Raw genomic sequence first — 53,978 nt, 5'->3', positions numbered from 1 at the left:
AGCTGGCGGCCTTCGGCATGAGCGCCACCTTCGGTGGCATCGCCGGCGTGCTGTTCGCCTCGTTCATGCGCGGCGTCTACCCCGAGTCCTTCATCCTCATGGAGTCGGTGATGATCGTCGCCATGGTGGTGCTGGGCGGCCTGGGCCACATCCCGGGCGTCATCCTCGGCGCCCTGGTGCTGGCGGGACTGCCCGAGCTGCTGCGTCACGTGGCGCACCCGCTCACGGCCATGACCGATGGCCGCCTGGGGCCCGAGATCCTGCGCCAGCTGCTCATCGCGCTCGCCATGATCGTCATCATGCTGCTGCGTCCCAAGGGTCTGTGGCCGTCACCGGAACACGGCAAGTCCCTGAGCAAGTGAGGAGCGCGGCATGACAGACACCATCCTGAAAGTCGCCAGCGTCTCCAAGCGCTTTGGCGGCCTGCAAGCCCTCAGCGACGTGGGCATTGAAATCCGTCGCGGCCAGGTCTACGGCCTGATCGGTCCCAACGGTGCGGGCAAGACCACGTTCTTCAACGTGCTCACTGGCCTGTACACCCCCGACAGCGGCACCTTCGAGCTGGCCGGCAAGCCCTACACGCCCACGGCCGTGCACGAGGTGGCCCGCGCCGGCATCGCGCGCACCTTCCAGAACATCCGCCTGTTCGCCGAAATGACGGCACTGGAAAACGTGATGGTGGGCCGCCACGTGCGCACGCACTCGGGCCTGCTCGGCGCCATCCTGCGCACCGGTGGCTTCAAGCGCGAGGAGCGCGAGATCGCCGAGCGCGCGAAGGAGCTGCTCGACTACGTGGGCATCGGCAAGTTCGCCGACTACAAGTCGCGCACCCTGAGCTATGGCGACCAGCGCCGCCTGGAGATCGCGCGCGCCCTGGCGACCGATCCGCAGCTCATCGCACTCGACGAACCCGCCGCCGGCATGAACGCCACCGAGAAGGTCCAGCTGCGCGAACTCATCGACCGCATCCGCCAGGACAACCGCACCATCCTGCTCATCGAGCACGACGTGAAGCTCGTGATGGGCCTGTGCGACCGCGTCACCGTGCTCGACTACGGCAAGCAGCTCTCCACCGGTACGCCGGCCGAGGTGCAGAAGGACCCGAAGGTGATCGAGGCCTACCTCGGCACCGGCGGGCATTGAGTCGGCAGGAGAACAGCATGGCAAACACACTACTCAAGGTCGCCGGCCTCAAGGTTTCGTACGGCGGCATCAAGGCGGTCAAGGGCATCGACCTCGAAGTGCGCGAGGGCGAACTGATCACGCTGATCGGCTCCAACGGCGCGGGCAAGACCACCACCATGAAGGCCATCACCGGCTCGCTCGCCATGGAGGCGGGCGACGTCGAGTACCTGGGCCAGAGCATCAAGGGCAAGGGCGCCTGGGACCTGGTGAAGCAGGGCCTGGCCATGGTGCCGGAAGGCCGCGGCGTGTTCACGCGCATGAGCATCACCGAGAACCTGCAGATGGGCGCCTACGTGCGCAAGGACAAGGCCGGCATCGCGCAGGACATCGAGCGCATGTTCGGCATTTTCCCGCGCCTGAAGGAGCGCAAGGACCAGCTCGCCGGGACCATGAGCGGCGGCGAGCAGCAGATGCTGGCGATGGCGCGCGCGCTCATGAGCCAGCCCAAGGTGCTGCTGCTCGATGAGCCGTCCATGGGCCTGTCGCCGATCATGGTCGACAAGATCTTCGAGGTGGTGCGCGACGTGTCGGCGCAGGGCGTGACCATTCTGCTGGTGGAGCAGAACGCCAGCCGCGCCTTGCAGATCGCCGACCGCGGCTACGTGATGGACTCGGGCGAGATCATCATGAGCGGCGACGCGAAGCAGATGCTGACCGATCCGAAGGTCCGCGCGGCGTACCTGGGCGAATAGGCCCGAGGCCCCGTGGCGCGGCGGCTTCCGTCGCAAAACTACAATTGCGGGTTGCGCGCCACTCGGGCGCCCAACCCGCTTTTCATTTCATGAGCCAAGCCAACACTCCCGACACCGCCGCCCCCGTCGCGCAAGACGAGAACCAGCTGATCGCCGAACGGCGCGAGAAGCTCAAGGCCCTGCGCGAGGGCCAGAAGCGGGGCGAGGGGGTGGCCTTCCCGAACGACCACAAGCCCACGGACAACGCCGCCGCACTGTTCGCCGCCCATGGCGAGAGCAGCAAGGAAGCGCTGGAGGCCACGCCGGTGCGCGCCAGCGTGGCGGGGCGCATGATGCTCAAGCGCGTGATGGGCAAGGCCAGCTTCGCCACGCTGCAGGACGCCTCGCTGGGCCCCAGCGGCGGTCGCATCCAGATCTACCTGAACAACGACAGCGTGGGCGAGGCCCAGCACAACGCCTTCAAGCACTGGGACCTGGGCGACATCGTGGCCGCCGAGGGCACGCTGTTTCGCACCCGCACCGGCGAGCTGACCATTCACGCCGACAAGATCCGCCTGCTCACCAAGAGCCTGCGCCCGCTGCCCGACAAGTTCCACGGCGTGGCCGACCAGGAGATCAAGTACCGCCAGCGCTACGTGGACCTGATGACCGACGAGGGCGCGCGCCGCCGTTTCGTCACGCGCAGCCAGGCCGTCACGGCACTGCGCCAGTTCATGGTGTCGCACGGCTTCCTGGAGGTCGAGACGCCCATGCTGCACCCCATCCCCGGCGGTGCCAATGCCAAGCCCTTCGTCACGCACCACAACGCGCTCGACCAGGAAATGTTCCTGCGCATCGCGCCCGAGCTGTACCTCAAGCGGCTGCTGGTGGGGGGCTTCGAGCGCGTGTTCGAGATCAACCGCAACTTCCGCAACGAAGGCATCTCGGTGCGGCACAACCCCGAGTTCACCATGATGGAGTTCTACGCGGCGTACTGGAACTACCGCGACCTCATGGACTTTTCGGAACAGCTCATCCGCCACGTGGTGCGCACGGTGCGCGGCGAGGGCGAGGTGAGCTACCAGGGCCGCGTGGTCGACATCGACTCGCCCTTCGAGCGCCTGACCATCCGCGACGCCATCGTCAAGTACACCGACGCCGGCGCGAACGTGGACAGCGCCGACTGGCTGCTCGGCCAGTTGCGCAAGCTCGGCCTGAACGAGGAAAAGGACCAGCTCTCCAAGCGCAGCCTGGCCTCGCTGCAGGTGCTGTTCTTCGAGGAGAAGGTGGAGAGCGAGCTCTGGAACCCCACCTTCATCATGGAGCACCCGACCGAGATCTCGCCGCTGGCGCGCGCCAACGACGAGCGGCCCGAGGTGACCGAGCGCTTCGAGCTCTACATCACCGGCCGCGAATTCGGCAACGCCTTCTCCGAGCTGAACGACGCCGAGGACCAGGCCGCGCGTTTCCAGGCCCAGGTGGACGCCAAGGACGGCGGCGACGACGAGGCCATGCACTTCGACGCCGACTACATCCGCGCGCTGGAGTACGGCATGCCGCCCGCCGGCGGCTGCGGCATCGGCATCGATCGCCTGATGATGCTGCTGACCGACAGCCCCAGCATCCGCGACGTGATCCTGTTCCCCGCGCTGCGCCGCGAGAGCTGAACCCCGGCGCTCAGAAGTTCAGCCGAAGAATCGCCTTGCGCGGCTCTTCGCTGAGCGTGAGCATGCCCTGGCGCATCCACTCGAGGTGGGCGGCGGCATCCTGGGCGAGCTCGCTGTCGGCGTCGGGCAGCAGCGCGGCCACCACCCGCAGGCGCAGCGTGGTGCCCGCGGGCAGGCGCGGTGAAAGGCGCAGACCATTGGCCAACAGGCTGGTGGCCGTGTGCAGCACCTGATCGGGCTTGACCGGGCCCTCTATCAGCAGCGCGAAGCTGTCGTCGTCCAGCCGCGCGGCCGTATCGACGTCGCGCGCCACCGCGCGCAGCTGCGAGGCGGCGATCACCAGCGCGCGGTCGGCGACCTCGCGTCCGTGGCGGGCGGCGATCTCGGCGTGGTTGTGCAGGTGCACCAGCAGCAGGGCGCTGTGGTGGCCATAGCGCTGGGCCCGCACCAGGCTGTCGTGCAGGCGCAGCAGGAAATGCGGCCGGTGGGTCAGGCCGGTCAAGGGCTCGGTGCGCTCCAGTGCATGGGCACGGGCCTGGGTCTCGTGCTGAATCCGCGACCGCATCAGCAGGGCGTAGAACAGCAGGGGCGCCTCGATGGACGCGGCGATCACGATGCCGTACTGCGACAGGAAGTTCGACGACAGCAGGTTGAAATTGCGCAGCACCGGCAGGGTAGAGGCCAGCAGCACCGGCACCATGCTCACCGCGAACCAGCGGATCCAGGTCTCGCCGCTGCGCCACGCCAGGCCCAGCATGGCCGCGATGGTGAGCATGGACAGGGTGCCGAGCGCGCTCAAGGCCTGCAGGCTCAAGGCGCTGGGCAGCGACTGGTCCCACACGATGCCGATCAGCCAGGCCGCCGCCAGCGCCAGGCACAGCCGGTCCAGGGTGCGCCCGATGCGCCGCGGCTGGGCCACCTGGCGCACGAACATCAGGCCCACCAGGCCCATGAGGGGCAGCAGGACGAACTCCGCCTCCTGGTTCCATCGCACCAGGTTCGGCCAGAGGAACTGTCCGCCCACGCCCAAGGACGCGGCCATGCTCAGGCCCAGCAGGCTGATATAGATCGCATAGGTCGCAAAGGCGGCGTCGCGGAACACCGCCATGTTGGCCAGCGCCACCACCGTCAGCAGCAAGGCCATCCCGAAATAGGCGCCCAGCACAAACTGCTGGTGGATGCGTTGCTCGCGCAGGGTGTTGTGGTCGTGCAGCTGGAAGACGCCCGAGAAGGGCACGCGCGCGTGCTCCACCCGCACCCAGTAGCGCACGGTTTCGTCCGGGCGCACGTCCAGGCTGAACACGGGGTAGCGGTCGGGGTTGGCCCAGTCGCTCACGGCCAGCCGGTCGCCGGCGCGTTGCACGCGCCACTGGCCCTGGGCGTCGCGGTAGTACATCGTGATGGCGTCGGTGCCCGAGCGCGCGAGTTCGAGCTCCCAGTGCGCCTGGGTGTCGCGCATCAGCACGTCGAAACGCAGCCACAGCGCGGTCTGGCCCGACAACACGGTGCGCTCGCCCGCACCGCGCAGGCGCCAGTTCAGGCCCGGGGGGCCCGCCGCGATGTCATCGATGCCCAAGGCGCCGGTCGGGTCCAGCAACTGCTGGCTGCGGCCGTCCAGCGAAATGGTGGCCCGGCGCGCGTCCAGCGCGATGGGCGCGGGGTCGGCGTCGGCGGGCGCCGCGTCAATGGCGAAGGCGGGGAGGCAGAGCAGGGCCAGGCAAAGGCCCAGGGCGGCGCTCAGGCGCCGCCCCACGGGAACAAAGAAAGGCATGGGGCGCGATTGTGCCGTCGCGCCGGACGGATCAGGCGTAGCCGGCGAGCGCCTTGCGCATCTTTTTCATGGCCGCCACCTCGATCTGGCGGATGCGCTCGGCGCTCACGCCGTACTCGGCGGCCAGTTCGTGCAGGGTCATGCCGCCGGAACCGTCGTCGTTCACCTTGAGCCAGCGCTCGCTCACGATGCGGCGCGAGCGCTCGTCCAACTCGCCCATGGCCTGCGCCACGCCTTCGGTGGCGAGCCGGTCGCGGTGGGCCGATTCGAGCACCGCCGTGGGCTCGTGCGACTGGTCAGCCAGGTAGGCGATGGGGCCGAAAGCCTCTTCGCCGTCGTCACCCGGGCCCGGGTCCAGCATGACGTCGCCGCCGGCCAGGCGCGTTTCCATCTCGCGCACCTCGTCGGGCTTGACGTTCAGTTCACGCGCCACCAGGCCCACCTCGGCGTCGCTGAGCACCTCGCGGTGGGTGTCGCCGTCGGCGGCCTCGGCGCGCAGGCCCTGCTTGCGCGAGCGCAGGTTGAAGAACAGCTTGCGCTGGGCCTTGGTCGTGGCCAGCTTGACCATGCGCCAGTTCTTCAGGATGTATTCGTGGATCTCGGCCTTGATCCAGTGGATGGCGTAGCTCACCAGGCGCACGCCCTGCTCGGGGTCGAAGCGCTTGACGGCTTTCATCAGGCCCACGTTGCCTTCCTGGATCAGGTCGCCGTGCGGCAGGCCATAGCCCAGGTACTGGCGGGAGATGGAAACAACCAGCCGCAGGTGCGACAGGACCAGGCGCCCGGCGGCGTCCAGGTCGTTGTGGTCGCGCAGGCGGCGCGCCGCGTCCTGTTCCTCCTCCAGGCTGAGCAGGGGCAGGCGGTTCACGGCGGAGATGTAGGCGTCCAGATTGCCCAGGGGCGGCAGCGTGAGCGAGCGGTTCGTCCAGGAACCGGCCACGGCCAGATCGCTGCTCGGCGCAGCGGCCACGGGAATCAGCGAATGGGACATGGATGACCTCCTCGGGGTATCGAACAAGAATATTAGCACTCGCTTGGAGGGAGTGCTAAAGCGGAAGTTCCAACCGGCGCGGGCGGATGGGCCGGGGTACCGCCGGTTGTCGCCGCCCGCCCGAGCGCGAGGGGAAACGGGGCCGGCCGGGCGGGCCGGGTCCCGACCAGGGGCCTGGGGTACCCCCCGGGGCGTAGCATAGGACGCCTTCCCGCTTCCCCGAGGTGACGAGGCCATGACACGCCAACCCGACCCAGACGACCGCTCCCGCCTTCCCACCGTCCTGATCGCCTTGGCGGCGCTGGCCGCCGTGGCCTACTTCGGCTGGCGGTACTACCAGGACCGGCAGGCCCCCGCCCCGGTGGAACCCCCGGCGGCGGCCGCCCCCGCCCCCGCCGCCCCACCCGCGCTCGCCGAACCGGCGCCGCCCGCCATCCAGCACCCGGTGGAGCCCCCGGCGGCCGAAGCCAGCGCCCCGCCCGCGCCCTTGCCCGCGCTGGCCGACGCCGACCCCTACGTGAGCGATCACCTCGCCGCGCTGCTCGGCCGCCCGAACGCGCTGCGTTTCCTGCAGCTCGACGGTTTCGTCAAGCGCGCCGTGGCCACGGTGGACAACCTGGGGCGTTCGCACGCACCCGTGCTGATGTGGCCCGTGACCCCCACCCCCGGGCGCTTTGCCTCGGTCAAGGCCGCCGACGGCGCCACCGAGACCATTGCCCCCGACAACAGCGCGCGCTACACACCCTTCGTGCAGTTCGCCGAGTCGGTGGACACGGGCCGGGCCGTGGCGCTGTACCGCCGCCTCTACCCGCTGTTCCAGCAGGCGTACGAGGAACTGGGCTTTCCGGGCCGCTACTTCAACGACCGCCTGGTACAGGTGCTGGACCAGCTCATCGCCACGCCCGTGCCCGCCGCCCCACCAACCGTGGCGCTGGTGCAGGTGAAGGGCGAGGTGCCGTCCACCCGGCCCTGGGTGCGGTACGAGTACGCCGATCCGCAACTGGAAGCCCTGTCGGCCGGGCAGAAGATCCTGCTGCGCATGGGCGCGGACAACCAGCGCCGCCTGCAGGCCAAGCTGGTGGACGTGCGTGGCCGCCTCGCGCGGCGCTGAACCGCGGGGCCTGGGCAACGGCAGCTGCGGTAGATTGCTGCGATGCCCGCCCACCCCAGCCCGCCCACCGCGCCGTCGAAGACGGTCCTGCTCACCGGCTTCGACCCTTTCGATGGCGCGAGCGTGAACCCGAGCTGGCAGGCCGTGCAGGCCCTGCACGGCGAGCGCCTGCTGGACCACACGGTGGTGGCGGCGCAGCTGCCCACCGTGTTCGGCGAATCGCTGCGGCGTCTCGCGGCCCTGCTCGACGAACACCGGCCCGCGCTGGTTATCTGCGTGGGGCAGGCTGGCGGGCGCGGCGCCATCTCGCTGGAGCGCGTGGCCATCAACCTGGACGACGCGCCCATTGCCGACAACGCGGGCGCGCAGCCCATCGACGCGCCGGTGCGGCCCGGCGCGCCCGCCGCCTACTTCACGGGCCTGCCCATCAAAACCATGCGGGCCGAGCTGCAGGCGGCTGGCATCGCCGCCGAGGTCTCGCAGACCGCCGGCACCTTCGTCTGCAACCACGTGTTCTACGGCCTCATGCACACGCTGGCGACGCGCCGCGGCCTGCGCCACGCGCGCGGCGGTTTCGTGCACGTGCCCTGGCTGCCCGAGCAGGGGCGGCCCAGCATGGCCTTGGACGCCATCGTCCACGGCCTGCGGCTGGCCGTGCGGTGCGCGCTTCGGGAGCGGCAGGACAGGGCGCTGGGCGCCGGCGCCACGCACTGACGCGGGGCTCGAGGCGCGGCTCGACGCGCGGCTCGACGCGCTGCGTCAGGCCTGCCAGACGCCGAAGCCGGCCGAGCGCAGGTCGATGGCGACCTCGATCTCCTTGTCCACCGCGTCGCGGTAGCGCATGGGGTTGAAACCCTCGTACAGATCCGGCAGCAGCCGCAGCCCGTACCTGAAGACGTAAGCGTTGGACTGGATGCCGGCCTTGTGCTTGTCGAAGCGCAGGTCGGGGTCCAGGCCGGTCATGCCCACATAGACGCAGGGCCTGCCGTCCACGTAGCCCGGGTTGCAGGCGCGGAACTTGTGTTCGAGCAGCACGTCGCGGTGCAACTCGATGACGTAGACGTGGTGGTGGGGGCGGGGCATCGGGAATCGAAGCGCCGTGCGCCTTGCCTTGTGACCGTCGACGGACCCGAATCGGGGGCGATCACCCCCGGTAGGGGGCAGAGGCGACGGACTACAGCCAGACCTGTCCCGGCCCCGGGCTCGTCTGGATGGTGAAGTCCGGCGTGCCGCCGAGCACGAAGGCGCCGAGCACGACGCTCAGCACCGACATGAAGAGGCTGGCCCACAGGGCGGTCCAGAAGCCGTCGATGCTGAAGCCTTCCACCAGCTTGGCCACCAGCATCAGCACCACGGCGTTGATCACCAGCAGGAACAGCCCGAAGGTGATCAGCGTGAGCGGCAGCGTCAGCAGCACCAGCAGCGGCCGCACGATGGCATTGGCCAGCCCCAGCAGCAGGGCGGCAACCACCAGCGCGCCCGTGCCGCTGAAGCGCATGCCTTTGAACACGTGGCTCGCCACCCAGAGCGCGAAGGCGGTGAGGGCCCAGTGGAGGAGGAAGGGGGTGAGGTTGGCGAGCATGGCAAGGACTGAGTGGTTGCGTAGGGCGTGACGGCGATCACTCAAAACGCGCCGTTGACACCCGAAGCGTGCTGTTGGGAGTATTTGCGTGCATCATGCCATCCCAGGGGAAGCAAATACTTACAAAGTCATGGCCACCTTGATTCCGGCAATGGGCAGTTGCGTGTCGCGCATGACCAATGGCGAGCGCCGGCTGGCCGAGCGGCTCGAACAAAAGCTCGAAGACGACTACCTGCTCTGGTACGACGTTCCCATTGGTCCAAAGCAGACCCACCCCGATTTTGTCGTTCTGCATCCACGGCGTGGGCTGTTGATCCTGGAAACCAAGGACTGGCGACTAGAGACCGTGCGTCGTGCCACGCGGGAGGCGTGGGAGATCGTCCCCGACGGACCGGTGAAGGTGGTGATGAACCCTTTGGCACAAGCACGACATTGCGCCATTCAGGTCGTCAACGCGCTAGAGCGTGACCCGCAGCTGGTGCATCCGAGCGGCCCCCACCAGGGCAAACTGGCCTTTCCGTGGGGCCATGGCGTGGTGTTCACGCGCATCACGCGCAAGCAGTTTGAGACGGCTGGCCTGGGCGAGGCCATTGAGCCGCACTTGGCCATCTGCGCCGACGAGATGACCGAGGCCGTGGAAGCGGACGTCTTTCAGCAACGTCTGTGGAACATGTTCCCGCACGCTTTCGGCAACAAAGCGCTGAGCCTGCCCCAGCTTGACCGCGCGCGCTGGATCATGTTTCCCGAAGTCCGTGTGCCGGTTCAAGGCAAGCTGTTCAACACCGAAGACGACGCTGGCGAGTTGCCCAGCATCATGCGCGTGATGGACCTGCAGCAGGAGCAATTGGCGCGCAGCCTGGGCGAGGGGCATCGTGTCATCCATGGTGTGGCTGGCTCGGGGAAGACCATGCTGCTTGGCTACCGGGCCGAGCACCTGGCCAAGGCCCAGACGGCCCACAGCAAGCCCATCCTCATCCTTTGCTACAACGAGCCATTGGCCAAGCAACTCGCGCGTGTGATGCAGCTCAAGGGCCTCGAACATTGCGTGCATGCCGTGCACTTCCACAAATGGTGCCGGGACCAATTGGTTGCGTATGGGCAGGATTTGCCCGCACAACATCTGCCCGTGGGCGAGAAGATGGCCGAGATGGTCCATCGTGTCATCGGTGGTGTGGATCGCCGGCAGATCCCCAGCGGCCAGTACCAAGCCGTTCTCATTGACGAGGGCCACGACTTCGCTCCTGAATGGTTCAGGCTTGTGGTGCAGATGGTTGACCCCGCCACCAACAGCCTGTTGGTGCTCTACGACGATGCGCAGAGCATTTACGAGCGAAGCAAAAGTCGGCAGTTCAGTTTCAAAAGTGTGGGTATTCAGGCCCAGGGTCGCACCACCATCCTCAAGATCAACTACCGCAATACACGTCAGATCCTTGAGACCGCGAGCCTGATTGCAGCGGACCTGCTCACGGCCGAGGACCAGGACGACGATGGCGTCCCCTTGCTAAAGCCTGTGAGCTGCGGCCGAGACGGGCAGGCGCCGCTGATCATTCGCCTGCCCACGGTGTATGAGGAGGCTCAGAAGGTGGCCGAGCTGCTGGCCAGCGCGCACCAGGAAGGGCACGCCTGGGGCGACATGGCCATTCTTTGTCGGCACTACAGCGAAATGGACACCTGTGCCAGTGCGCTGCGGCAGAGACGGTTGCCGCATCAGGTGCGCAAGGGGGCGGGCACCTTCGATCCCGCGGACGACAGTGTCAAGGTCATGACCCTTCACGCCAGCAAGGGGCTGGAATTTCCCGTTGTGGCCTTGGTCGGTGTCGGACACAGGCCCGGCTCGGGTGAGGATGAGCGCGAGGAGGCCCGTCTTGTCTACGTGGGCGCCACGCGAGCCACGCATCGCTTGATCGTCGGCGCTGGCGGTGAGGGGCGATTCGGTGCCCGCTTCACACCTTGAGCCAAGCCCTACTTGCCCCAGCTGTCCTTCAACCCCGTCACCCGGTTGAACACCGCCTGGCCGCCCACCCCGTGGTCTACCCGGTCCGCCACGAAGTAGCCGTGGCGTTCGAACTGGAACTTGTCGTCGGGCTGGGCCGTGGCCAGTGAGGGTTCCACCCAGGCCTGGACCACCTTCAGGCTGTCCGGGTTCAGGGCCGAGAGGAAGTCCTTGCCGCCGGCGTCCGGGTGCGGGTCGCTGAACAGGCGGTCGTAGAGCCGCACTTCGGCGGCGATGCCGTCGGCCACGCCCACCCAGGTGATGGCGGCCTTGGCCTTCACGCTGTCGGCGCCCGGCGTGCCGCTCTTGGTGCCGGGAATCACCTTGGCGTGCACCTCGGTCACGCGGCCCTCGGCGTCCTTCGCGCAGCCGGTGCATTCGATGACGTAGCCGCCCTTGAGGCGCACCACGTTGCCGGGGAACAGGCGCTTGTAGCCTTTGGGCGGCACTTCCTCGAAGTCCTCGCGCTCGATCCAGACTTCCTTGCCGATCTTGAAGCGGCGTTCCGGCGGCGGGGTCTGGCCGTCGGCGATGGCGCTGTGGGGCAGGGCGGGCTGGGTGCAGTCCTCGGTGTGGGCGTCGCTGCCGAAGACCTCGGCCCAGTTGACCATCACCAGCTTCACCGGGTCGAGCACGGCCATGGCGCGGTGGGCCTTGTTCTCCAGGTCCTCGCGCAGGCAGCCTTCGAGCACGCTGTAGTCGATCCAGCTGTCGCTCTTGGTCACGCCGATGCGCTCGGCGAAGAGCTGGATGGCCTCGGGCGTGTAGCCGCGCCGGCGCAGGCCCACGATGGTGGGCATGCGCGGGTCGTCCCAGCCGCTCACGCGCTTTTCGTTCACCAGCTGCGCCAGCTTGCGCTTGCTGGTGATGACGTAGGTGAGGTTCAGGCGCGCGAACTCATACTGCCGCGGCGGCGGGCTGGCCAGCAGGCCCGCTTCGGTCAGGCGCTCCAGCAGCCAGTCGTAGAACGGGCGCTGGTCCTCGAATTCCAGCGTGCAGAAGCTGTGGGTGATCTGCTCCAGCGCGTCCTCGATGGGGTGCGCGTAGGTGTACATGGGGTAGATGCACCACTTGTCGCCGGTGTTGTGGTGCGTGGCGCGGCGGATGCGGTAGATGGCCGGGTCGCGCAGGTTGATGTTGGGCGAGGCCATGTCGATCTTGGCGCGCAGCACGGCCGCGCCATCGGGCAACTGGCCGTCGCGCATCTCGCGCAGGCGCGCCAGGTTCTCGGCCGGCGTGCGGCCGCGGAAGGGGCTGTTGGTGCCGGCCGTGGTGAAGTCGCCGCGGTTGGCGCGCATGTCCTCGGCGCTCTGTTCGTCGACGTAGGCGTGGCCGCGCTCGACCAATGCCTCGGCCGCGCGGTACATGAAGTCGAAGTAGTCGCTGGCCTGGTAGAGGTGGCTGCCGCCCTGCCCCTCCCAGGAGAAGCCGAGCCATTTCACCGCGTCGATGATGCTGTCGACGTACTCGGTGTCTTCCTTCTCGGGGTTGGTGTCGTCGAAGCGCAGGTGGCAGACGCCGCCGTAGTCGCGCGCCAGCCCGAAGTTCAGGCAGATGCTCTTGGCGTGGCCGACGTGCAGGTAGCCGTTGGGCTCGGGCGGGAAGCGGGTGCGGATCTTGGCCGGGTCCGGCTGGCCGGCGGCCTGGTGGGCGGCGTCGCCGGGGCTGCCGGCCCAGTGGCGGCTGGCGTAGGTGCCTTTGGCCAGGTCGGCCTCGATGATCTGGCGCAGGAAGTTGCTGGCCTTGGCGTCGCCTTCGGTGGGCGCGGGGGATGCGGGGGAGGTCATGGGCGGATTCTAGGGACCGCCGCCCCGCCACCGCGGCGGCGGGGCCGCAAATCCACGCCGGCGGCGCTCAGATGCGCTCGAACATGACGCCCGGCGGCGCGGGCGGGGCCGGGTTGGCGCTGGCCGCGCGGGCGATGGCGTCGGCCCACCAGCGCCGCAGGGCCACGAAGTGCAGCAGGGCGGCGTTGAAGGTTTCCGGCTCGCTGTCTTCGGGGCCGAGTTCGCCGATCAGCATCAGCTCGCCTTCGTCGCCGTCGCGCGCGATGCGCAGGTCGCCGATCTCGCGCCACAGGGCGTTGTAGGACAGGGCCAGGTTCAGCGCGCTCAGCTCGCCCTCGGGCGTGGGCAGGCCCAGGTCGGCGGTGAGCACCAGGCGGGACCCGCCGGGGGACCATTCGGCCGCGAAGCCGTCGCCGCCGTCGAAGTCGATGCACCAGCTGCCGTCATCGACCTCGGTGATGCCGGTGATCTGCGCGAGCCGCTGCCCCGCCTGGGTGATCAGGCGCCGGGCATCGCTGGCATCGTTCAGGGCGTGCATCGGTATCGAAACCATCAAGGAATTCGCATGGGTGGGGGCGCGCGCCGCGCCGTTCCCGGCCTAGGCCAAGCGGGGCGGCCCCGGCTTAGGGCCGCCAGCCGAGGGAGGGCGCGGTGCGCTATCGTGCGCGCCAGGAGGAACCTGGCATGAGCGACGACAGCACCCCAGCGCCCGAGCGCGGCCAGCGCCTGCAGATTCACTGGGGCCAACTGCAGGCCGCAGCGCGGGCCGGCGACATCTCGATGGAGCAGGCCGAGCGCCTGTGGGCGCGCTGGGCCGGCCAGGCCATCGCGCCCGCGCGTTTCGGCTTCACGCACGTGCTCTATTACTTCGGCGGCCTGCTCGCCATCGGTGCCATGACGCTGTTCATGACCCTGGGCTGGGAGCTGTTCGGCGCCTGGGGCGTGCTGCTGCTGTCGGTGGGCTACGCGGTGGGCGCGGTCGCGGTGGCCCGCCACCTGCAGCGCCGCCACCTGCACATCCCGGCGGGCATCCTGGCGACGATCGCGGTCTGCCTGGTGCCGCTGGCGGCCTGGTCGCTGCAGAGCGGCCTGGGCCTGTGGCCCGAGGGCGGGCCCGACAGCTACCGCGACTACCACCGCTTCATCGACTGGCGCTGGCTCACGCTGGAACTGGCCACGCTGGCCGCCGCCGTGGTCATGCTGTGGTGGCTGCGCCTGCCGTTCATGGTGATGCCGGTGGCCGTGACCCTGTGGTACCTGAACATGGACCTGGCGCACATGCTCATGCAGAAAGACGGCTTCGACTGGACCTTCACGCGCGACGTGTCGCTGGTGTTCGGCCTGGCCACCTGCGCCATCGCAGTCTGGGTGGACCTGCGCTCGCGTTTGGCCAGCGACCCGCGCGACCGGCAGGATTTCGCCTTCTGGCTCTACCTGTTCGGCGCGCTCATGTTCTGGTGCGGCCTGAGCCTGCGCGAGAGCGACAGCGAGCTGGCCAAGGCCGGCTACGCGGCCCTCAACGTGGCGCTGGTGTTCCTGGGCGCGGCCATCGGCCGGCGCGTGTTCACCGTGCTGGGCGCCATTGGCGTGGCGGGCTACCTGGGCTACCTCAGCTACAAGGTCTTCGCCGACAGCCTCTTGTTCCCCTTCGTGCTCACGCTGCTGGGCCTGGGCATCGTGGCCCTGGGCATCTGGTGGCAGCGGCGCGAGGCGCGCATCCACGCGCGCCTGGCGGGCTGGCTGCCAGCGGCCCTGCGGCCGCTGGCGCAGCGCTGAGGCCCGGCCACCGGGGCCGAACGCTCAGGGCTGGCCGCCCGAGGCGTTGACGCGGTACACCGCCGTGGTGCCGCTGACCTCGTTGCCCACCACCAGCAGGGGCGTGCCGTCGGGCGAGCGGTCGGCGGGGATGAACACCAGGCCTTCGGGGCCGAGGTCGCCCGCCGTCGCCAGCACGGTGCCGGGGTCGGCCGTCGTCCAGTCCTCGCGGCTGTTGAGGTAGTCCAGGCGCTGGGGGGCGGCGGGGTTGGTGATGTCGTAGACCAGCACGCCGCCCATGCGCTCCAGGCCGATGAAGGCCAGGGTGCGGCCCCGGACCTGGCCGATGGCGATGCCTTCGGGCTCCGGTCCCTTGGCATCGCTGCGGCTGTCGAAGGCGCCGCCTTCGTCGTGGCCAGAGTTGAAGTGGTCCTTGCACGGGATGTTGCGCGCGCTGCCGAGCCGGCAGGCGTCGCTGGCGAAGAACTTCTCGAACTCGGCGCCCGAGTCCCACACCAGCTGGCCGTTGGCGTTCCAGATGCTGAAGGAGCGGGCGCCGTAGCTGTAGAGCTGGTCGTACATCAGGCGGTTGCCGGCCGGGTTGGCGGTGCCCGTGGCGTCGAACATCATGGGCGAGCCGTCGGGGTTGGTGCGGTAACCCATGGTCCAGGTGATGTTGAGGCGGCCGAGCACGTCGTCGGCGCGGCAGCCCATGGGATCGCCCGCGACGGCGCCGCAGTAGCCGAAGGTGGCCGGGTTGAGCAGGCCGCCCGCGGCCATGGCGCCGAGCTGCGGCGGCAGGTCATCGCCCGCGCGCCCGGCCCAGCCGCTCTTGTTGATCAGGTGCTTGACGCGGAACTCCTCGACGAAACCCTGACTGGCGTCGCCGGCCCAATAGGCGCTGTTGTCTTCGCCCCAGGCGCGCGCGTCGCCCTCGTTGGCGGTGACGAGGTAGGTCTGGCCGTCGGCCGTGTAGGCACCCATGGCGTCGGGCAGGTACAGGCCGCGCACGCCGGGCAGGCCGCGGATGTTGATTCGGCCGTCGTTGTCGGAGGCGTCCAGCTCGTTGCCGGGCGCGCCGTGGTCTTTGAAACCCAGCGGCAGCAGGGCGGTGACCGTGGCGCTGGCGACGTCGATCTTGGCCAGGGCGTTGTTCTCCTGCAGCGTCACCCAGGCGGTGGCGCCGTCGGCCGAGACGGCGATGTACTCCGGCTCGAGGTCCTGCGCCGCGTTGGCGTTCGGGCCATAGAGGCGCACGCCCTGCGCGCGCAGCGTGGCCTCCTGGCCGACGAAGGCGCCAAAGCCGGCGGTGCGCACCACGGGCGCGGCCGGTTGGCTGACGTCGACCACGCTGACGCTGCCCTCGGGGTCGATCTGGTAGTCGTCGCTGGGCTCGCCTTCGTTGGCCAGCAGCACGGTCTTGCCATCGGGCGTGAAGCTGATCATGTCGGGCTGCGCGCCCACGCTGGCCGAGCCGAGCAGGACAAGGTCGCTGGCGCGGTACAGGGCCACCCGGCCCGGGTCGGTCTTGGTGGCGGCCTGCACGGCCACGGCCACCAGGCCGTCGTGCACGGCCACGCTGTTGATGTTGGCGCCCGGCAGCGCGAGTGAGGTGGCGGCGTCGATCTCCCCAATCTTCACCGGCTGGGCGGGCACGCGCAGGTCCAGCACGTCCACCTTGCCGGCCTGGGCGTTCACCACGAACAGGCGCCGGCTGGCCGCGTCGTAGGCGGGAATCTCCGCCGCCGACACGCCGAACTGGCCGGTGGCGTAGCCGCCGATCTTCTCGAGCTGGACGCTCAGGGGCTGCGACACCGGGCCGCTGGGCTGGCCATCGCCGCCGCCTCCGCAGGCCGCGAGCGCGGCGGTGGCGACCAGGGCGGCGGCGAAACGGCCCGGGGCGGGCCGGCGATTGGCGCGTGTCATCGAATCTCCTCGTGCAAGTCAGAACAAAGCACGAGGTTGTAGGCAGCGGACATGACGTCCGCGTGTCGTGTCGGTGGCGCCGGCGTGACGCCTACTGCCCGAAGCGCGGACCGTCCGTCAGGAACGCCTGCTCTTCGGCGGTGCTGTCGCGGCCCAGGGCCTCGTTGCGGTGCGGAAACCGCCCGAAGCGCGCCACGATGTCCCGGTGCAGCCGTGCGTAGCGCAGGTTGTCGTCCAACTCGGCGTGGCAGAAGGCCGGCGCCTGTTCGCGCAGGCGCTCAAAGCGGCGCACGGCCTCGTCCTGCAACGCCAGCGACTCGGCGTGCAGCAGCGGCATGTAGAGGAACACCCGGCCCACCACGGGCAGGCCTTCGTCTTCTCCCGTGGCGATGGCCTCCAGCGTGAGGGCCTGGGCGCGCGGGTCGCCGGCGAAGGCGCGCGGCTGGCGCCGGAACAGGTTGCGCGTCAGCTGGTCCAGCAGCAGCACCAGGGCCAGGCGGCCCAGCGGCGTGGCGGACCAATCGGTCAGGCCGCCGGCCAGCGCCCGCTCCACCAGGGCGCCGTAGTGGCGCCGCAGCGCCTCGTCCTGCTCGGGGTTGAACCCGAACCACAGCTGGTCGCGCGACTCGCTGGGCCAGCCGCGGGCCAGGCCGTCGCCGCACCAGTGGTCGAGCAGGGCCTGGGCCTCGGGGGGAATGTAAAGATCGTTCGCCATTTACGCCTTGCTACAGCTTTGACCGCGCGTAGGGTGCGCCCGGTCCCGGGATTGTCTGTAATTCCAAGGCGGCAAACCGCCGTCGCTCCGGAGTCTCCCCATGAATACCGTGTCTCTCAGCCCCCGCCACCGCGCGACGCGCGGTCTGGTCCTGCTCACGCTGGCCGCTGGCGCCTGGGCCCTGTCGGGCACCGCCACGCAGGCCCAGGCCCGCGACAACGTCTATTGGTCCATTGGCGTCAACTCACCCGGCGTGAGTGTGGGGGTGTCCAACGCGCCCCCCGTGGTCTATGGCTACCCGTCCTACGGCTATCCGGTGTACGACCCCCGGCCGGTGGTGGTCTACCCGCGCCCCGTGATCGTGCACCCGCGACCGGTGGTGGTGCAGTCCTACCCGGTGTACGCCTATCCCCCGCAGTGGCGCTACGACCGCCCGCCCAAGCACTGGCGCAAGCACGGCTACCAACGCGGCTACCAGCACGGCTACCGCGACGGCCGCCGCGGCGGCTGGGACGACTGAGGCGCGTCCCGTCCCGCCACCGCTTCACATCGCGCGGAAGCGGTCGGCGTAGAGGCGGCTGACCACGAAGGCCTCGTCCAGGCCACGCAGCGTCAGCCGCCATTTGCCCGCCTCGTCGCGGGTGACGCGATCGATGGCGTCCGCCCGCACCACGGTGCCGCGGTGGATTTGCCAGAACACCTCGGGGTCGAGCTGCGGCAGCAGCTCCTTCAGCGGCTTGCGGATCAGGAACTCCCGCCCGCCCGCCAGCACCCGCACGTACTTGTCGGCCGCTTCGAAGGCCAGTACCTCGTCGATGGCGACCCGCTGCACCGCCGCGCCCACGCTGGCCATGAGGTGGCGCAGGCGCGGCGCGGACGAGGGCGCACCGCCCAGCAGCGCGCGCAGCCCGGCCCAGTCGGGCGCGGCGCTGGCGCCGCGCGCGCGCAGCGCGGCCTGCACGCGCGCCACGGTGCGCTGCAGCCGCTCGGCCTGCACGGGCTTGAGCAGGTAGTCCAGGGCCTGGGCCTCGAAGGCCTGCACCGCGAACTCGTCGTGCGCGGTCACGAACACCAGCGCGGGCAGCGGCTGCTCGGCGGGCCAGTCGTCGGCCAGGGTGGCGGCGGCGTCCAGGCCGCTCAGGGCGGGCATGCGGATGTCCAGGAACAGCACGTCGGGGCGCAGCGCCAGGGCCTGCTGCACGGCGCTGTGGCCGTCGCCCACGCTGGCGAGCACCCGAAGCCCCGGCCAGGCGCGCGCCAATTCGGCTTGCAGGGCTTGCGCGAGCAGAGGTTCGTCTTCGGCGATGAGGGCGGTGGCGTTCATGGGGTGGCGTCGGGCAGGGGAAGGAACAGCCGCGCCTGCGTGCCCTGGCCCGGCGCGCTGTGCCACTCCAGGCGCGCGGCCGCGCCGTGCAGGGCCTGCAGGCGCTCGCGCACTTGCGTCAGGCCGAAGCCCTCGAGTGCCGGGGCCTCGCTGCCCACGCCGTCGTCGCTCACGCTCAGGCACAGGGTGCCGCCCTCGCGTTGCGCGGCCACGCGCAGCTCGCCGCCGCGCGCGCTGGGCTCCAGGCCGTGGCGGATGGCGTTTTCCACCAGCGGCTGCAGCAGCAGCGCCGGCACGGGCAGCGGTGCCAGGGCCTCGGGCAGCTCCAGGCGCACGCGCAGGCGTGGGCCCATGCGCATGCTCATGAGGCTGAGGTAGTCGTCCAGCCGGGCGAATTCGTCGCTCAGGGTGTGCTGGCCGCCGCGCGCGTCGCTGCGCGAGGCCGCGAGCGTGGCGCGCAGGAAGTGGTTGAGCCGGTCCAGCATGTCGATGGCGCGCGGTGGGTCGGTGGCGATGAGGGCGCGCAGGTTGGCCAGGGTGTTGAACAGCATGTGCGGCTCCAGCTGCGACTCCAGCAGGCGCAGCCGCGCCTCGCTGGCCTGGCGCTGGGCCTCTTCTTGCGCCAGGCGGGCCATGGCCAGCATCTCGCGGCTGCTGAAGTAGTAGGCGCCGAAGGCGCCGAGGGCCAGCGACATGAGCAGGAAGCCGACGGTGGCGCCCGGCAGGTTGCTCGCGCTGGCCAGCAAGGGCCGGCCGAGCAAGAGGTTGCCCAGCGTCAGGCCCAGCCCGTAGCCCGCGAACACGGCCACCACGACCAGCACCGCCATCGGCCGCACGCCGGGCCAGCCCTGGGGCGAGAGCAGGTAGCGCCCGCCGTCGATGCCGGCCCAGATGCACAGCCCGATGAGCTGCGAGTACAGCAGGGTGGGGGCGAAGTGGTCGCCCTTGATGGCGCTGATGGCCAGTGCCAGCACGGTGTTGAACACCGCGGCGATCAATACGCGGCGCGCCACGGTGCGGGGGTTGAAAGCGGCCATGGGCGCAGTATGCCGGGCCGCCGTTCAGGGGCGCTGGCCGCGGTCGCGCTGCAGGCGTTCGCGTTCCCGGTCCATCCAGTGCTCGTACAGGCCACCGCCGCCCAGGCGCACCCACACGGCCAGGCCGTGGATCAGCAGGCCCAGGCCCCAGCCCAGGACGGGGTAGACGGCCCAATCGCGCCCGCTGCGCAGCGAGAGGTAGACCAGGCCGGCGTTGACGGCGAGAAACACCAGGGCGTGCAGGGTCCAGCCCATGCGGGCGGCGACGCGTCGGCGCGCGGTGCGTTCGAGGTCCTTGTCGATCGAGAGGGTGTTCATGGCGGTTGCTCCGGTGGGTGGGGGGAGGGGTGAAGGTCAAAGCAGTCCGAGCCACTGGCCCCAGACCAATTGGCCCAGGTAGCGGCTGGGCAGCAGCGTGAGGGCGCCGGTGACGATGCAGGCGCTGAGGTACAGCGCGATCATGGTCAGCCGGTGCGAGCGGATGCGCCCCTGCCGCAGGTGCCAGAAGGCCAGGGCCAGCGTGCCCAGGGTGATGGGCACCAGCAGGTGGATGGGCGTGTAGCCGGCGACGTTGGGCAGGCGGAAATCGCGGATGAACACGGCGGTGACGGCGACCATGAGCATCAGCGTGACCCAGGCGTAGCCGGCCGCGCGGTGCAGCACCGCGCGCGGGTGGCCGGCGCGGCGCGCCCACAGCGCCACCGGCCCGATGGCCAGGGCCGCGAGCGCGGCGCTGAGGTGGATGGCGATGACGGGGGTGAGCTGCATGGCGGTCTCCGGTGGGCGGGGAGACCGCACTGTCGGCCGCCGGCCCCGCGTGCGCCACGGGGCTGAGACGAAACGGCGCGGGCGCGCCGTGAAACGCCGCCGCGGCGGCGCGAAATGCCTGCGCCAGGCGGCCCGCGCGGGTCGGTCAGCGCGAGAGGCTGGCGCGCGAGGCCGGGTCGAGAAGGCCGGGTCGAGAGGGACGGGTCGAGAGGGACGGGTCGAGAGGGACGTGTAGGAAGGCCGGGGTATGAGGGAGAGTCGCCGGCCGCCCGGCCCTCAGTCCGCGGCGCTGCCGCGCGGCTGCAGGCGGAACACCTGCACCGCCTGGTGCATGACCTCCGCCTGCGACTGCAGCGAACTCGCGGCCGCGGCGAGCTGCTCCACCATGGCAGCGTTCTGCTGCGTCACCGAGTCGAGCTGGCCCACGGCCTGGTTGATCTGCGCGATGCCGCTGGACTGCTCGCGCGTGGCGTGCGTGATGTCGCCGATGAGCGCGTTGACCTGCTCCACCGCGCCCACCACCTGGGTCATGGTCTGGCCGGTGCCGTGCACCAGTTCGCTGCCGCGGCGCACCTGGTCGGCCGAATCCTCGATCAGGGCCTTGATTTCCTTGGCCGCGTCCAGCGTGCGCTGCGCGAGGTGGCGCACCTCGCCGGCCACCACGGCGAAGCCGCGGCCCTGTTCGCCGGCGCGCGCGGCCTCCACCGCCGCGTTGAGCGCGAGGATGTTGGTCTGGAACGAGATGCCGTCGATGACCTGGATGATCTCGCCGATGCGCGCCGAGCCGCGGCTGATCTCGGCCATGGTGGTGACCACCTGCGACATGGCGCTGTTGCCTTCGCGCGCCACCGCGGCCGCGCGCTGCGCGAGCTGGGCCGCTTCCTGCGCGGTGCTGGCGCTCTGGGCCACGGTGCTGTTCATCTGCTCCATGGACGCCGCCGTCTGCTGCAGGTTGCCGGCCTGCGCCTCGGTGCGCGAGGACAGGTCGTGGTTGCCGCTGGAGATCTGGTGGCTGGCGACCTGCACGCCCTCGATTTCATGGCGCACGTCGGCCACCACCGCTTGCAGGTTGACGTTGAGCTGGTTCAGTGCCACGGCGAGGTCGCCGAATTCGGCCGGGCCGCGAAGGGCCAGGCGCGAGGTGAGGTCGCCCGCGGCCATGGTGTTGGCGAAGCGAACGGCCTGCGCCAGCGGCTGCACGGTCTGGCGCCGCAGCGCCCAGGCGGCGAGCAGGGCGAGCGCCAGCAGGGGCAGGGCCATGACGAGGTGGGCCACCAGGCCCAGGCGGGCGCCGATCTCGCCGACCAGCACACCGGCCACGGCCAGTGCCACGCAGACGCCGCCGATGGCGCGGCCCAGGCTGGGCCGCAGCGCGCGCCGCAGCAGGCCGGACAGGCCTTTCTGCACCACCTGGCCGCGCCGCAGGCTCAACCGGTCCTGGCCCTGGTCGCGCTCGGCGCGCAGGCGGGCGTACAGGGCCTCGGCCGCCTGCACCTGCTCGCGCGTGGGCTTGGTGCGCACGGACATGTAGCCCACGGTGCGCCCGTTCTGCACCACGGGGGTGGCGTTGGCCATCACCCAGTAGTGGTCGCCGTTCTTGCGGCGGTTTTTCACCGGCGCCGACCAGGGCTGTCCCGAGCGCAGCGTCTCCCACATGTCGCGAAAGGCCTCGGGGGGCATGTCGGGGTGCCGCACGATGTTGTGCGGCTGGCCCATCAGCTCCTCGCGGCTGAAACCGCTGACCGCGACGAATGCCGGGTTGCAGTAGGTGATGTGGCTCTGCAGATCGGTGGTGGAGACCAGGGTGACGCCATCGGGGATGACGTATTCCTGTTGGGAGACGGGCAGGTTGGCGCGCATGAGATGGTGGTTGGGGGAGGGGCGGCGCTGTGGTCGGCCGCCTCACCCATGCGCTATCGGCATTACCTCGCCGATATGTAGTACGGCCTCGGGGCCCGGTGCATTTTCCGGCGCCGGGTTTGACCCAGATCAAATGCCCTCGGCGTCGGGCGCCCAGGGGGCGGGCGCCCCTTCGGGGGCTCAGCTGCGCTTGAAATAGGACTGGTAGATCCGCGCCGTGCCGTCGCGCTGCACCAGCAGCACGTCGTAGGGGTCCTGGCGGCCGCCGTAGTCGGGGCCGTCCATGCCGGGGCTGCCCACCGGCATGCCGGGCACGGCCAGGCCCAGGGCCTGGGGCTTGTCGGCCAGCAGGCGGCGGATTTCGCGCGCGTTCACATGGCCTTCGACGACATAGCCGCCGATCAAGGCGGTGTGGCAGGAGCCGTAGCGTTCGGGCAGGCCCAGGCGGCGGCGCACGGCGGTGTTGCCGCTGTCGTAGACCTGGACGGTGAAGCCGTCGGCCTGCAGGTAGCTCACCCAGTCCTTGCAGCAGCCGCAGTTGGGGTCCTTCCAGACCTGCAGCGGGGGCAGGGGGGACTTGGCCTGGGCCAGGGCCCCGAGGGGCAGGGCCAGGGCGGCGCTGGCCAACAGCAGTTGTCGACGGTTCGTGGCGGGCATGGTGTTCGTTCTTTCGGGTGTCCGGGGGGCGCCAGGCGTGTGCGAGCGCGCGGGAATGAGCCGCGGGGCGGGCGGGAAGTTCCCCGGCGCGGTTCAGGCGTTCGCCAGCTGCGCCTGGGCCTTGTCGATCCAGTACTGCAGGCTGTCGTGCAGCTCGCGCGAGCTGAACGAGCAGCTTTCGCCATCGAACAGCGCGCTGGATTCGAGGCGGTCCAGCAGATTGCCCAGCACCTCGGCGAAACGCGGGGGCAGGGCAGCGAACAGGTCGTGCTGCGCTCGCAGGCGCTCGCTGGCCTGGGCGGGCGAGAGCGAGCCCTCGCGCAGGCCGGCGAGGGCATCGGCCACGGGTTGGAGCAGGGAAGGGGGGCGCATGGCGCTCAATTCTGCCGCGCCACCATGGGCGCCACCGGCGGCGGCAGGGTCATGCCGCGCTGCTCCATCACGGCCCGCAGCCGGTCGGGGTGGTCGGTGATGAGGCCGTCGACGCCCCAGTCGATCAGGCGCTCCATGTCGGGCCACTCGTTCACGGTCCAGGGGATCACGCGCAGGCCTTCCTCGCGCGCGCGCTCGATCAGCGTGCGGTTGAGGTCGTTGAAATGGGGCGACCACAAGCGCGCCCCGGCGGCGGCGAGCAGCGCCGGCGCGTCCTTGAAGTCGGCCTCGCGCAGGCCGGCGCTCCAGGTGCCGCTGTGCAGGGTGTTGAAGCGGGGCCGCTGCGCGCTCAGGAAGGCCAGTGGCAGCTCGGGCGCCAGGCGCTGGGCGATCTTGAGCAGGCCCCAGTCGAAGCTCTGCAGGCTGGTGCGCGAGGCCATGCCTTCGGTCCGGACCACCTCGAGCACGGCGCGCACGAAGGCCTCGGGCTCGGGCGACTCGTGCGCGCGCTCGGGGTTGCGCTTGAGCTCGATGTTGAAGCGCACGTGGTCGGCGCGCAGGCGCTTGACCTGCTCGAACACAGCGGCCAGCGTGGGGATGCGCTCGCCGTCCACTGCTTGCTGCTGCGCGAAGTCACGCGCGTAGCGGCTCGCGGGGTTGATGCGGCCCACGTCGAGCTCGCCGATCTGCGCCAGCGTGAGCTGGTGGAAGGGTTGGCCGCGCGACTGCAGCCAGCGCCCGGACGGGTCGCGGGTGATGTCGGGGTTGGCCGCGGTGTCGTGCGAGACGATGGGCACGCCCTCGGCGCTCAGCACCACGTCCAGCTCCAGCGTGCTCACGCCGATGGCGAGCGCGCGCTGGAAGCCGCTGAGCGTGTTCTCGGGGGCGAGGGCGCGCGCACCGCGGTGGCCCTGCAGGTCGAAGGCCAGGGCGGCGCCCGCGCACCACATCGACAGGCCCAGGGCGGTGGTGCAGCTCCAGCGCAGCCAGGTCAGGCGCCGGGCGGCGGGTGGGGCGGGCAGCTGCATGGCGGTCTCCTTGCCGGGCCCGCTCGGTGCGGGCCTCTGATCGCGCGCATTCTCCCAGCGCGCGATGACCGCCTCAAGTCAATGCCCGAGGATCTTGGACAGGAAGTCCTTGCTGCGCTCGTTCTGCGGGTTGTTGAAGAACGCCTCGGGGGTGTTCTGTTCGACGATCTGGCCCTGGTCCATGAAGATCACGCGGTCGGCCACCGCCTTGGCAAAGCCCATCTCGTGGGTCACGCACAGCATGGTGATGCCCATGTTGGCGAGTTCGATCATCACGTCCAGCACCTCCTTGATCATCTCCGGGTCGAGCGCGGAGGTGGGCTCATCGAACAGCATGATCTTGGGCGTGAGGCACAGCGCGCGCGCGATGGCCACGCGCTGCTGCTGGCCGCCCGACAGCTGCAGCGGGTACTTGCCGGCCTGCTCGGCGATGCGCACGCGCTTCAACTGCTGCATGGCGCGTTCCTCGGCCTCTTTCTTGGGCAGCTTGCCCACCCACATGGGCGAGAGGGTGAGGTTCTCCAGCACCGTGAGGTGGGGGAACAGGTTGAACTGCTGAAAGACCATGCCCACGTTCTTGCGCACCTGGTCGATGGCCTTGATGTCGTCCCGCAGCTCGACGCCGTCGACCTCGATGACGCCCTGCTGGTGTTCCTCCAGACGATTGATGCAGCGGATCAGCGTGGACTTGCCCGAGCCCGACGGGCCGCAGATCACGATGCGCTCGCCTTTGGCGACGGACAGGTCGATGTCGCGCAGCACGTGGAAGTCGTTGCCGTACCACTTGTTGACCTTGTCGAACCGGATGATGGCGGGGGATTGTTCTGGCATGTTGTGCTTTCAGCGCGCCTTGCTGGCGGCAAGCTGCTTTTCGACCCACAGGCTGTAGCGCGACATGGCGAAGCAGCCGGAGAAATAGATGAGCGTGATGAAGAAATAGGCCTCGAGCTTGAACGGGCGCCACTGCACGTCGGAGTTCAGGGCCAGCGCGAGCGCGCCGGTGAGCTCGTAGAGCGAGACGATGGTCACCAGCGAGGTGTCCTTGAACAGCGAGATGAAGGTGTTCATGATGCTGGGGACCACCATGGACAGGGCCTGCGGCAGCACGATGAGCCGCTGCGCCTGCCAGTAGCCCAGGCCCAGCGAGTCGGCCGCCTCGAACTGGCCCTTGGGCACGGCCTGCAGGCCCCCGCGCACGGTTTCGGCCATGTAGGCCGCGATGAACAGGGTCAGGCCCGCGACCACGCGCACCAGCACGTCGACAGTGACACCCTGGGGCACGAACAGCGGGAACATGAACGAGGCCATGAACAGCACCGAGATCAGCGGCACGCCGCGCACCAGTTCGACATAGAGCACGCTGATGGTGCGGATGGCGGGCAGCCTGGCGCGCCGGCCCAGGGCCACCAGCACCGCGAGCGGGAACGCCAGGAACAGCGACAGCACGGCCAGCATGAGCGTGAGCGGCAGGCCACCCCAGAGCTCGGTGCGCACCTTGGACAGGCCCGGCACGCCGCCGCCCATGAGCACGAAGAAGCCGGCCAGGGAGGCGACCCAGACCAGCGCCAGCCAGCGCGTCCAGAAGACGCGCATGCAACTGACCACGACCGTGGCCACCATCAGCAGCGTGGCCACCAGGGGGCGCCACTGCTCGTCGTAGGGGTAGCGACCGAACAGGATGACGCGGTACTTCTCGGCGATGACGCCCCAGCAGGCGCCGACGCCGCGCGCGGCCTGGCAGGCGTTGGGATCGGGCTGGAACACGGCGCCGGCGATCACCCATTGCCAGAGCCTGGGCAGCGCCCACACCAGCACCACGCCGATGATCAGCGTGAACAGGCTGGATTTCCAGTCGGCGAAGAGGTTGCGGCGCGCCCACACCAGGGGGCCGGACTGGCGCACCGGCGAGGGCCGGGGCGCGATGGGTTGGAACTGCGTGCCCATGGCGATCAACGCTCCTTGATCGCCATGCGGCGGTTGTACCAGTTCATCAGCAGCGAGGTGGTGAGCGAGGTGCTGAGGTAGACCAGCATGATGATGGCGATGCACTCCACCGCGCGGCCGCTCTGGTTGATGGTGGTGTTGGCGATGGAGACCACATCGGGGTAGCCCACCACCACCGCGAGCGAGGAGTTCTTGGTGAGGTTGAGGTACTGGTTGGTCAGTGGCGGAATGATCACGCGCATGGCCTGGGGCAGCACCACGAGCTTCATCTTCTGCCGCGGGCTCAGGCCCAGCGCGGAGGCGGCCTCGTCCTGGCCGCGGCTCACCGACTGGATGCCGCCGCGCACCACCTCGGCCACGAAGGCCGCGGTGTAGGTGGTCAGGCCGATGAGCAGCGCGAGGAACTCGGGCGTGAGGGCCAGGCCGCCGTCGACCATGAAGGGCAGCTGCTCGGGCACGCTCCACTCGCGCGGCATGCCGGCCACCACCCAGCCCAGCACGGCGCACACCAGCAGCAGGACCAGCGGCACCCAGAGGCGGTCGCCGTCCTGGCCGGTGGCCTCGAAGCGCCGCTGCACGCGCTGGCGCCACAGCACGCCGGCCACGGCGCCCACGGCCAGGCCGGCGATCACCGCGCCCACGCCGGCCGTGGGCCAGGGGACCGACAGGCCCCCCTTGCTGAGGTAGACGAGGCCGGCCATCGACATGGCCTCGTTCGAGGCGGGCAGCAGCTCGATGAAGACCAGGTACCACATCAGCAACTGCAGCAGCAGCGGCACATTGCGGAAGAGCTCGACATAGCCGTAGCACAGGCCGCGCACCAGGGCATTGCGCGAGAAGCGCCCCACGCCCAGGGCGACGCCGAGCAGGGTGGTGAGGACGATGCCCGCCAGGGCGACCTTGACGGTGTTGAGCACGCCGACCCAGATGGCCTTGCCGTAGCTCTGGCTCGGGTCGTACTGGATGAGGGTTTCGCCGATGTCGAAACCGGCGCTGGCGCCCAGGAAGTCAAAGCCGCTCTGGATGCCGCGCGCCTGCATGTTGACCTGGGTGTTGTGCGCCAGGTACCACAGGCCCAGGCCCAGCAGGGCCAGGGCGAGCAACTGGTACAGCACGCCGCGCGTGGCCCGGCTGTTGAGCGACCAGCGCCGGGACGGGGGTGGGGGGGATGCGGGGGTGGTCAACGGCGACCTCGCGACGAAGAAATGACAGGAACGAAGAACGCCCGCAGCGACGGGTATCGCTGCGGGCCGGACAAAGGCCGGGCCACGGTGGTGGCCCGGCGTGGTTCAGCGGATCGGAGGGGCGTACAGCACCCCGCCCTTGGTCCAGAGGTTGTTGATGCCGCGCGGCAGGCCGATGGCGGTCTTGGGACCGACGTGGTGCTCGAACTGCTCGCCGTAGTTGCCCACGGCCTTGATGGCGCGGTAGGCCCATTCCTTGTCCAGGCCCAGCAGCTTGCCGGTGTCTTCGTTGCCCATGCCGAGCAGGCGCATCACGGAAGGGTTGGTGCTGGATTTCTTGAGTTCGTCGGCGTTGGCCTGGGTGATGCCGTACTCCTCGGCCTCGATGAGCGCGAAGCCCACCCACTTGACGATCGCGGCGAACTCGTCGTCGCCCCGGCGCACGGCCGGGCCCAGGGGCTCCTTGGAAATCAGCTCGGGCAGGATGACGTGGTCATCGGGCTTGGCCATGTCCTTGGCGCGCGAGGAGGCCAGGCCCGAGGAATCGGTGGTGTAGGCCTGGCAGCGACCCGAGGCGTAGGCGGCCAGCGCGGCCTCGAGCTTTTCGAACACCACGGGCTTGATGCCCAGGTTGTTGGCGCGCGAGTAGTCGGTGAGGTTGAGTTCGGTGGTGGTGCCCGACTGCACGCAGACCGTGGCGCCCTTGAGCTGCTTGGCGCTCTTGACGTTGAGCTTCTTGGGCACCATGAAGCCCTGGCCGTCGTAGAAGTTGACGCCGACGAAGGTGAGGCCGAGGGAGGCGTCGCGCGTGAGCGTCCAGGTGGTGTTGCGGGCCAGCAGGTCGATCTCGCCGGACTGCAGGGCGGTGAAGCGCTGCTGCGCCGTCAGCGGCACGTAGCGCACCTTGTCGGGGTTGCCCAGGATGGCGGCGGCGACCGAGCGGCACACGTCCACGTCCATGCCGCTCCACTTGCCCTGGCTGTCGGCCGCCGAGAAGCCGGGAAGGCCGGTGTTGACGCCGCAGTTGAGTTCGCCGCGCTTCTTGACCGCGTCCAGGTCCTTGCCCGCATGCGCCGGCAGGGCGAGCAGCGCGGCCGTGGTGCCCAGGGTCAGGGCGGTCAGCTTCAGGGCCTTGAGATTCATCGGGTACTCCGTAGTCAGTGTCAGTTGTCGAACACGAACGGACAGGCACCTCTTCGGTGCCCAGCCGCAAGCGGGCCAATGTAGACCCCGCTTTTTGCACCGGGGATCGGGGTTTACGTGGGAGCGCCATGCCGATGCTTTATTGAACAATCCGCACGATTGCGCCCCCGGGAGGGCGACGCAGAATTCGTGCCACGACAGACGACAACCGGAGACCCGCGGAGATGAGCCCACAGGAACCACCGGCGCGGGCGCACCACCGCGTCTGGCCCCGCCGTTTGCCCTACGCCATTCGGACACCCCGGACCTCCTTGTGGGACAACCTCGTGGTCAGCGCTCGGCGCTACCCGGACAAGCCTGCCCTGGTCTTCTTCGATCTCAGTACCTCCTACGCCGAGCTGCTGGCCCAGGCCGAGCGCCTGGCCGCGCACCTGCGCGCGCAAGGCGTGCGCGACGGCGACCGCGTGCTGCTGTTCATGCAGAACTGCCCGCAGTGGGTGGTGGCCTGTTATGCGGTGCTGCGCGCCAATGCCGTGGTGGTGCCGGTCAACCCCATGAACAAGGCCGATGAGCTCGGGCACTACATCACCGATCCCGACGCGCGCGTGGCCCTCTGCGCGGCCGATCTCGCCGGCGAACTGCTCAAGGCCGACGCCGGCCTGCCCGAGGCGCAGCGGCTGCGCCACCTGGTGGTGACGCACTACGCCGACGCCATCGGCCCGGCGGCGGAAGTCCCGCCCGCCTGGCAGGCCTGGCTGGGCGCGCGCCACGAACGCCCCGCGCTGGCGGGCGGCAGCGTGGCCACCTGGGCCGAGGCGCTGTCCAGCACCGCGCCGCTGCCCGAGCACAACCGCGGCCCCGACGACCTGGCCGTGCTGCCCTACACCAGCGGCACCACCGGCCTGCCCAAGGGCTGCATGCACCCGCACCGCACGCTCATGCACAACGCGGTCGCTGGCGCCCTGTGGGGCAACAGCACGGCGGAGGCCGTGTCGCTGCTGGTGGTGCCGCTGTTCCACATCACCGGCATGGTGTCGGGCATGCACACGGCGATCTACGGTGGCGCCACCATCGTGCTCATGCCGCGCTGGGACCGCGAGTTGGCGGGGCGGCTGATCTCGCGCTGGCGCGTCACGCACTGGACCAACATCCCGACCATGGTGATCGACCTGCTCGCCAGCCCCAGCTTCGAGCGCTACGACCTGTCCAGCCTGGTCTACATCGGCGGCGGCGGCGCGGCCATGCCGCAGGCCGTGGCGCAGCGGCTGCTGGAGCTGTTCGGCCTGCGCTACGCGGAAGGTTACGGGCTCACCGAAACCGCCGCGCCCTCGCACAGCAACCCGCCGGACGACCCCAAGCAGCAGTGCCTGGGCATTCCTTTCATGAGCTGCGACGCCCGCGTCGTCGACCCCGACACCTTGCGCGAACTGCCGGTGGGCGAGGCCGGCGAGATCGTGATCCATGGCCCCATGGTGTTCGACGGCTACTGGAAACGCCCCGAGGCCACGGCCGCGGCGTTCATCGAGATCGAGGGCAAGCGCTTCTTCCGCTCGGGCGACCTGGGCCGCATCGACGAGGACGGCTACTTCTTCCTCACCGACCGCCTCAAACGCATGATCAACGCGAGCGGTTTCAAGGTCTGGCCGGCCGAGGTCGAGGCGCTGATGTTCAAGCACCCCGCCATCGCCGAGGCCTGCGTCATCGCCACGCGCGACGCCTACCGTGGCGAAAGCGTGAAGGCCGTGGTGGTGCTGCGCGCCGACGCCCGGGGCAAGACCAGCGAGGCCGACATCCTGGCCTGGTGCCGGGAGCACATGGCCGCCTACAAGTGCCCGCGCGAGGTGGCGTTCGCCGACGCCCTGCCCAAGAGCGGCAGCGGCAAGGTGATGTGGCGCTGGCTGCAGGAGCGTGAGCTCGAGCGCACCGAGCCCGCCCGGGCACAATGAGCGGCATGCCGTCCCTCACCGACGCCTTTCGCCGGCTGTGGCAGCCGCGCAAGGGCCTGTTCTGGCTCATGCTGGGTTTTCAGGCGCTGTCCAGCGCCTTGGTGCTGTTCATCCAGCTCCACGAACCGCCGGCCGGCCTGCGCCTCATGCTCGGGCTGCTGGCGCTGACGAACACGCTCATCTCATGGTGGCTGCTCGCGCGCCTGTGGCGCGGCGAGGGCTGACAAGAACAGTTACAAAATGGCCGTTTTGTGCTGGAATGGCGGGCGCCGCCCGCCGTTGTGCCCACAACCACAGACAGAAACCGCACCCGTCCAGGCATGAAGCAGTTCCTCTCGACGCTCTTCGACACCGTGGCCCAGCGGCTGCAGGGCGAGAACCGCCACGACGACGACCCCTACCGCCTGGCGCGCGTGCGCAAGGCCATGCTGGCGTTGGTCGGCGAAGAAGGCGGATGGGAGGCCGAGCAGCTGCGCCACCGCCTGCTGGTGGCCGAATCGGCCCGCGCCCTGTGGTTCATGCGCCCGGACCTGCTGCAGTGGCTGTGCCGCGGCCTGGAAGAGCGGGCCGCCATGGACCGCGTCATGAAGCTGCAGCCCTTGTTTGAGGGCCTGGTGGAGCCGGCCCTGCTGGGTGCGGCCGCCGGGCGGCGTGAGCGCCGCCGGCCTCAGCACGGCGCCTGACTAGGGCGCCCGCCCGCGCGCTTCGTCCGGCGCCACCGTGGCGCGGTAGGCGTGCCAGCTGGCGTGCCCGATCACCGGGCCACTCACGAGCAGGCCAAGGAACCACGGCAGCATCGACAGCGCCACCGTGGCGCTGATCAGCAGGCCCCAGAACAGCATCACGCCCGGGTTCTGCAGGCAGGCGCGGATGCTGGTGAGGCCGGCCGAGATGGCGTCGGTGCCGCGGTCCAGGATCATGGGAATGCTCACCACGCTGGTGACGAAGATCAGCCCCGCGAACAGGGCACCCACCAGCGTCCAGGTGATGAGGAACTCCAGGTGCTGCCCGCGCAGCATCTGGCCGATGAGGTTCTGCGTGTCCGGCAGGGTGGTGAAGCTGACCGCGAACACCACCAGCGAGGCGCGGCCCCACAGCATCTCCAGCACCAGCAGCACGCCGGCGAACAGGGCCATGGTGCCCTTGGTGGGCAGCCAGGCGCGCAGCGAGCGGCCCAGCGAGGGCGGCTCGCCGCGCTGCAGCGCGCGGCTGGCGTCGTACAGGCCCAGGCACAGGAAGGGCCCCATCAGCAGGAAGCCCGCCGACAGCGCGAGCACGTACGCCGGCGCGGCGCGGAACACGGCCAGCAGCGCGTGCCCCATGGCAAAGAAGCAGGCGCCATAGAACAGGCCGATGCCGGGGCAGCGCAGGAAGTCGGTCCAGCCGGCGCGCAGCCAGCGCAGCGGGTCGGCGGGGCGCAGGTCGGCGATGGGCAGCTCGAACACCGAGGGCTCGCGCGGCGCGTCGCTGGGCGGGGGCGCCTCGGGCGGGGTGGGGTCGGCGGTGGCGGTCATGGCGGCATTGGGCCATCGGCGCCGGTATTCCCCGATGCGGGCTTACCCTTGGCGACCCGGCGTATGCTCGCGGCTCCCTTTGCCGCAGCCAACCGCAGCCGATGAGCGCCGCCGAGTTCTCTCCCCCCTACCTCTCCCCCAACGCCATCGACACCGCCCTGCGCGAGCGCGGCGTGGGCCTGCTCAGCGGCGAGGACAGCGCCGCCTGGATCGGCGTGCCGCTGGCCGATCTGCGCGCGCTGGAGCCGCACTGGGACCGACTGGCCCCCGACGCCTACCTGAAGGACGGCGGCCGCTACCGCCAGCGCCGCCACAGCTGCTTCGTGGTGGACGGCGAGCGCGTGGCGCTGGAGCCGCACCGCGCGCACTGGCAACCGGTGGAATACAACGCCCTGCACGGCGGCATGCAGCGCTGGTTCGAGCCCATGGAGGCCGCGATGGTGAACGCGCCCGCCTGGTCGCTGCTGCTGCGGCGCCTGGCGGCGGCGGCCAGCGCCCTGCGTGGCGAGCGGCCCTGGTACGTGGAGGCGCACCCCTTCCGCATCGACACCACCGACGGCATCGGCCGCCCCACGCCCGAGGGCGCGCACCGCGACGGCGTGGACCTGGTGGCCGTGTTCCTGGTGCAGCGCCACGCCATCAAGGGCGGCGAGAGCCGGGTGTTCGAGGCCAACGGGCCCAGCGGCCAGCGCTTCACCCTGCGCGACCCCTGGTCGCTGCTGCTGCTGGACGATCGGCGCGTGATCCACGAAAGCACGCCCATCCAGCCCGACCCGGCCGACGGCCACGGCTGGCGCGACACGCTGGTGGTGACGCTGCGGGCGGGCGGTTTTCAGGGCGAGTGAGCCCGGCGCCTCCCGCCATGGCCGGTGGCCCTGTCGATCGCTTGAGGGCCTGGGCGCGCCGGCTCAGGTCCGACGCCATGACCCTGTGGTTCGCGCGCCGCCACCCGGACACGCCGTGGTGGGTTCAGGCGCTGGTGCTGGTCGTGGTCGCCTACGCGCTCAGCCCGATCGACCTCATCCCCGACGCGATCCCGGTGCTGGGCCTGCTGGACGACGCGGTGCTGCTGCCACTGCTGATCTGGTTGGCGCTGCGCTGGCTGCCGCCGCACGTTCGCGCCGACGCCCAGGCACGGGCCGCGCGCTGGACGGCCGAGGGCGGGCAGCGGCCGCGCAGCCGGGCGGGCGCGTGCGCGATCGCCGCCCTGTGGGCGCTGCTGCTGGGGGGCGCCGCCTGGTGGGCGTGGCGCGCCTGGGGCGCGGCCGCCTGAGGAGCGCTCAAACCCCCCCGGTGGGGTGCGTCGGGTCGACCCACAGCACCGTCTGTGGCTTCTCCACCGGTTCGATGTCCAGGTTGACCGCCACCGCCTGGCCGTCGCTGCGGCACAGCACGCACTCCAGCACCTCGGTGGGGCTGGCGTTGATTTCCTGGTGCGGCACGTAGGGCGGCACGTAGATGAAGTCGCCCGGCCCGGCCTCGGCCGTGAACTCCAGGTGCTCGCCCCAGCGCATGCGCGCGCGGCCCTTGACGACGTAGATCACGCTTTCCAGGTGCCCGTGGTGGTGGGCGCCGGTCTTGGCATCGGGGTGGATGGTGACGGTGCCGGCCCACAGCTTCTGCGCGCCCACGCGCGCGAAGTTGATGGCGGCCTTGCGGTCCATGCCCGGGGTGGAGGGCACGTTGCCGTCGAGCTGGTTGCCCGGGATCACGCGCACGCCATCGTGCTTCCAGCGGGCGCCCTCGGGGGGGTGTCCGTGGTCGTGCGGGTGGTCGTGGTCATGGGGATGGTCGTGCGGGTGATCGTGGGCCATTGCGCGCTCCTCGGGGGACAAGACACCAGTGTGCCAGCGCCTGCGGCCCGTTGACCCGACAATTGCGGGTTTTCCCGCACCCGGAGAGCCGCCTTGCCTTTGCCCACCCCCGCTCCGCGCACGCCCATGCACACCCGCCGCGTCACCTACCAGGGCTTTCGCCGCGACGACGGCCTGTGGGACATCGAAGGCGAGCTGCACGACAGCAAACCCTTCGATTTCGAGATCCGCGGCGAGGGCCATTGGGCGGCCGACGAGGCGATCCACCACATGCGCATCCGCGTGACCTATGGCGAAGACATGGTGATCCGCGACATCGCCGTCGCCATGGACGCCTTTCCGCACGGCCCTTGCCCGAGCATCCTGCCCAATATGCGGCGCATGGTGGGCGAGGTGCTGGGCAAGGGCTGGCGCCAGACCATCCAGCGCCACCTGGGCCACACCGACGGCTGCACCCACCTGCGCGAGCTGCTCTACAACCTGGCGACGGCGGCCATGCAGACCCGCGCCGGCTCGTTCGCGCCGACCGGCGACGGCCGCCCGCCCGCTCACCTGGGCCAGTGCGTGTCCTGGGACTTCGACGGACCGGTGGTGGAGAAGGTCTACCCCATGTTCTTCCGCTGGCGAGCGCAGCCGATGCCCGCCAAGGACAGCTGAGACGGATGGACCGGCTCGACGACCTGATGGCGTTTCTGCGCGTGGCCGACGCCGGCGGGTTTTCGGCGGCCGAGCGCAGCACGGGCGTGCCGAAGTCGCGCCTGAGCCGGCGCATCGCCGCGCTGGAGAAGGAGCTGGGCGTGCGCCTGTTGCAGCGCTCGTCGCACGCCTTTCACCTCACCGATGTGGGCGAGCGCGTCCGCCGGCACGCCCGCGCGATCGCCGACGAGGCGAACGCCGTGCGGGCCACGGTGAGCGAGGCGCAGGCCGAGCCGAGCGGCCTGATCCGCGTGAGTTCCTCGCTGCTGCAAGGCGAGCTTTTCCTGGCGGGCTGGCTGGCCGAGTTCATGGGCCGGTACCCGAAGGTCACGGTGTCGCTGGACCTGTCGAACCACTACGTGGACATGCTGGCCGAGCGCATCGACCTGGCGATCCGGGTGTCGGCGGCGCCGCTGGCGGCGGCCGATCTCGTGGCCCGGCCGATCGGCACCGGGCGCATGGTGCTGGTGGGCCACCGGAGCCTGGTCGAGCGCCACGGCGCGCCGCACTCGATCGCCGAGCTCGGCGGCTTTCCATTGATCGCGCAGGTGCAGGGCGAGAGCGTTCGCCCCTGGGCCTTTCGCGGACCCGACGGGCACGAGCTGAACTACCAGCCGCAGGCCCGCTTCGTCAGCAACAACCTGCTGGCCTTGCGCGAAGCCCTGTTGGGCGGCGCCGGTGTGGCCCAGATCCCGCGCGAGGCCTGCATCGACGCGCTGCGCACCGGCGCCTTGGTTGAACTGCTGCCCGCGCTGGAGCCACCGGCGTCCACGGTGTATGCGATCTACCCCAGCCGGCGCGGCCTGGCTTTCGCGGTGCGCACCCTGATCGACTTTCTGGAAGAGCGATTCCGTGGCGGCGCCTGACGGCGTTCCATTTCTGCAACCACGTGTCGCGTTGGGGTGGACTACCCGCGCCGAGGGGCGCTGACTATCGTTGGCTTTCTCTCTCAATCGTGGAAAGGAAGCGAACATGAAGTTGTCTGGAAAAGTCGCCATCGTCACGGGTGGCTCGCGCGGCATCGGCGCGGCCATCGCGCGCCGGCTGGCGGCTGACGGGGCGCAACTGGCCTTGATCTACCGCAGCAACGGCCCGGCGGCCGACGCGACGGTGCAGGCCATTCGGGCCGCGGGCGGCGAAGCCGAGGCTTTCCGGGCCGACGTGGCGGATGAGGCGGCGGTCGAGTCGGCCATGCGGGCGGTGGTGGCCCGTTTCGGGCGCGTCGATGCGCTGATCAACAACGCCGGCATCTTCGAGAGCGAGCCGGTGGGCCGGATCAGCCGCCAGTCCTTCCAGAACCAGCTGCTCACCAACGCGTGGAGCGTGCTTGCCAGCACGCAGGCGGCGCTGGACCACTTTCCGGCTTCGGGCGGTGCCATCGTCAATGTCTCGAGCAGCCTGGCGGTAAGGCCGGAGCCGCAGACGGTCAGCTACTCGGCCAGCAAGGCCACGGTCGACAGCCTGACGCTCGGTTGCGCGATCGAGCTGGGCGCGCGCGGCATCCGCGTCAACGCCGTGGCGCCGGCGGTCACGCGCACCGACATGACGGCCGGGCTGCCCGCCGACTACCTGGAGAGCGAAACGCGGCTGACCCCGCTCGGTCGCCTGGCGGAGCCGCAGGACATCGCCGGTGCGGTGGCGTTCCTGTGCTCGGACGACGCGCGCTGGATCACGGGGCGCAGCATCCTGGTGGACGGGGGCCGGGTCTGAGCGGGGCGCCGCCGACCGGACGGCGCGCCGACGGCTGCCGGGGTGCTTGACGGCGCGCCGCAACGCGCATGCAATCGCGCCACCCCACACGAGGAGGCGGAGATGGCGAAGAAGCGGCGATGGTTGCGCGTGCTCGGGCTGGGCCTGGGCGCGCTGGTTGTGCTGCTGGCGGCGGCGCTGGCCACTGGGCTGTTCCTGGCCGAGCGCCGCATGGCGCGCCAGGTGGACGTGCCGGTGCAGCCGGTGGCCTACCGCACCGACGCGGCGTCGGTCGAACGCGGGCGCTACCTGTTCAGCTCGCGCGGCTGCGTCGACTGCCATGGGGCCAACGGCGCGGGCCGCACCTTCGTGGACGACGGCGGCCTGACCATCGCCGGCCCGAACATCACCACCGGTCCCGGCGGCGTGGTGGGCGCCTACCAGCCGGTGGACTGGGTGCGCAGCATCCGCCACGGCGTGAACCCGAAGGGCCGCGCCCTGATGGTGATGCCCAGCGAGGACTACAACCGCTTCACCGACGACGACCTGGCCGCGCTGGTGGCCTACATCCGTTCCTTGCCACCCGCGAACGGGCAGGGCGCGGTGGTCCGCCTGCCGCTGCCGGTGAAGGCGATGTACGGTTTTGGCCTGATCCCCGACGCCGCCTCGCGCATCGACCACTCGCGGCCACCACAGCCCCCCGTGCCCGAAGGCGTGACGCTGGCGCATGGCCAGTACGTGGCCAACATGTGCCTGGGCTGCCACGGCGAGGGCCTGCGCGGCGGCAAGATCCCCGGGGGGCCGCCCGACTGGCCGCCGGCGGCCGATCTGCGGCCCGGCCCCGGCGGTGCCATGGCGCGCTACCCCGATGCCGAGTCCCTGATCGCGATGTTTCGCAGCGGCAAGCGGCCGGACGGCAGCGCGGTGCAGGTGATGCCCTTCGGCTCGCTGGGGCAGATGAGCGAGACCGATCTGCGGGCGCTGCACCTGTACCTGAAGGGCCTGCCGCCGGGCCGCGGCTGAAGGCCCGGCAGCCCACCGGCTTCGGACCGGTCAGGACCGCTCAGTCTGCGGCGCGGGCGGTCGCCGGGCGCAGCGCCAGGCGCAGCAGGCGCCAGGCCCGTCCGACGAAGACGCCGGTGAACGCGCCATACAGGGCCGCGATGGTCAGCGCATACGGGCGTTCATCCACCAGCCGGGGGGCCATGGTGAGTTCGATGCCGACCCCGTACTTCACCAGGAAGATGCCGACGATGAGCAGCAGCGGCACGGCGCTGCCGGGCAGGTGGAAGACGCGCCGCGCCGGATCGAACTGTCCGCCCGCGCGCCCGGGAGCGAGCAGGGCGAAGCCGGCCACCGCCGCCGCTGCCCACACCGCGACGGCGGTGGCCAGATGGGGCGAGCCGCCCAATGCCGTCCAGGTGCCCGACACCGAAAAGACGGTCATGGCCAAGGGCAGGAGCGACACCCGGCTCAGGCTGGCCGTGCGCTCGCGCATCTGGCTCAGGCCCAGCGCCAGAAGCCCCGTGAGCAGTCCCCACACCCACAGCGGCGTGCCGCGCAGGATGGGGCCGATGGCGTCGGGGTGGGTGGTGATGAGCTGCAGCAGCATGGGGTACTCCGGGCGGGTGGTGGACAGGGCGCAGGGCCGATGCCGCACTGTGCACCGGCGCCCCGTGGCGCTGCCTCCCCGCTGCGACGAAACGCCGTCCGCGCGCCGCGAAACGCCGCCCGCGCGGTGTGGACGGCGTCCGTTGCCGCTACTGCCGGTAGTTGGGCTGCTGCTCGTCCAGCATGCGCCGCAGCGCGTGCCAGTCCCGGTCGCGGATGAAGCTGTTGGAGTCCGCGAATTGCCGGGCCGCACGCTCGCAGACCTCGGGCGGGGGCAGCACGGTGCGCGCGCCCCCCGAGGTGGCGTCCAGCTGGATCTGGCAGGCCAACTCCAGGTAGTACATCTCCTCGAACGCGTCGCGCACGCTGGCCCCGGCGGTGAGCAGCCCGTGGTTGCGCAGGATCATGGCCTTGTGCGGCCCGAGGTCCCTGACGAGGCGCTGCTGCTCGTCCAGGTCCAGGGCAATGCCTTCGTAGTCGTGGTAGCCGATGCGCTGGTAAAAACGCATGGCGTGCTGCGACAGCGGCAGCAGGCCGCCCTCTTGCGCCGACAGGGCCACCCCGGCGCGGGTGTGGGTGTGGAAGACGCAGGCCAGGTCCGGGCGGGCTGTGTGCACGGCGGCGTGGATGACGAAGCCGGCCGGGTTGGCTTGCAGCTCGGTGTCCTCGGCGAGGCGGCCATCCAGGTCCACCTTGATGAGGTTGGAGGCGCTGACCTCGCTGTAGAGCAGTCCGAAGGCGTTGATCAGGAACTGGTCGTGCCGGCCCGGCACCCGCAGCGAGATGTGGTTGTAGATCATGTCGGTCATGCGGAAGTGCACGCACAGCCGGTAGCAGGCGGCGAGGTCTTCCCTGGCCGCCCATTCCTGCTCGCTCACCCGCTGGCGCACCGTGCGCCGCCGCTCTTCAATGACCCGCTGCCAATCCTGTCTCTCCATCTCGCGCTGTCCTGTGGTGTCCGTGGGGCGGCCAGTCTAGGCGCGCTGCAGGCCAGGCCGGGCATGACTTCGCCGGCGAAAGGCATGGCGAAACGGTATGGCTGCCCGCGCCGGGCGCCAAGGCCTGGCGCTAGGGACCGGTGCGGACGGCTGAGGGCAGGGCGCGGATCGAGGCGAGCAGGTCGTCGCGCAGGCGCACCGTGGCCGGCGAGAGCGTGCCATGGCGCCGCTGGAACAGGGCGAAGGTGCGCACCGAGGCGACGCCCTCGACGGGCAGCACCTCGATGGCGCGGGACGGTCCCTGGCATTCCCCGAGCAGCAGACGGGGCATCCAGCTCAGAAAGCCGCAGCGCGCCACCAGGGCGCGGATGGTGCTCGTCGAGCGCGCCTCCACGGCCACCGGCGGTGGCGCCATCCGCTGGGACCAGAACAGCTGCTGCCATTCCTCGCGCGGCCCCATCTTGCGGGGCACGAGCACCCAGCGCTGGCCGGCCAGGTCCGCCAGCGTGAGCGACGGCCGGGCGCGCAGCGGGTGATCCATGGCGGCCACCACATGGCAGCCTTCCTGCCACTCGCTTTCGGAGACGAGGGAGATCGCGTCGTCGGCGGGCATGGAAAAACCGATGGCGAGGTCGATGTCGCCCTTGGCCAGCCAGACCGCCAGTTCGTCCGACAGGCCTTCCACGATGTGGACCTGCACGCCGGGGTGCCGCTCGGTCAGCCGGCCCACGGCATCGGGCAGAAAGTGCTCCACCGCGCTGGACACGGCGCCCACGCGCACGACACCGCGCTCCAGGCCCTGCATCTCGCGCAGCGCCCGCACCGCGTGGCCCGACTCGGACAGCATCAGGCTGGCGTGCGGCTCCAGCGCCCGTCCGTACGGCGTGAGGGACATGCCATGCGCGTGGCGATCGAACAGCGCAACACCGAGCTGCTCCTCCAGCCGCTTGAGGATGCGCGTGAGGGCGGGCTGGGTCAGGTTCAGCACTTCCGAGGCCTTGCCCAGCGAGCCGCATTCGACCACGGCCTGGAAGACCTGCAGTTCGCGCAGATTGAGGACCGGGTGACGCTTCATCGCCAGGGGCGCGGCCGGGCTCGGCCGCTCAGTCCAGCACCGCCGCGTACACCAGCCCCCGCATCACCCCCCGGTAGTGGATGCGCTGGTTCGGCGCCTGCGCCATGAAGACCGCGAACAGCCCCAGCGCCGGGTCGACGAAGAAGTGCGTGCCGCCGATGCCGCTCCAGTGGTAGGTGCCCACCGAACCGGGCACGCTGGCCTCGCCCAGGGCGGTGCGCACCGCGAAGCCCAGGCCGAAGCCGTGGCCGGGCGGCAGCAGCGGGTTGTCGGCGTGGGCCACGCGGGTGCCCAGGTGGTCGGCCGTCATGAAGGCCAGGGTGTGCGGCGACAGCAGGCGATGGCCGTCCAGCGCGCCGCCGTTGAGCAGGCATTGCAGGAAGCGCGCGTAGTCGTGCGCGGTGGACATCAGGCCGCCGCCGCCCATCTCCAGCCGGGGCACTTCGCGCGGGTCGTGCATGGGCATCTGCACGCCGCCGTCGGGGTCGTGCCCGAAAGCCTCGGCGATGCGGTGGTGGTGTTCGGGTGGCACGTGAAAGCCCGTGTCGCGCATGCCCAGCGGTTGCAGGATGGTCTCGCGCAGGTGCTCGCCCAGCGCCTGCCCGGTGATCACCTCGATCACCCGGCCCAGCACGTCGGTGGCGCGGCTGTAGGCCCAGGCGCTGGCGGGCTGGTGCGCCAGCGGCAGGGCGGCCAGGCGCTCGCAGAGCTCGGCGTTGGTCTGGTCGCGGCGGCCCAGGCCGGCCTGGGCGTACAGCGCGTTCACGTGGCCATTGCCGGTGAATTCGTAGGTGAGACCGGCGGTGTGGCGCAGCAGGTCCTGCACGGTGGCGGGCTGCGCGGCGGGCACCAGCGCCACGCCGTGCGGGCCGGGCACGGCCACCTGCTGCCGCAGGAAGCCGGGGATGTAGCGGCCCACCGGGTCGCTCAGCAAGAGCCGGCCCTGCTCGACGAGCCGCATGGCCGCCACCGAGACGATGGGCTTGGTCATGGAGTAGATGCGGAAGACCGCATCCGTGCCCATGGGCGTGTTGCGCGCCGGGTCCAGTCGGCCGACGGCCGCGTCCAGCACCACGCGGCCGTGCCGCGCCAGCAGCACCGCGGCGCCGGGCAGGCGGCCGCGGTCCACGTCGCGCTGCAGCGCCTGCACGATGCCCTGCGTGCGTTCGGGGCACAGCCCCAGGTCCGCCGGCGCGGCGGTCGGCAGTCCGTGCATGCGCGGCCTCAGGCGCGTTCGAAGACGGCGGCGATGCCCTGCCCGCCGCCGATGCACATGGTCACCAGCGCGAAGCGGCCCTGGCGGCGCTGCAACTCGTGCAGGGCCTTCACCGTGATGAGCGCGCCGGTGGCGCCGATGGGGTGGCCCAGCGAGATCCCCGAGCCGTTGGGGTTGACCTTGGCCGGGTCCAGGCCCAGGTCGCGGATCACCGCGCAGGCCTGGGCCGCGAAGGCTTCGTTGGCCTCGATCACGTCGATGTCCTGGACGCTCAACCCGGTTTTCTTCAGCACGGCCTGCGTGGCCGGCACCGGACCGATGCCCATGTACTTGGGGTCCACGCCCGCGTGCGCGTAGCCCACCAGGCGGGCGAGGGGCTTGAGGCCGCGCGCCTTCACCTGCTCGCCGCTCATCAGCACCACGGCGGCGGCGGCGTCGTTGATGCCGGAGGCGTTGCCCGCGGTGACCGTGCCGTTGTCCTTCAGGAACACCGGCTTGAGCTTGGCCATGTCCTCCACCGTGGCGTTGGGGCGGAAGTGCTCGTCGGTGTCGAAGGCGACCTCGCCCTTGCGGCCCTTGAGCATCACGGGAACGATCTGGTCCTTGAAGTAGCCCGCCTCCACCGCGTGCTGCGCGCGGCGGTGGCTTTCGGCGGCCAGCTGGTCCTGCTCCTCGCGGCCGATGCCCCACTTGGCGGCGATGTTCTCGGCCGTCACGCCCATGTGGATCTTGTGGAAGGGGTCGTGCAGGGCGCCGACCATCATGTCGACCAGCGTGGCGTCGCCCATGCGCGCGCCGAAGCGCGTGTTCAGGCTGGCGTAGGGCGCTCGGCTCATGTTCTCGGCGCCGGCGCCGATGGCGATGTCGGCGTCGCCGAGCAGGATGCCCTGCGCGGCCGAGACGATGGCCTGCAGGCCAGAGCCGCACAGGCGGTTGACGTTGAAGGCCGGCGTGCCCTGGGCGCAGCCGCCGTCCAGCGCGGCCACGCGCGAGAGGTACATGTCGCGCGGCTCGGTGTTCACCACGTGGCCGAACACCACGTGGCCGACGTCCTCGCCGCTGACCTGGGCGCGCGCGAGCGATTCGCGCACCACCAGCGCGCCGAGCGCGGTGGGCGGCGTGTCTTTCAGGCTGCCGCCGAAGGTACCGATGGCGGTGCGCACCGCGCTGACGACGTAGACGTCTCGACTCATGTGAACTCCAGGGATCGAAAGGGGAAGGGGAAGCCGGTCATGGTAGCGCGCAGGGGCAACAGGGCCGGCGTCGCGCAGGCGACGCCTGTCGGGCGTGCGGGCGACGCTCAGGCGTCGCGCACGTCGGCCACCGGGTTCTGGCCGAAATCGGCGCGGCCCAGCCAGGCCAGCACGCGGCGGGCCGCGTCCTCGGGCGTGCTGAGCATGCCCTTCTCGCGCAGGTCGACGAAGCGCTGGTGGTCAGGGAAGGCGCTGGCGTCGCCGCTGCGCAGTTGGACCTGCATGTCGGTGTCGATCACGCCCGGTGCCAGCGACACCAGCTTGGCGCCGTTCGGCTGCGGCGCTTCTTCCAGCGCGCAGCAGCGCGTGAAGTGGTCGAGCCCGGCCTTGGCGGCGCAGTAGGGCGCTTGCGAGGCCATGGCGTTGCGGCCCAGGCCGGAGGAGATGTTGAGCACCTTGCGCGGCCCGCCCCAGCCCGCCCGCGCCCAGGCGCGCGTGGCGGCGAGGAAGGCGGCCGTGAGCTGCATGGGGGCCTCCAGGCCCACGCGCAGGGCGTTGCTGAGTCCTTCGGGCGGGCAGTCGCCCAGTGGCGCGATGGCCGGTATCACGCCCGCGTTGTTGATGAGCGTGGCACTGGCGAGGGTCTTGGGGTCGAGGCCGGCGAGCCAGTTCGCCAGGCGTTCGCGCGCGCCGGCGGTGTCGGCCAGGTCCTGCGACCACTGGGTCAGCGGCGCGCCGAGTCGCTCGGCCTCGGCCTGCAGCCCGTCGCTGATCTGGCGCGACAGGCACAGCAGCACGCGGTCGCGTGCGAGCAGCTGGCGGGCCATGGCCTGGCCCATGCCGCGCGAGGCGCCAGTGAGGATGGTGAGATGGGATGTCGTCATGTGGCTTGTCTCGTTCGGTTCGGGGTTCAGAAGGGGCAGGGGCTGTGCAGTTCGAGCGTGTCGCCGCTGAGCGGGTGCGGCAGGGCGAGCCAGCCCGCGTGCAGCAGCAAGCGCTTGGACAGGGCGCGTTGTGCCCCGTCCGCGTAGAGCGGGTCGCCCGCGATGGGGTGGCCGATGGCCTGCAGGTGCACGCGCAGCTGGTGGGTTCGGCCGGTCACGGGCTCCAGTTCTAAACGCGTGACCAAGCCCGTGCGCGGGCCTGGGTCATCGCCGGCCAGTCGCCAGCGCGTCAGGCTGGGCTTGCCCATGCCATGGTGCACGATGCTGCGCGGCCGGTTGAGCCAGTCGATCATGAGCGGCAGGTCGATGGTCTGCCAGCCATTGCCGGGGTCGGGGTTGTCGAGCCGCCCGGCCACCACGGCGGTGTAGCGCTTGTGCACACGGCGCTTCTCGAAGGCCAGGGACAGCGCGCGCTGCATGGCCAGGCCGCGCGCCATCACCACCAGGCCGGAGGTGGCCATGTCCAGGCGGTGCACGACCAGGGCGTCGCTCCAGCGCGCCTGGGCACGCGCGCTCAGGCAGTCCTGCTTGTCCGGGCCGCGGCCCGGCACCGCCAGCAGGCCCGAGGGCTTGTCGAGCACGAGCAGGGCCTCGTCCTCGTGCACCACGCGCAAATCGTCGACAACGTCCATGGGGCGCGATTGTCCCCGCCGGCCGGGGGCGGCGGCGCGGCACAGGACAATACGCCCCATGCTGCTGCTCGCTCCCATGGAAGGCCTGCTCGACGCCACCCTGCGCGACGTGCTCACGCGCCTGGGCGGCGTGGACCGCTGCACCAGCGAGTTCATCCGGATCACCAACACCCTGCTGCCCGAGCGCGCCTTCATCCGCGTGGTGCCCGAGCTGCTCAACGGCGGGCGCACCGTGGCCGGCGTGCCCGTGCGCCCGCAGCTGCTGGGCTCCGACCCCACCCTCATGGCCGAGAACGCCGCGCGCCTGGCCACGCTGCAGCCGCCCGGCATCGACCTGAACTTCGGCTGCCCGGCCAAGACGGTGAACAACAGCCGGGGCGGCGCCGTGCTGCTCGACGAGCCCGAGCTGGTGGGCCGCATCGTGGCGGCGGTGCGGCGCGCGGTGCCGGCGCACATTCCCGTGTCGGCCAAGATGCGCCTGGGTTACCTGGACGATGCGCGCGCCGAGGACAACGCGCTGGCCATCACCGACGCGGGCGCGAGCGAGCTCGTGATCCACGCGCGCACCAAGGCCCAGGGCTACAAGCCGCCCGCGCACTGGGAGCGCATCGCGCAGGTGGCGCAGGCGCTGCCCGCGCGGCGGCCGGTGCTGATCGCCAACGGCGAGATCTGGTGCGTGGAGGACGCGCGGCGCTGCGCGGCCGTGACGGGCTGCGAGCACCTCATGATTGGCCGCGGTCAGATCACCGACCCGGGGCTGGCCTCGGCCATCCGCGGCGAGGGCGGGGTGCCCTGGTCTCGCGTGGTGCCGCTGCTGCCGCTGTTCTGGGCCCGCGTGAGCGCGCGCGTGGAGCGGCGCCACCGCGCGGGGCGGCTCAAGCAGTGGCTCAACTACCTGCGCCAGCGCCACCCCGAGGCGCAGGCCGCCTTCGACGAGCTGCGCCTACACCATGACCCGGAGGCGATCGAGGCCTGGATCGCACGGGCCCAGGCCGCCTGGGGATGCCGGGAAGCGGCCTCGGCAGAATCCGCGCAGCCGTGTTAACTTCCGGCCCCCGCTTCGCAAGAGTCTCTGCTTTATGTCCGCACTGCAACACCGGCTGGCCGCCCTGGGGCCCGAGCGACTTCGGGGCATGCGCCGCGGCATCGAGAAGGAGAGCCTGCGCTCCTTGCCCGATGGCAAGCTGGCGCTCACCCCCCACCCGGCGGCGCTGGGCAGCGCGCTGACGCACCCGCACATCACCACCGACTACAGCGAGTCGCAGCTCGAGCTCATCACGGGCGTGCACGCCAGCGTGGACAGCTGCCTGGCCGAGCTCACGGAAATCCACCAGTTCGTGCTGCGCGCGCTGCAGGCGCAGGGCGACGAGCGGCTGTGGGTGTCGAGCATGCCCTGCGGCCTGCCGCCCGACGAGACCATTCCCATCGGCCGCTACGGTTCGTCCAACGTGGGCCGCGCCAAGAGCGTCTACCGCATGGGCCTGGCCCACCGCTACGGCCGGCGCATGCAGACGATCTCGGGCATCCACTACAACTGGTCGCTGCCCGGCGTGGACAACGAGGGCTACTTCTCGCTCATCCGCAACTTCCGCCGCCACGCCTTCCTGCTGCTCACGCTGTTCGGCGCTTCGCCGGCGGTGTGTTCGAGTTTTGTCGAAGGCCGCCCCCACGAGCTGCAGAAGCTTGGCGCCAGCGGCACGCTGTACATGCCGCACGGCACCTCGCTGCGCATGGGCCGCCTGGGCTACCAGAGCGAGGCGCAGGGCACGCTGGCCGTGAGCTACAACGGCCTGGAGGGCTATGCGGCCTCGCTGCACGACGCGCTCACGCGGCCCTGGCCCGCGTACGAGACGGTGGGCATCCGCAACCCGGGGGGCGACTACAACCAGCTCGCCACCACGCTGCTGCAGATCGAGAACGAGTTCTACGGCACCATCCGCCCCAAGCGCGTGATCTTCCCGGGCGAGCGTCCGCTGCACGCGCTGCGCGAGCGGGGGGTGGAGTACATCGAGGTCCGGTTGATGGACCTCAACCCCTTCGAGCCCATCGGCATCGATGCGATGACCTTGCGCTTCCTCGACGTGTTCCTGCTGCACTGCCTGCTGAGCGACAGCCCCCCGGACACGCCCAGCGAGATCCGCGAGCTGGCGCAGAACCAGCACCTGACGGCCGCGCGCGGCCGCGAGCCCGGCCTGGAACTGCTGCGCCGCGGCACGCCCGTGAAGCTCGGCGACTGGGGCCTGGAGATCGTCGAGCAGCTGCAGCCCATCGCCGACGCACTGGACGAGCTGGACGGCACCGACGCGCACGCGCTGGCCGTGGCGCATGCGCGCAGCACGCTGCGCCAACCCGACCTGCTGCCCTCGGCGCGCGTGCTGCACGCCATGTCGGCGCACCACGACGACTCCTTCGTCGCCTTCGTGCGCGGCCAGTCGGCGCTGACGCACCGGCAGTTGCTGGGCCTGCCCTGGGGCGAGCCGCAGCAGTCGCGCTTCGAGGCGCTGGCCCAACGGTCGCTGGACGACCAGCGCGCCATCGAGGCGGCCGACACCCTGCCGTTCGAGGTGTACCGGCAGGAGTACGTGTCGGCGGAGCGGCTGGGGCGCCCGCGCACGGTGGCGGGGCAGGGCCAGGCGCTGGCGGCCTGAGCGCCCGTTCACATCATCTTCAGGCCTCGCCGCCGAACTTCTTGACCAGGTTGGCGATGTACTTGTCGACCAGCTTTTCGAATTCCGCCTCGACCACCGGCGCCACCACCATCTTCATGAGGCTGGGCAGCGGCACGTCCACCGTGCCCTCGATGGCCAATTCGATCGCGGTGGACTTCTTCTGGTCGCTGATCTTCCAGTGCCCGCCCACCTGGGCGTTGCCCACACCCTTGACGGGCACCCATTTCACGGTGCCCGTGCCCTTGGCGTCATTCCACTGACTGGTGTACTTGCTGGCGTACACGGTCTGGATGTTGACCTGGGCCGTGCCGACCTTCTCCATCTCCCATTGGTAGCTGCCGCCGCCGAGGTCGGTGAGCTTGTCGACCTTGGGGAAGTGGGCCACCGAGGCGGGCACGTCCGACAGCAGCTTGAACACATCGGCCGCCTTGGCCTTGACGGCGAATTCGTAGCCGAGGTCGATCTTGACGGTGATGGCCATGGGCGCCTTTCGCTGGGTGGGAAGAGGGACGGGGCATTCTAGGCAGGCCGCCCGGGGGCGGCCTACGGGCTTACACCAAGGCACAATGCGCGACCTTCCAGCCCCTTCGCGGCGCATCCGTTCGCCGCCCGTCTTCCCATGAGCGTCCAGTGGTTCCCCGGTCATATGCACCTCACGCGCCAGGCCATCGCCGAGCGCGTGAAGTCCATCGACGTGGTGATCGAGATGCTGGACGCGCGCCTGCCGGGCTCCAGCGCCAATCCCCTGTTGGGGGAACTCACCAAGAAGCGGCCCTCGCTCAAGGTGCTCAACAAGCAGGACCTGGCCGATCCCGAGCGCACCGCGCTCTGGCTGGCGCACTACAACGCCCAACCCGGCACCCGCGCCATCCCGCTCGACGCGGGCGTGGCGGCGCCCGCGCGCGCCCTGATCGCGGCTTGCCGCGAACTCGCGCCGAACCGCGGCGGCATGGTCAAGCCGCTGCGGGTGCTGATCTGCGGCATCCCCAACGTGGGCAAGAGCACGCTCATCAACACCCTGGTCGGCAAACGCTCGGCCAAGACCGGTGACGAGGCGGGGGTGACGCGCACCGAGCAGCGCCTGGTGCTGGCCGACGACTTCTACCTCTACGACACGCCGGGCATGCTGTGGCCGCGCATCATCGTCCCGCAAAGCGGCTTTCACCTGGCGGCCAGCGGGGCGGTGGGCCGCAACGCCTACGACGACCAGGAGGTGGCGCTGGAGCTGCTGGACAACCTCAAGCTCGCCTATCCCGCGCTGCTGCTCGCGCGCTACGGCTTCGGCCTCACGGCCGAGGCACTGGCCCAGGCACCCGCGGAAGAACTGCTCGACGCCATCGGCCGCCAGCGCGGCGCGCTGGTGAGCGGTGGGCGCGTGGACGCGCAGAAGGCCGCCGAGCTGGTGATCGGCGACTTCCGCGCCACGCTGATGGGGCGCATCACGCTGGAGACGCCCGAGCAGTACCTGCAATGGCTGCGCGCGGGACAGGTGGCGGACGCGCAACGCCGCCAGGAGCGCCTGCAGGAGCGGCGGCCGCCGCGCGGGCCGCGGCGGCGCTGAACTGCCGCGGCCGCCGGGGCTTCATTGGTTGCAGGACAAGACCCACTGCCCGTTGCTGAAGATCACGCGGTCGTTGCCCCAGACGGAGAACTGGATCTTCTCGCTGGTCGCGGCTTCGAAGTCCCTGGTGGCACCCTGCTCCACCCAGGCATCGCTCCACACCGCCATCTCTGGCGTGTAGGCCCGGTGGTTTATCCACCGCAGGTAGTAGGGCTTGAACTGGTTGGGCCCGGCATTGCCGATGTTGCCGGGCTCCGAACCCATGGGGTAGAACAAGGGACCGTCGCTGTTCGTGATCAGGGTGCCGCCCACGGTGTTGTTGGTGCCCTGGTTGGCGATGGGCCAGGTCCATTCCTGTCCGCAAGTGGACGAAAAGAAGAGTTGCGGCGTGAAGTAGAAGAACAGCCGGGGCTTGGCCTTGTTCACCGTGAGCGTCCCGGTGTACGTGGTGCCGCCGACCACCGCCTGGATGGGCGTCGTGCCCGCGTGCAGGATGTGGATCTTTCCGCCGATGAGGGTGGCCACGTCCTGGCCCGCCTGCGGGAACTGGTACGACACCGGCGCGTTGCCCGGGATGCCCTGCGGGCGCGGGACGTCGAAGTCGGGGTCGCCAAAGGTGGCCACGATGTTGTCGAACACCCGGGCCTGGGCCGGCGTCACCGTCAAGGTGGCATCGATGGAGGCTTCGCGGAAGTTGTTGCTGGCCGCCTGGGTGGCGCGCAGGGTGGCCGTGCCGGCCGCCAGGGGCACGACCTGGCCGTTCTGGATCTGGGCCACCACGGGTTGGCCCGGGGTCTGGACGATCTCGTAGCGCCAGTCGCTCGAGGGGTTGAGCGACGCCGCCGGCAGCAGCGGATAGGGATTCGAATCCATGCCCAGGGTGACCGCCGGGAAGGCCTGCAACCGGGGGTCGGCGCCGATCACTGTCAGCGTGGTGCTCAGGTAGTCGCCGGTCTTGCCACAACTGATGGTGGTTTGGCCGACCCCCGTGGTTTCCCAATGGTCCTTGTCGTACGCCGCGCTGCCAAAAGGAACGCCCACGCCGCGCAGCACGTTCGGGTTGCTGGACATGAAATAGGGGCAGTAGCGGGGATCGTTCGTGGCAATGAGGTTCCCGGCATCGTCGTAGGTGGGGGGCATGACCGGCTTGTCGCCGTACACCATCTGCCACGCCGGTCCCAGGTTGAGCGGGTGCGGGTTGATGTACTGGACCGCGATGTCGCGGTAGACGTCCGGGTTGTCGAACTCCCCTTCGAGGTAGCCGCTGAAGGGTCCGCCCACGTAGGTCAGTGCGAACCGGTAGCCGCCCGTGAGGGGGTGGTCGACGACCTTGAACACGAATACGCCCTCTTGGCCGGCCGCCGGTGGCGGGGTGTACGACACCCGCTGGATGTTGCCGTCGGTGCCCCAGCCGGTCGAACCGTTGTACGAAAAGACGCCGCCGCTCACCCCGCCAGGGAAATAGTTGACGCGGTAGCGGACCTCGAAGGTGTCGTTCGCGTGCAAGACCTGCGTGGGCCACGAGGTGATCACGACGCCCGGCCGGCCATCGCTGATGGTGACGGACGCCGTGGTGGTGGCCGCGGCATACGGTCCGCTGGCCGCTTGCGACACCTGCACCTGAACGGTGCCCGGTCCTTTGACGAGCAGATGCCCGCTCGGGCTGAGCTCGGCGATGTTGGGTGTGTCCTGGCTCGGGATGCTGTAGCTGATGGCGCCCGGGCTGTCCGAGCTCGCTTGCAGGGTGGTCTCGAAGGTGGTGGACGGGAGCGTCACGTTGGCCAGGTTCAGGCCGGACGGCGCCGCGATCACCGTCCAGGTGGCCGTGGCGATCACGGTGCCCGCGGCGTTGGCGGCCTTCAGCTGGGTTTGGCCCAGGCCCTTGAGGGACACCTGGGGCTGGGCGCTGGTGCCGGTGAGGGTCGCCACGCCCGTGTTGCCGCTGGCGTACGTCACCGGCTGGCCGCCCAGCTGGGGCGGCAGGTCGATGGGGACCGCGGTGTAGGGAATCTCCCTGTCGTTCAGGCCCGTGACCGCCGTCACCTCGAGCTCGGCCTCCGTGGTGCCGCCGTCGTAGGCGCCGAACGGCTTCTGGGTGGCCACGATGGTGGTCTTGCCGACGGCTTTCACCGTGACCAGGCCTTGCTCGGTGATGCTGGCCACCGCGGTGGCCTGGTCCTTCAGGCTGTAGACGATGGTCGCGCCCTGCACGTTGGAGGTGGGGGGCGCGATCTGGAAGGACGGCACGCCGTACGCCACGCTGGCCAGTTGCCAGGGGTGGAAGGTGAGGGGCTGGCCTTTCACCTGTAGGGTGTAGCTGGCGCTGGCGGCCGGGTAGGGCGGCGAGGCGGCCTGGGTGGCGACGATGGTGGTCTCGCCCGAGAGCACGCCGCTGACCTGGCCCGTCTGGGCATTGACTGTGGCCACGGCGGTGTCGCCGCTGCGGTAGGTGACCGCGCCCGGGCTCAGGCGCACCGTGGCGGTCTGCGTGGTATGCCCGCCCACCGGCACTTCCATCCGGGCCTGCGCGAACGACAGCTGCTTGACGTTGGTGATCACCAGGTGGTTGATGCTCACACCGGTGGCCCATGCGAAGGGGGTGCCGAGCGTGAGCAGCAACAGGCACCGCCAGGGCCGCTGAACGAGGCCCTGGACGAGCGACCGCGCGAACCAGGCAGCGAAGCGAGGGACGAGGCGCATGTCAGAACCCCACGGCGTTGAAGGTGACCAGGGTGAGCGAGGCGTCGGCCATCACCACGATCACGGACACCGGGATGGCCGAACCGGCCCCCGGGTTGGGGAAGCGGCGGATGCCGATGTGCAGCGCCCCGTCCTGCACCCAGACGAGCGGTCGGCCGTCGCTGCCCTGGTTGCCCGTGGGCAGGCCGTTGAAGCTCAGCTGGGCCACGTTCGTGGCGGGGGAGGGCAGCTTGATGATCAGGTCGTCGGGTGTGGCCGTCACGGTGGAGCCGCCCAGGCCGGCCGTGTCGAGGCTGGCGAGCACGAAGGGCGTGGCGGTCAGGTCGACCTTGGCGAGCGCGCGCGAGGGCAGCTCGCGCGGGCGCTGGAAGACCTCGTCCAGGCGGCGCACGTCGCGCGCCGGGCGCGGGCCTGCGCCGGCCGCGCAGCGCGCCGGGTGGTTGCGGCCCAGCGGAACGTCCACGCCGACCACGAGGCTGGTGCGGGCCTTCATGCCCGAGGCGCCGCCGTCGCGCGCCAGCGCCACGTTCCACAGGCCGTGGCGCACACCAAGGGACAGGCGATCGCCCGCCACGCTGGTGTTGGCGTTGCCTTCGAACTGCCAGCAGCCCGGCAGGGAATGGGTGTAGCCCAGGCCCGCGGTGGTGCGGCGGTCCCTTTCGCCCGAGCCGTCCTGGAAGCGGTAGCGCAGGGTTTCGCGGCCCAGCGAGAGCTTGAGCTCGGCGTTGGCCCAGGGGCGCAAGCCCATGCCCACATTGAAGCCCTGCAGGCGGCCGGGCGCGATCTCGCGCGGGTCGACGAGGAAGCGGATGAGCGTGGGCGATTCCTCCACCATCACCGCGTCGGGCACGTCGGGCTTGCGCGCGCGGGCCATGTAGACGCTGCCGCTCAGCTGCGTGAGCCAGGAGCCTTCATCGAAGCGTTTGATCGCGCGCGCCAGTAACGAGGCCTGGTCGACCGACACGTCGGCGGGGCCGGAATAGAACGGGTAGGTGTCGGTGTCGCGCAGCCAGCCCAGCGACAGCCCGAGGTGCAGGTCCTGGCTGGGCGAGTACAGGCCGTTGAGCACGACCTCCTGGTGCTCGATGCTGGCAATGAAGTTGCCGCCCACGGCCCATTGGTCGTTGAGCAGGCGGGCGTAGTCGACGCCGGCGCGCAGGCCGCTGCCGCCCCCCCAGTCGCGCCCGATGCTGGCGTTGAGCCGGGTGTCGCGCGATTCGCTGCTGTACTGGGCGCCCGAGTCGTTGAGGCTCAGGCCGCCGGCCTGCACCGCCGGGTGGGCCTGGCTGGCCTGCCCCGGTCGCCGGTCGGGCATGACCGGGCTGCCGTCTGCCGGGGGCCGGGGCGCGTGGGGCGAAGCGCCGAACGGGGTGGCGGCCGGGAGAGGGGCCGCTGGGCCGGGATCGGTCTGGGCAAAACCGGGTGCGACGGCCAGCGGAGCCGCCAGGACGGCCATGGCCCACGGTGGAAGCAAGGGACGAGGCATGGATCGATCGGTGAACAGTTGGTGGGGCCCGCACGAAAGCGGTAGCGGGTGTCCACCAAGTTTCAGCCGATCGATCTACTTTCTAGATACTCCCTTGGCACTAATTAATTAAGAATCCGTTGCGTCTGGCGGTCATGCCTGCACGTTCGCCGCCTGGCTGGTTTTTTTACTGCCCGCCCAGGCCGATGAAGCTGGCCAGCTGCCCGGTGGGCATGGCGCCGGCCACGGTGCGGGCGCCATTGCCTTTCGGGTCGCGCGCCACGATGAAGGGCACCGATTCCGCACCCAGGCGCGTCAGCAGGGCCGTGTTGTGCTTGATGGCGGCTTCCAGTTCGGCAGGCACGCTGGCGGAAGCAGAAATGCCGCCCTGGCCGGTGCTCAGGCTTTTCTCGTGGCTTGCCATGGCCTCGGCCGGGTTGGCCGCGCCGAGAATGGCCGCCCCTTGGGGCAGGCTCTTGGCGTTGAGCAGGGCCACGGGCAGCCAGACGAAACGCGCTTGGCGTAGCAGGGGCTGCGACGACTCCCACAGCGCGGCACAGTGCGGGCACTGCGGGTCGAACAGCACGTAGACGGTCTGGGCGGCCATCATGGCGCCCACGGTGAATCCCTTGCCTTCGGCGGCGAGCACCTGCAGGGCCTGGCTGTGGTCGATGGGTGGGGCCGGCGGCGTGGCCTCGGGCTCGCGCGAGCAGGCGGACAACAAGCCCATGGCCGCGAAAGCGGCCATGGAGGAGAGGAGGGCGTGGCGGCGTTTCATGCCGCGATGGTAGTGCCGGATCAGTTGCTGAGGATGGCGTGGGCGATCAGGCCGGTGGCGGCGGCGATCAGCAGGAACTCGCCATTGACCTGCACCCAGTGGTGGCCGCGCGGCGGCTGGTACAGGCGCGGGTTGTGCTGCACCACGATGTAGCGGCCGCCGCGGTATTCGCGGGGCAGGTACTGGCCGCGCTGCCAGCGCGGGCCGGGGCCGTAGTAGTAGTGGTTGCGGTTCACGATGCGCACGTCGCGCGGACCGTGGCCGAAGCGCGGGCCTCGGTCGAAACGCGGACCGCGGTCGTGGACATGCCGATCGACGTGGCGCTCGGCGCGCGGGCCGTCATGGCGCGAGAAGCCGCGGTGGTCGTCGCGGGCCAGGGCAGCGGTGCTCATGGCGAGCGTGGCGGTGGCGACGGCGATGGAGATCAGCGAACGGGCTTTCATCTCGGTCTCCTTTCGGGAGGTGTTGTTGAGCCTTCATCGTGCCCAGGCCGTGTATCGCGCCGGTAAACCGGTTGCGGCGCCCCCGCAAAGATTGTGTGGGTTCAAGGCAGCACGTCGTGCCCCGACGGCGGCCCCGCGTGCTGCGCGTGCAGCTTGGCCGCGATGTACTCGCCGTGCGTGACGTGCAGCAGCCCCGCGACCTTGCGGATGACCGCGTTCTCGTGCACGTCCAGGTGGGCGTCGGCGTAGGCCACGGCCCACATGGCTTCCACCATGGCCACCTTCTGCGCGTGCGTGAAGCGCTCGTTGAGCAGGCGGGTGAAACGCTGGTAGTCGTAGGCGGTGCGGGCGGTCTCGTGGGCCAGCTCGATCAGGCGCTGCAACTCGTCGTCGCTGAGCTCGAACTGACGGCGCAGGGCGCGCAGCACGGCGCCGTACTCGCCTTCGTGCACCTCGGGCGCGGCGCGCATCACCTCGACCAGCAGCACGGCGGTGGACAGCTGCAGGGTGTGCCCGTCGGGCGGCGTGTCCGTCGGGGCGGCGAGCTCGCCGGCGAGCCGCTCGATCAGGTCTTTGACGGTCTTGAACATGACATCTCCATGGCCAGGGATGGAGCGGGGCGA

Annotated in this window: 56 protein-coding genes (1 of these 56 only partly in view); 21 read left to right on the top strand and 35 right to left on the bottom strand. The window is 70.4% G+C overall.

The features are described 5' to 3' along the window. The 4 genes from DY262_RS18705 to lysS all read left to right on the top strand — a co-directional run. Window positions 1-362: the 3' portion of a branched-chain amino acid ABC transporter permease gene (locus DY262_RS18705; protein ID WP_116960594.1), read on the top strand. The gene continues 736 nt to the left of window position 1, outside the view; only the last 362 of its 1,098 coding nucleotides appear in the window; its start codon lies beyond the left edge, outside the window; the stop codon is at window positions 360-362. 10 nt (window positions 363-372) lie between these two features. After that, window positions 373-1,143, top strand: a complete 771-nt coding sequence (locus DY262_RS18700) for an ABC transporter ATP-binding protein (RefSeq protein WP_070400603.1) — start codon at window positions 373-375, stop codon at window positions 1,141-1,143. Between the two features lie 17 nt (window positions 1,144-1,160). Continuing rightward, entirely contained in the window at window positions 1,161-1,877 is a 717-nt protein-coding gene (locus DY262_RS18695) for an ABC transporter ATP-binding protein (protein ID WP_116960593.1), read from the top strand. Window positions 1,878-1,966: 89 nt separating this feature from the next. Further along, on the top strand, window positions 1,967-3,523 hold the full coding sequence (lysS, locus tag DY262_RS18690; protein WP_116960592.1) for a lysine--tRNA ligase: 1,557 nt from the start codon (window positions 1,967-1,969) through the stop codon (window positions 3,521-3,523). A 10-nt stretch (window positions 3,524-3,533) separates the two neighbouring features. Here lysS and DY262_RS18685 read toward each other — a convergent pair whose 3' ends face one another. Then, window positions 3,534-5,294 carry a sensor domain-containing diguanylate cyclase gene (locus DY262_RS18685; protein ID WP_116960591.1) on the bottom strand — a complete coding sequence of 587 codons (1,761 nt, stop codon included), beginning with the start codon at window positions 5,292-5,294 and terminating at the stop codon, window positions 3,534-3,536. Between the two features lie 31 nt (window positions 5,295-5,325). After that, window positions 5,326-6,285 carry an RNA polymerase sigma factor RpoH gene (rpoH, locus tag DY262_RS18680; RefSeq protein WP_181936568.1) on the bottom strand — a complete coding sequence of 320 codons (960 nt, stop codon included), beginning with the start codon at window positions 6,283-6,285 and terminating at the stop codon, window positions 5,326-5,328. A gap of 235 nt (window positions 6,286-6,520) precedes the next feature. Between rpoH and DY262_RS18675 the strand changes: the two genes are divergently transcribed. Both DY262_RS18675 and pcp read left to right on the top strand, forming a co-directional pair. Then, window positions 6,521-7,396 (top strand): DUF3014 domain-containing protein, encoded by an 876-nt coding sequence (locus tag DY262_RS18675; RefSeq protein WP_116960590.1) that lies wholly within the window; start codon window positions 6,521-6,523, stop codon window positions 7,394-7,396. Between the two features lie 42 nt (window positions 7,397-7,438). Then, a complete protein-coding gene (gene pcp, locus DY262_RS18670) occupies window positions 7,439-8,110 on the top strand; it encodes a pyroglutamyl-peptidase I (RefSeq protein ID WP_116960589.1) in 672 nt (223 codons plus the stop codon). 45 nt (window positions 8,111-8,155) lie between these two features. On the opposite strand, the gene DY262_RS18665 is transcribed toward pcp, so the two are convergent. Both DY262_RS18665 and DY262_RS18660 read right to left on the bottom strand, forming a co-directional pair. After that, complete coding sequence (locus DY262_RS18665) at window positions 8,156-8,479, bottom strand: hypothetical protein (RefSeq protein ID WP_116960588.1); 324 nt, start codon at window positions 8,477-8,479, stop codon at window positions 8,156-8,158. A gap of 91 nt (window positions 8,480-8,570) precedes the next feature. Continuing rightward, complete coding sequence (locus DY262_RS18660) at window positions 8,571-8,978, bottom strand: phage holin family protein (protein WP_116960587.1); 408 nt, start codon at window positions 8,976-8,978, stop codon at window positions 8,571-8,573. A gap of 130 nt (window positions 8,979-9,108) precedes the next feature. Here DY262_RS18660 and DY262_RS18655 point away from each other — a divergent pair, with 130 nt between their 5' ends. After that, entirely contained in the window at window positions 9,109-10,932 is a 1,824-nt protein-coding gene (locus tag DY262_RS18655; RefSeq protein ID WP_181936567.1) for a DEAD/DEAH box helicase, read from the top strand. 8 nt (window positions 10,933-10,940) lie between these two features. Here DY262_RS18655 and DY262_RS18650 read toward each other — a convergent pair whose 3' ends face one another. Both DY262_RS18650 and DY262_RS18645 read right to left on the bottom strand, forming a co-directional pair. Continuing rightward, window positions 10,941-12,758, bottom strand: a complete 1,818-nt coding sequence (locus DY262_RS18650) for a glutamine--tRNA ligase/YqeY domain fusion protein (protein ID WP_116960586.1) — start codon at window positions 12,756-12,758, stop codon at window positions 10,941-10,943. A 67-nt stretch (window positions 12,759-12,825) separates the two neighbouring features. Beyond that, window positions 12,826-13,311, bottom strand: coding sequence for a type III secretion system chaperone (locus DY262_RS18645; RefSeq protein ID WP_116960585.1), 486 nt, complete (start codon window positions 13,309-13,311; stop codon window positions 12,826-12,828). Window positions 13,312-13,442: 131 nt separating this feature from the next. Here DY262_RS18645 and DY262_RS18640 point away from each other — a divergent pair, with 131 nt between their 5' ends. Beyond that, window positions 13,443-14,534, top strand: coding sequence for a DUF2157 domain-containing protein (locus tag DY262_RS18640; protein ID WP_116960584.1), 1,092 nt, complete (start codon window positions 13,443-13,445; stop codon window positions 14,532-14,534). Window positions 14,535-14,558: 24 nt separating this feature from the next. Here DY262_RS18640 and DY262_RS18635 read toward each other — a convergent pair whose 3' ends face one another. Together DY262_RS18635 and DY262_RS18630 are read right to left on the bottom strand one after the other, a co-directional pair. Beyond that, window positions 14,559-16,439, bottom strand: a complete 1,881-nt coding sequence (locus DY262_RS18635; RefSeq protein ID WP_116960583.1) for a choice-of-anchor I family protein — start codon at window positions 16,437-16,439, stop codon at window positions 14,559-14,561. 91 nt (window positions 16,440-16,530) lie between these two features. Continuing rightward, on the bottom strand, window positions 16,531-17,154 hold the full coding sequence (locus DY262_RS18630; protein ID WP_116960582.1) for a DUF924 family protein: 624 nt from the start codon (window positions 17,152-17,154) through the stop codon (window positions 16,531-16,533). Between the two features lie 100 nt (window positions 17,155-17,254). Between DY262_RS18630 and DY262_RS18625 the strand changes: the two genes are divergently transcribed. Then, window positions 17,255-17,674: a hypothetical protein gene (locus tag DY262_RS18625; RefSeq protein ID WP_116960581.1), complete on the top strand. Its 420-nt coding sequence runs from the start codon at window positions 17,255-17,257 to the stop codon at window positions 17,672-17,674. Window positions 17,675-17,698: 24 nt separating this feature from the next. On the opposite strand, the gene DY262_RS18620 is transcribed toward DY262_RS18625, so the two are convergent. From DY262_RS18620 to DY262_RS18565, 12 genes are all read right to left on the bottom strand, one after another. Then, on the bottom strand, window positions 17,699-18,478 hold the full coding sequence (locus DY262_RS18620) for a LytR/AlgR family response regulator transcription factor (RefSeq protein WP_116960580.1): 780 nt from the start codon (window positions 18,476-18,478) through the stop codon (window positions 17,699-17,701). Continuing rightward, window positions 18,475-19,515 carry a sensor histidine kinase gene (locus DY262_RS18615; protein WP_116960579.1) on the bottom strand — a complete coding sequence of 347 codons (1,041 nt, stop codon included), beginning with the start codon at window positions 19,513-19,515 and terminating at the stop codon, window positions 18,475-18,477. The genes DY262_RS18620 and DY262_RS18615 overlap by 4 nt, the downstream gene beginning before the upstream one ends. Before the next feature lie 24 nt (window positions 19,516-19,539). Next, window positions 19,540-19,833: a 2TM domain-containing protein gene (locus DY262_RS18610; RefSeq protein WP_116960578.1), complete on the bottom strand. Its 294-nt coding sequence runs from the start codon at window positions 19,831-19,833 to the stop codon at window positions 19,540-19,542. 36 nt (window positions 19,834-19,869) lie between these two features. Then, complete coding sequence (locus tag DY262_RS18605) at window positions 19,870-20,283, bottom strand: DUF2306 domain-containing protein (RefSeq protein ID WP_116960577.1); 414 nt, start codon at window positions 20,281-20,283, stop codon at window positions 19,870-19,872. A 276-nt stretch (window positions 20,284-20,559) separates the two neighbouring features. Then, complete coding sequence (locus DY262_RS18600) at window positions 20,560-22,143, bottom strand: methyl-accepting chemotaxis protein (protein ID WP_116960576.1); 1,584 nt, start codon at window positions 22,141-22,143, stop codon at window positions 20,560-20,562. 180 nt (window positions 22,144-22,323) lie between these two features. Then, window positions 22,324-22,800: a DUF411 domain-containing protein gene (locus DY262_RS18595; protein ID WP_116960575.1), complete on the bottom strand. Its 477-nt coding sequence runs from the start codon at window positions 22,798-22,800 to the stop codon at window positions 22,324-22,326. Between the two features lie 93 nt (window positions 22,801-22,893). Continuing rightward, complete coding sequence (locus DY262_RS18590) at window positions 22,894-23,172, bottom strand: hypothetical protein (RefSeq protein WP_116960574.1); 279 nt, start codon at window positions 23,170-23,172, stop codon at window positions 22,894-22,896. 5 nt (window positions 23,173-23,177) lie between these two features. After that, window positions 23,178-24,200 (bottom strand): glycerophosphodiester phosphodiesterase, encoded by a 1,023-nt coding sequence (locus tag DY262_RS18585; RefSeq protein WP_116960573.1) that lies wholly within the window; start codon window positions 24,198-24,200, stop codon window positions 23,178-23,180. Between the two features lie 78 nt (window positions 24,201-24,278). After that, window positions 24,279-25,031 carry an amino acid ABC transporter ATP-binding protein gene (locus DY262_RS18580; protein ID WP_070400582.1) on the bottom strand — a complete coding sequence of 251 codons (753 nt, stop codon included), beginning with the start codon at window positions 25,029-25,031 and terminating at the stop codon, window positions 24,279-24,281. A 9-nt stretch (window positions 25,032-25,040) separates the two neighbouring features. Continuing rightward, window positions 25,041-26,144, bottom strand: coding sequence for an amino acid ABC transporter permease (locus DY262_RS18575; RefSeq protein ID WP_116960661.1), 1,104 nt, complete (start codon window positions 26,142-26,144; stop codon window positions 25,041-25,043). Window positions 26,145-26,149: 5 nt separating this feature from the next. Next, window positions 26,150-27,259, bottom strand: coding sequence for an amino acid ABC transporter permease (locus DY262_RS18570; RefSeq protein WP_116960572.1), 1,110 nt, complete (start codon window positions 27,257-27,259; stop codon window positions 26,150-26,152). A 174-nt stretch (window positions 27,260-27,433) separates the two neighbouring features. Beyond that, window positions 27,434-28,471, bottom strand: coding sequence for an amino acid ABC transporter substrate-binding protein (locus tag DY262_RS18565; protein ID WP_116960571.1), 1,038 nt, complete (start codon window positions 28,469-28,471; stop codon window positions 27,434-27,436). A 224-nt stretch (window positions 28,472-28,695) separates the two neighbouring features. Between DY262_RS18565 and DY262_RS18560 the strand changes: the two genes are divergently transcribed. From DY262_RS18560 to DY262_RS18550, 3 genes are all read left to right on the top strand, one after another. Continuing rightward, window positions 28,696-30,417 carry a long-chain fatty acid--CoA ligase gene (locus DY262_RS18560; RefSeq protein WP_116960570.1) on the top strand — a complete coding sequence of 574 codons (1,722 nt, stop codon included), beginning with the start codon at window positions 28,696-28,698 and terminating at the stop codon, window positions 30,415-30,417. A gap of 5 nt (window positions 30,418-30,422) precedes the next feature. After that, window positions 30,423-30,641 carry a hypothetical protein gene (locus DY262_RS18555; RefSeq protein ID WP_147326273.1) on the top strand — a complete coding sequence of 73 codons (219 nt, stop codon included), beginning with the start codon at window positions 30,423-30,425 and terminating at the stop codon, window positions 30,639-30,641. 96 nt (window positions 30,642-30,737) lie between these two features. After that, window positions 30,738-31,100 carry a hypothetical protein gene (locus DY262_RS18550; protein ID WP_116960568.1) on the top strand — a complete coding sequence of 121 codons (363 nt, stop codon included), beginning with the start codon at window positions 30,738-30,740 and terminating at the stop codon, window positions 31,098-31,100. Here the strand turns inward: DY262_RS18550 and DY262_RS18545 are convergent, their stop codons facing one another. After that, a complete protein-coding gene (locus DY262_RS18545) occupies window positions 31,101-31,931 on the bottom strand; it encodes a DUF2189 domain-containing protein (RefSeq protein ID WP_116960567.1) in 831 nt (276 codons plus the stop codon). A gap of 101 nt (window positions 31,932-32,032) precedes the next feature. Between DY262_RS18545 and DY262_RS18540 the strand changes: the two genes are divergently transcribed. Further along, a complete protein-coding gene (locus DY262_RS18540; RefSeq protein WP_116960566.1) occupies window positions 32,033-32,776 on the top strand; it encodes a 2OG-Fe dioxygenase family protein in 744 nt (247 codons plus the stop codon). A 77-nt stretch (window positions 32,777-32,853) separates the two neighbouring features. Continuing rightward, the gene (locus DY262_RS18535; RefSeq protein ID WP_245981094.1) at window positions 32,854-33,204 is read left to right on the top strand and encodes a YkvA family protein; all 351 of its coding nucleotides are present in this window, start codon (window positions 32,854-32,856) and stop codon (window positions 33,202-33,204) included. 7 nt (window positions 33,205-33,211) lie between these two features. Here DY262_RS18535 and DY262_RS18530 read toward each other — a convergent pair whose 3' ends face one another. Continuing rightward, on the bottom strand, window positions 33,212-33,745 hold the full coding sequence (locus DY262_RS18530; RefSeq protein WP_116960564.1) for a cupin domain-containing protein: 534 nt from the start codon (window positions 33,743-33,745) through the stop codon (window positions 33,212-33,214). Between the two features lie 93 nt (window positions 33,746-33,838). On the opposite strand from DY262_RS18530, the gene DY262_RS18525 reads away from it, so the two are divergent. The 4 genes from DY262_RS18525 to DY262_RS18510 all read left to right on the top strand — a co-directional run bounded on the left by DY262_RS18525 (window position 33,839) and on the right by DY262_RS18510 (window position 37,153). Next, window positions 33,839-34,402: a DUF2889 domain-containing protein gene (locus DY262_RS18525; protein WP_116960563.1), complete on the top strand. Its 564-nt coding sequence runs from the start codon at window positions 33,839-33,841 to the stop codon at window positions 34,400-34,402. Between the two features lie 5 nt (window positions 34,403-34,407). Beyond that, window positions 34,408-35,307, top strand: coding sequence for a LysR substrate-binding domain-containing protein (locus tag DY262_RS18520; protein ID WP_116960562.1), 900 nt, complete (start codon window positions 34,408-34,410; stop codon window positions 35,305-35,307). A gap of 106 nt (window positions 35,308-35,413) precedes the next feature. Next, a complete protein-coding gene (locus DY262_RS18515; protein WP_116960561.1) occupies window positions 35,414-36,151 on the top strand; it encodes an SDR family NAD(P)-dependent oxidoreductase in 738 nt (245 codons plus the stop codon). Between the two features lie 102 nt (window positions 36,152-36,253). Beyond that, complete coding sequence (locus DY262_RS18510; protein ID WP_116960560.1) at window positions 36,254-37,153, top strand: c-type cytochrome; 900 nt, start codon at window positions 36,254-36,256, stop codon at window positions 37,151-37,153. Window positions 37,154-37,193: 40 nt separating this feature from the next. Here DY262_RS18510 and DY262_RS18505 read toward each other — a convergent pair whose 3' ends face one another. The 7 genes from DY262_RS18505 to DY262_RS18475 all read right to left on the bottom strand — a co-directional run bounded on the left by DY262_RS18505 (window position 37,194) and on the right by DY262_RS18475 (window position 43,739). Further along, the gene (locus tag DY262_RS18505; RefSeq protein WP_116960559.1) at window positions 37,194-37,742 is read right to left on the bottom strand and encodes a DUF6622 family protein; all 549 of its coding nucleotides are present in this window, start codon (window positions 37,740-37,742) and stop codon (window positions 37,194-37,196) included. A 148-nt stretch (window positions 37,743-37,890) separates the two neighbouring features. Continuing rightward, the gene (locus DY262_RS18500) at window positions 37,891-38,679 is read right to left on the bottom strand and encodes a class II aldolase/adducin family protein (RefSeq protein ID WP_116960558.1); all 789 of its coding nucleotides are present in this window, start codon (window positions 38,677-38,679) and stop codon (window positions 37,891-37,893) included. Between the two features lie 130 nt (window positions 38,680-38,809). Continuing rightward, on the bottom strand, window positions 38,810-39,754 hold the full coding sequence (locus tag DY262_RS18495) for a LysR family transcriptional regulator (protein WP_116960557.1): 945 nt from the start codon (window positions 39,752-39,754) through the stop codon (window positions 38,810-38,812). A 28-nt stretch (window positions 39,755-39,782) separates the two neighbouring features. Next, on the bottom strand, window positions 39,783-40,970 hold the full coding sequence (locus DY262_RS18490) for a serine hydrolase domain-containing protein (protein WP_116960556.1): 1,188 nt from the start codon (window positions 40,968-40,970) through the stop codon (window positions 39,783-39,785). Between the two features lie 8 nt (window positions 40,971-40,978). Continuing rightward, window positions 40,979-42,163 carry a beta-ketothiolase BktB gene (bktB, locus tag DY262_RS18485; RefSeq protein WP_116960555.1) on the bottom strand — a complete coding sequence of 395 codons (1,185 nt, stop codon included), beginning with the start codon at window positions 42,161-42,163 and terminating at the stop codon, window positions 40,979-40,981. A gap of 107 nt (window positions 42,164-42,270) precedes the next feature. Next, window positions 42,271-43,047 (bottom strand): SDR family NAD(P)-dependent oxidoreductase, encoded by a 777-nt coding sequence (locus DY262_RS18480; RefSeq protein ID WP_116960554.1) that lies wholly within the window; start codon window positions 43,045-43,047, stop codon window positions 42,271-42,273. A 26-nt stretch (window positions 43,048-43,073) separates the two neighbouring features. Beyond that, window positions 43,074-43,739, bottom strand: coding sequence for an RluA family pseudouridine synthase (locus tag DY262_RS18475; RefSeq protein WP_116960553.1), 666 nt, complete (start codon window positions 43,737-43,739; stop codon window positions 43,074-43,076). A 58-nt stretch (window positions 43,740-43,797) separates the two neighbouring features. Here DY262_RS18475 and DY262_RS18470 point away from each other — a divergent pair, with 58 nt between their 5' ends. Beyond that, window positions 43,798-44,784, top strand: coding sequence for a tRNA dihydrouridine synthase (locus DY262_RS18470; protein ID WP_116960552.1), 987 nt, complete (start codon window positions 43,798-43,800; stop codon window positions 44,782-44,784). Window positions 44,785-44,818: 34 nt separating this feature from the next. Then, window positions 44,819-46,387 carry a glutamate--cysteine ligase gene (gene gshA / locus DY262_RS18465; protein WP_116960551.1) on the top strand — a complete coding sequence of 523 codons (1,569 nt, stop codon included), beginning with the start codon at window positions 44,819-44,821 and terminating at the stop codon, window positions 46,385-46,387. Window positions 46,388-46,406: 19 nt separating this feature from the next. Here gshA and DY262_RS18460 read toward each other — a convergent pair whose 3' ends face one another. Further along, window positions 46,407-46,889 (bottom strand): SRPBCC family protein, encoded by a 483-nt coding sequence (locus DY262_RS18460; protein ID WP_116960550.1) that lies wholly within the window; start codon window positions 46,887-46,889, stop codon window positions 46,407-46,409. Window positions 46,890-47,027: 138 nt separating this feature from the next. On the opposite strand from DY262_RS18460, the gene ylqF reads away from it, so the two are divergent. Continuing rightward, the gene (gene ylqF, locus DY262_RS18455; protein ID WP_116960549.1) at window positions 47,028-47,969 is read left to right on the top strand and encodes a ribosome biogenesis GTPase YlqF; all 942 of its coding nucleotides are present in this window, start codon (window positions 47,028-47,030) and stop codon (window positions 47,967-47,969) included. 21 nt (window positions 47,970-47,990) lie between these two features. Here ylqF and DY262_RS18450 read toward each other — a convergent pair whose 3' ends face one another. The 5 genes from DY262_RS18450 to DY262_RS18430 form a co-directional block, all read right to left on the bottom strand. Then, the gene (locus DY262_RS18450; protein WP_116960548.1) at window positions 47,991-50,669 is read right to left on the bottom strand and encodes an Ig-like domain-containing protein; all 2,679 of its coding nucleotides are present in this window, start codon (window positions 50,667-50,669) and stop codon (window positions 47,991-47,993) included. Window position 50,670: 1 nt separating this feature from the next. Then, the gene (locus tag DY262_RS18445) at window positions 50,671-51,984 is read right to left on the bottom strand and encodes a hypothetical protein (protein WP_116960547.1); all 1,314 of its coding nucleotides are present in this window, start codon (window positions 51,982-51,984) and stop codon (window positions 50,671-50,673) included. 337 nt (window positions 51,985-52,321) lie between these two features. Beyond that, entirely contained in the window at window positions 52,322-52,912 is a 591-nt protein-coding gene (locus tag DY262_RS18440; RefSeq protein ID WP_116960546.1) for a thioredoxin fold domain-containing protein, read from the bottom strand. A 20-nt stretch (window positions 52,913-52,932) separates the two neighbouring features. Beyond that, window positions 52,933-53,355, bottom strand: coding sequence for an RcnB family protein (locus DY262_RS18435; RefSeq protein WP_116960545.1), 423 nt, complete (start codon window positions 53,353-53,355; stop codon window positions 52,933-52,935). A gap of 101 nt (window positions 53,356-53,456) precedes the next feature. Next, window positions 53,457-53,945, bottom strand: a complete 489-nt coding sequence (locus DY262_RS18430; RefSeq protein ID WP_116960544.1) for a tellurite resistance TerB family protein — start codon at window positions 53,943-53,945, stop codon at window positions 53,457-53,459. Between the last annotated feature and the right edge of the window lie 33 nt (window positions 53,946-53,978).

Origin of the sequence: Hydrogenophaga borbori (assembly GCF_003417535.1) — a bacterium.
In the GTDB taxonomy this organism is placed as follows: Bacteria; Pseudomonadota; Gammaproteobacteria; order Burkholderiales; family Burkholderiaceae_C; genus Hydrogenophaga; species Hydrogenophaga borbori.
Note: the sequence above shows the minus strand (reverse complement) of the source record. Positions and strands in the feature narration are given on the sequence as shown.

What these genes read in the sequence shown, in the direction of transcription:
- DY262_RS18700 (WP_070400603.1), top strand. Translation starts at nt 373, where the DNA reads ATGACAGACACCATCCTGAAAGTCGCCAGCGTCTCCAAGCGCTTTGGC.
- DY262_RS18695 (WP_116960593.1), top strand. Translation starts at nt 1,161, where the DNA reads ATGGCAAACACACTACTCAAGGTCGCCGGCCTCAAGGTTTCGTACGGC.
- lysS (WP_116960592.1), top strand. Translation starts at nt 1,967, where the DNA reads ATGAGCCAAGCCAACACTCCCGACACCGCCGCCCCCGTCGCGCAAGAC.
- DY262_RS18685 (WP_116960591.1), bottom strand. Translation starts at nt 5,294, where the DNA reads ATGCCTTTCTTTGTTCCCGTGGGGCGGCGCCTGAGCGCCGCCCTGGGC.
- rpoH (WP_181936568.1), bottom strand. Translation starts at nt 6,285, where the DNA reads ATGTCCCATTCGCTGATTCCCGTGGCCGCTGCGCCGAGCAGCGATCTG.
- DY262_RS18675 (WP_116960590.1), top strand. Translation starts at nt 6,521, where the DNA reads ATGACACGCCAACCCGACCCAGACGACCGCTCCCGCCTTCCCACCGTC.
- pcp (WP_116960589.1), top strand. Translation starts at nt 7,439, where the DNA reads ATGCCCGCCCACCCCAGCCCGCCCACCGCGCCGTCGAAGACGGTCCTG.
- DY262_RS18665 (WP_116960588.1), bottom strand. Translation starts at nt 8,479, where the DNA reads ATGCCCCGCCCCCACCACCACGTCTACGTCATCGAGTTGCACCGCGAC.
- DY262_RS18660 (WP_116960587.1), bottom strand. Translation starts at nt 8,978, where the DNA reads ATGCTCGCCAACCTCACCCCCTTCCTCCTCCACTGGGCCCTCACCGCC.
- DY262_RS18655 (WP_181936567.1), top strand. Translation starts at nt 9,109, where the DNA reads ATGGCCACCTTGATTCCGGCAATGGGCAGTTGCGTGTCGCGCATGACC.
- DY262_RS18650 (WP_116960586.1), bottom strand. Translation starts at nt 12,758, where the DNA reads ATGACCTCCCCCGCATCCCCCGCGCCCACCGAAGGCGACGCCAAGGCC.
- DY262_RS18645 (WP_116960585.1), bottom strand. Translation starts at nt 13,311, where the DNA reads ATGGTTTCGATACCGATGCACGCCCTGAACGATGCCAGCGATGCCCGG.
- DY262_RS18640 (WP_116960584.1), top strand. Translation starts at nt 13,443, where the DNA reads ATGAGCGACGACAGCACCCCAGCGCCCGAGCGCGGCCAGCGCCTGCAG.
- DY262_RS18635 (WP_116960583.1), bottom strand. Translation starts at nt 16,439, where the DNA reads ATGACACGCGCCAATCGCCGGCCCGCCCCGGGCCGTTTCGCCGCCGCC.
- DY262_RS18630 (WP_116960582.1), bottom strand. Translation starts at nt 17,154, where the DNA reads ATGGCGAACGATCTTTACATTCCCCCCGAGGCCCAGGCCCTGCTCGAC.
- DY262_RS18625 (WP_116960581.1), top strand. Translation starts at nt 17,255, where the DNA reads ATGAATACCGTGTCTCTCAGCCCCCGCCACCGCGCGACGCGCGGTCTG.
- DY262_RS18620 (WP_116960580.1), bottom strand. Translation starts at nt 18,478, where the DNA reads ATGAACGCCACCGCCCTCATCGCCGAAGACGAACCTCTGCTCGCGCAA.
- DY262_RS18615 (WP_116960579.1), bottom strand. Translation starts at nt 19,515, where the DNA reads ATGGCCGCTTTCAACCCCCGCACCGTGGCGCGCCGCGTATTGATCGCC.
- DY262_RS18610 (WP_116960578.1), bottom strand. Translation starts at nt 19,833, where the DNA reads ATGAACACCCTCTCGATCGACAAGGACCTCGAACGCACCGCGCGCCGA.
- DY262_RS18605 (WP_116960577.1), bottom strand. Translation starts at nt 20,283, where the DNA reads ATGCAGCTCACCCCCGTCATCGCCATCCACCTCAGCGCCGCGCTCGCG.
- DY262_RS18600 (WP_116960576.1), bottom strand. Translation starts at nt 22,143, where the DNA reads ATGCGCGCCAACCTGCCCGTCTCCCAACAGGAATACGTCATCCCCGAT.
- DY262_RS18595 (WP_116960575.1), bottom strand. Translation starts at nt 22,800, where the DNA reads ATGCCCGCCACGAACCGTCGACAACTGCTGTTGGCCAGCGCCGCCCTG.
- DY262_RS18590 (WP_116960574.1), bottom strand. Translation starts at nt 23,172, where the DNA reads ATGCGCCCCCCTTCCCTGCTCCAACCCGTGGCCGATGCCCTCGCCGGC.
- DY262_RS18585 (WP_116960573.1), bottom strand. Translation starts at nt 24,200, where the DNA reads ATGCAGCTGCCCGCCCCACCCGCCGCCCGGCGCCTGACCTGGCTGCGC.
- DY262_RS18580 (WP_070400582.1), bottom strand. Translation starts at nt 25,031, where the DNA reads ATGCCAGAACAATCCCCCGCCATCATCCGGTTCGACAAGGTCAACAAG.
- DY262_RS18575 (WP_116960661.1), bottom strand. Translation starts at nt 26,144, where the DNA reads ATGGGCACGCAGTTCCAACCCATCGCGCCCCGGCCCTCGCCGGTGCGC.
- DY262_RS18565 (WP_116960571.1), bottom strand. Translation starts at nt 28,471, where the DNA reads ATGAATCTCAAGGCCCTGAAGCTGACCGCCCTGACCCTGGGCACCACG.
- DY262_RS18560 (WP_116960570.1), top strand. Translation starts at nt 28,696, where the DNA reads ATGAGCCCACAGGAACCACCGGCGCGGGCGCACCACCGCGTCTGGCCC.
- DY262_RS18555 (WP_147326273.1), top strand. Translation starts at nt 30,423, where the DNA reads ATGCCGTCCCTCACCGACGCCTTTCGCCGGCTGTGGCAGCCGCGCAAG.
- DY262_RS18550 (WP_116960568.1), top strand. Translation starts at nt 30,738, where the DNA reads ATGAAGCAGTTCCTCTCGACGCTCTTCGACACCGTGGCCCAGCGGCTG.
- DY262_RS18545 (WP_116960567.1), bottom strand. Translation starts at nt 31,931, where the DNA reads ATGACCGCCACCGCCGACCCCACCCCGCCCGAGGCGCCCCCGCCCAGC.
- DY262_RS18540 (WP_116960566.1), top strand. Translation starts at nt 32,033, where the DNA reads ATGAGCGCCGCCGAGTTCTCTCCCCCCTACCTCTCCCCCAACGCCATC.
- DY262_RS18535 (WP_245981094.1), top strand. Translation starts at nt 32,854, where the DNA reads ATGACCCTGTGGTTCGCGCGCCGCCACCCGGACACGCCGTGGTGGGTT.
- DY262_RS18530 (WP_116960564.1), bottom strand. Translation starts at nt 33,745, where the DNA reads ATGGCCCACGATCACCCGCACGACCATCCCCATGACCACGACCACCCG.
- DY262_RS18520 (WP_116960562.1), top strand. Translation starts at nt 34,408, where the DNA reads ATGGACCGGCTCGACGACCTGATGGCGTTTCTGCGCGTGGCCGACGCC.
- DY262_RS18515 (WP_116960561.1), top strand. Translation starts at nt 35,414, where the DNA reads ATGAAGTTGTCTGGAAAAGTCGCCATCGTCACGGGTGGCTCGCGCGGC.
- DY262_RS18510 (WP_116960560.1), top strand. Translation starts at nt 36,254, where the DNA reads ATGGCGAAGAAGCGGCGATGGTTGCGCGTGCTCGGGCTGGGCCTGGGC.
- DY262_RS18505 (WP_116960559.1), bottom strand. Translation starts at nt 37,742, where the DNA reads ATGCTGCTGCAGCTCATCACCACCCACCCCGACGCCATCGGCCCCATC.
- DY262_RS18500 (WP_116960558.1), bottom strand. Translation starts at nt 38,679, where the DNA reads ATGGAGAGACAGGATTGGCAGCGGGTCATTGAAGAGCGGCGGCGCACG.
- DY262_RS18495 (WP_116960557.1), bottom strand. Translation starts at nt 39,754, where the DNA reads ATGAAGCGTCACCCGGTCCTCAATCTGCGCGAACTGCAGGTCTTCCAG.
- DY262_RS18490 (WP_116960556.1), bottom strand. Translation starts at nt 40,970, where the DNA reads ATGCACGGACTGCCGACCGCCGCGCCGGCGGACCTGGGGCTGTGCCCC.
- bktB (WP_116960555.1), bottom strand. Translation starts at nt 42,163, where the DNA reads ATGAGTCGAGACGTCTACGTCGTCAGCGCGGTGCGCACCGCCATCGGT.
- DY262_RS18480 (WP_116960554.1), bottom strand. Translation starts at nt 43,047, where the DNA reads ATGACGACATCCCATCTCACCATCCTCACTGGCGCCTCGCGCGGCATG.
- DY262_RS18475 (WP_116960553.1), bottom strand. Translation starts at nt 43,739, where the DNA reads ATGGACGTTGTCGACGATTTGCGCGTGGTGCACGAGGACGAGGCCCTG.
- DY262_RS18470 (WP_116960552.1), top strand. Translation starts at nt 43,798, where the DNA reads ATGCTGCTGCTCGCTCCCATGGAAGGCCTGCTCGACGCCACCCTGCGC.
- gshA (WP_116960551.1), top strand. Translation starts at nt 44,819, where the DNA reads ATGTCCGCACTGCAACACCGGCTGGCCGCCCTGGGGCCCGAGCGACTT.
- DY262_RS18460 (WP_116960550.1), bottom strand. Translation starts at nt 46,889, where the DNA reads ATGGCCATCACCGTCAAGATCGACCTCGGCTACGAATTCGCCGTCAAG.
- ylqF (WP_116960549.1), top strand. Translation starts at nt 47,028, where the DNA reads ATGAGCGTCCAGTGGTTCCCCGGTCATATGCACCTCACGCGCCAGGCC.
- DY262_RS18450 (WP_116960548.1), bottom strand. Translation starts at nt 50,669, where the DNA reads ATGCGCCTCGTCCCTCGCTTCGCTGCCTGGTTCGCGCGGTCGCTCGTC.
- DY262_RS18445 (WP_116960547.1), bottom strand. Translation starts at nt 51,984, where the DNA reads ATGCCCGACCGGCGACCGGGGCAGGCCAGCCAGGCCCACCCGGCGGTG.
- DY262_RS18440 (WP_116960546.1), bottom strand. Translation starts at nt 52,912, where the DNA reads ATGAAACGCCGCCACGCCCTCCTCTCCTCCATGGCCGCTTTCGCGGCC.
- DY262_RS18435 (WP_116960545.1), bottom strand. Translation starts at nt 53,355, where the DNA reads ATGAAAGCCCGTTCGCTGATCTCCATCGCCGTCGCCACCGCCACGCTC.
- DY262_RS18430 (WP_116960544.1), bottom strand. Translation starts at nt 53,945, where the DNA reads ATGTTCAAGACCGTCAAAGACCTGATCGAGCGGCTCGCCGGCGAGCTC.